Annotated in this window: 37 protein-coding genes and 1 pseudogene (1 of these 38 running past the window's edge); 17 read left to right on the forward strand and 21 right to left on the reverse strand. The window is 71.7% G+C overall.

Annotated features, from left to right (window positions below; all coding sequences use genetic code 11):
• From AQI88_RS02740 to AQI88_RS02775, 8 genes and pseudogenes are all read right to left on the reverse strand, one after another.
• Window positions 1-135, reverse strand: a pseudogene (locus tag AQI88_RS02740) (arginase family protein); it reaches 670 nt to the left of the window's first position.
• Between the two features lie 28 nt (window positions 136-163).
• Window positions 164-715, reverse strand: a complete 552-nt coding sequence (locus AQI88_RS02745; RefSeq protein WP_066991074.1) for a GNAT family N-acetyltransferase — start codon at window positions 713-715, stop codon at window positions 164-166.
• A 146-nt stretch (window positions 716-861) separates the two neighbouring features.
• Complete coding sequence (locus AQI88_RS02750) at window positions 862-2,649, reverse strand: CocE/NonD family hydrolase (RefSeq protein WP_066991077.1); 1,788 nt, start codon at window positions 2,647-2,649, stop codon at window positions 862-864.
• Between the two features lie 119 nt (window positions 2,650-2,768).
• Window positions 2,769-3,692 carry a S66 peptidase family protein gene (locus tag AQI88_RS02755; protein WP_066991079.1) on the reverse strand — a complete coding sequence of 308 codons (924 nt, stop codon included), beginning with the start codon at window positions 3,690-3,692 and terminating at the stop codon, window positions 2,769-2,771.
• Window positions 3,689-5,641, reverse strand: a complete 1,953-nt coding sequence (locus tag AQI88_RS02760; RefSeq protein WP_066991082.1) for a S9 family peptidase — start codon at window positions 5,639-5,641, stop codon at window positions 3,689-3,691. Before AQI88_RS02760 ends, AQI88_RS02755 begins: the two co-directional genes overlap by 4 nt.
• Window positions 5,642-5,656: 15 nt before the next feature.
• Window positions 5,657-6,961, reverse strand: a complete 1,305-nt coding sequence (locus tag AQI88_RS02765; protein ID WP_066991084.1) for a M20/M25/M40 family metallo-hydrolase — start codon at window positions 6,959-6,961, stop codon at window positions 5,657-5,659.
• A complete protein-coding gene (locus tag AQI88_RS02770) occupies window positions 6,954-7,787 on the reverse strand; it encodes a M55 family metallopeptidase (RefSeq protein ID WP_066991087.1) in 834 nt (277 codons plus the stop codon). The genes AQI88_RS02765 and AQI88_RS02770 overlap by 8 nt, the downstream gene beginning before the upstream one ends.
• Before the next feature lie 91 nt (window positions 7,788-7,878).
• The gene (locus tag AQI88_RS02775) at window positions 7,879-10,089 is read right to left on the reverse strand and encodes an MMPL family transporter (RefSeq protein WP_066991090.1); all 2,211 of its coding nucleotides are present in this window, start codon (window positions 10,087-10,089) and stop codon (window positions 7,879-7,881) included.
• Between the two features lie 164 nt (window positions 10,090-10,253).
• On the opposite strand from AQI88_RS02775, the gene AQI88_RS02780 reads away from it, so the two are divergent.
• Window positions 10,254-11,153 (forward strand): acyl-CoA thioesterase, encoded by a 900-nt coding sequence (locus tag AQI88_RS02780; RefSeq protein ID WP_066991093.1) that lies wholly within the window; start codon window positions 10,254-10,256, stop codon window positions 11,151-11,153.
• 49 nt (window positions 11,154-11,202) lie between these two features.
• On the opposite strand, the gene AQI88_RS02785 is transcribed toward AQI88_RS02780, so the two are convergent.
• From AQI88_RS02785 to AQI88_RS02815, 7 genes are all read right to left on the reverse strand, one after another.
• Window positions 11,203-11,964, reverse strand: coding sequence for an SDR family oxidoreductase (locus AQI88_RS02785; RefSeq protein ID WP_066991096.1), 762 nt, complete (start codon window positions 11,962-11,964; stop codon window positions 11,203-11,205).
• A complete protein-coding gene (locus AQI88_RS02790; RefSeq protein ID WP_159050287.1) occupies window positions 11,954-13,402 on the reverse strand; it encodes a coproporphyrinogen-III oxidase family protein in 1,449 nt (482 codons plus the stop codon). The genes AQI88_RS02785 and AQI88_RS02790 overlap by 11 nt, the downstream gene beginning before the upstream one ends.
• A gap of 55 nt (window positions 13,403-13,457) precedes the next feature.
• The gene (locus tag AQI88_RS02795) at window positions 13,458-17,408 is read right to left on the reverse strand and encodes a type I polyketide synthase (RefSeq protein WP_079057361.1); all 3,951 of its coding nucleotides are present in this window, start codon (window positions 17,406-17,408) and stop codon (window positions 13,458-13,460) included.
• Window positions 17,409-17,650: 242 nt separating this feature from the next.
• Complete coding sequence (locus AQI88_RS02800) at window positions 17,651-18,370, reverse strand: class I SAM-dependent methyltransferase (protein ID WP_066991105.1); 720 nt, start codon at window positions 18,368-18,370, stop codon at window positions 17,651-17,653.
• A gap of 77 nt (window positions 18,371-18,447) precedes the next feature.
• On the reverse strand, window positions 18,448-20,901 hold the full coding sequence (locus AQI88_RS02805; RefSeq protein ID WP_066991106.1) for an ATP-binding SpoIIE family protein phosphatase: 2,454 nt from the start codon (window positions 20,899-20,901) through the stop codon (window positions 18,448-18,450).
• A gap of 153 nt (window positions 20,902-21,054) precedes the next feature.
• Entirely contained in the window at window positions 21,055-23,451 is a 2,397-nt protein-coding gene (locus AQI88_RS02810; protein ID WP_066991109.1) for an MFS transporter, read from the reverse strand.
• 153 nt (window positions 23,452-23,604) lie between these two features.
• Window positions 23,605-24,048, reverse strand: a complete 444-nt coding sequence (locus AQI88_RS02815; protein ID WP_066991112.1) for an SRPBCC family protein — start codon at window positions 24,046-24,048, stop codon at window positions 23,605-23,607.
• A gap of 134 nt (window positions 24,049-24,182) precedes the next feature.
• Here AQI88_RS02815 and AQI88_RS02820 point away from each other — a divergent pair, with 134 nt between their 5' ends.
• The 4 genes from AQI88_RS02820 to AQI88_RS02835 all read left to right on the forward strand — a co-directional run bounded on the left by AQI88_RS02820 (window position 24,183) and on the right by AQI88_RS02835 (window position 27,973).
• Entirely contained in the window at window positions 24,183-25,256 is a 1,074-nt protein-coding gene (locus AQI88_RS02820; RefSeq protein WP_066991115.1) for an Rv2578c family radical SAM protein, read from the forward strand.
• 136 nt (window positions 25,257-25,392) lie between these two features.
• The gene (locus AQI88_RS02825) at window positions 25,393-26,961 is read left to right on the forward strand and encodes an alpha/beta hydrolase (RefSeq protein ID WP_066991118.1); all 1,569 of its coding nucleotides are present in this window, start codon (window positions 25,393-25,395) and stop codon (window positions 26,959-26,961) included.
• A 55-nt stretch (window positions 26,962-27,016) separates the two neighbouring features.
• Entirely contained in the window at window positions 27,017-27,415 is a 399-nt protein-coding gene (locus tag AQI88_RS02830; protein ID WP_066991120.1) for a RidA family protein, read from the forward strand.
• A 39-nt stretch (window positions 27,416-27,454) separates the two neighbouring features.
• A complete protein-coding gene (locus AQI88_RS02835; protein ID WP_066991123.1) occupies window positions 27,455-27,973 on the forward strand; it encodes a GNAT family N-acetyltransferase in 519 nt (172 codons plus the stop codon).
• Between the two features lie 6 nt (window positions 27,974-27,979).
• On the opposite strand, the gene AQI88_RS02840 is transcribed toward AQI88_RS02835, so the two are convergent.
• On the reverse strand, window positions 27,980-28,561 hold the full coding sequence (locus AQI88_RS02840; RefSeq protein WP_066991126.1) for an adenylosuccinate lyase: 582 nt from the start codon (window positions 28,559-28,561) through the stop codon (window positions 27,980-27,982).
• Between the two features lie 381 nt (window positions 28,562-28,942).
• On the opposite strand from AQI88_RS02840, the gene AQI88_RS02845 reads away from it, so the two are divergent.
• From AQI88_RS02845 to pssA, 9 genes are all read left to right on the forward strand, one after another.
• Window positions 28,943-30,748, forward strand: coding sequence for a 3-hydroxyacyl-CoA dehydrogenase family protein (locus tag AQI88_RS02845; protein ID WP_066991129.1), 1,806 nt, complete (start codon window positions 28,943-28,945; stop codon window positions 30,746-30,748).
• Between the two features lie 127 nt (window positions 30,749-30,875).
• Window positions 30,876-31,718, forward strand: coding sequence for a TetR family transcriptional regulator (locus AQI88_RS02850; protein WP_208615698.1), 843 nt, complete (start codon window positions 30,876-30,878; stop codon window positions 31,716-31,718).
• Between the two features lie 1,773 nt (window positions 31,719-33,491).
• Window positions 33,492-34,829: a crotonyl-CoA carboxylase/reductase gene (ccrA, locus tag AQI88_RS02860; RefSeq protein ID WP_208615707.1), complete on the forward strand. Its 1,338-nt coding sequence runs from the start codon at window positions 33,492-33,494 to the stop codon at window positions 34,827-34,829.
• Window positions 34,830-34,838: 9 nt separating this feature from the next.
• Window positions 34,839-36,866, forward strand: coding sequence for a protein meaA (locus tag AQI88_RS02865; protein ID WP_066991141.1), 2,028 nt, complete (start codon window positions 34,839-34,841; stop codon window positions 36,864-36,866).
• A complete protein-coding gene (locus AQI88_RS02870) occupies window positions 36,863-37,822 on the forward strand; it encodes an HpcH/HpaI aldolase/citrate lyase family protein (protein ID WP_066991144.1) in 960 nt (319 codons plus the stop codon). Before AQI88_RS02865 ends, AQI88_RS02870 begins: the two co-directional genes overlap by 4 nt.
• Before the next feature lie 5 nt (window positions 37,823-37,827).
• Complete coding sequence (locus tag AQI88_RS02875; RefSeq protein WP_062716551.1) at window positions 37,828-38,340, forward strand: MaoC family dehydratase; 513 nt, start codon at window positions 37,828-37,830, stop codon at window positions 38,338-38,340.
• Window positions 38,341-38,344: 4 nt separating this feature from the next.
• Window positions 38,345-39,550, forward strand: a complete 1,206-nt coding sequence (locus AQI88_RS02880; RefSeq protein WP_066991147.1) for an acyl-CoA dehydrogenase family protein — start codon at window positions 38,345-38,347, stop codon at window positions 39,548-39,550.
• 170 nt (window positions 39,551-39,720) lie between these two features.
• Window positions 39,721-40,377 carry a phosphatidylserine decarboxylase gene (locus AQI88_RS02885; protein ID WP_066991150.1) on the forward strand — a complete coding sequence of 219 codons (657 nt, stop codon included), beginning with the start codon at window positions 39,721-39,723 and terminating at the stop codon, window positions 40,375-40,377.
• A 22-nt stretch (window positions 40,378-40,399) separates the two neighbouring features.
• A complete protein-coding gene (gene pssA, locus AQI88_RS02890; protein WP_066991153.1) occupies window positions 40,400-41,215 on the forward strand; it encodes a CDP-diacylglycerol--serine O-phosphatidyltransferase in 816 nt (271 codons plus the stop codon).
• A 178-nt stretch (window positions 41,216-41,393) separates the two neighbouring features.
• Here pssA and AQI88_RS02895 read toward each other — a convergent pair whose 3' ends face one another.
• Window positions 41,394-42,530, reverse strand: coding sequence for a glycerate kinase (locus tag AQI88_RS02895; protein WP_079057363.1), 1,137 nt, complete (start codon window positions 42,528-42,530; stop codon window positions 41,394-41,396).
• Window positions 42,531-42,695: 165 nt separating this feature from the next.
• Between AQI88_RS02895 and AQI88_RS02900 the strand changes: the two genes are divergently transcribed.
• Together AQI88_RS02900 and AQI88_RS02905 are read left to right on the forward strand one after the other, a co-directional pair.
• A complete protein-coding gene (locus tag AQI88_RS02900) occupies window positions 42,696-43,769 on the forward strand; it encodes an ADP-ribosylglycohydrolase family protein (RefSeq protein WP_066991156.1) in 1,074 nt (357 codons plus the stop codon).
• 28 nt (window positions 43,770-43,797) lie between these two features.
• Window positions 43,798-44,292: an NUDIX domain-containing protein gene (locus AQI88_RS02905; RefSeq protein WP_066991158.1), complete on the forward strand. Its 495-nt coding sequence runs from the start codon at window positions 43,798-43,800 to the stop codon at window positions 44,290-44,292.
• A 37-nt stretch (window positions 44,293-44,329) separates the two neighbouring features.
• On the opposite strand, the gene AQI88_RS02910 is transcribed toward AQI88_RS02905, so the two are convergent.
• Complete coding sequence (locus tag AQI88_RS02910; protein ID WP_066991161.1) at window positions 44,330-44,530, reverse strand: type II toxin-antitoxin system VapB family antitoxin; 201 nt, start codon at window positions 44,528-44,530, stop codon at window positions 44,330-44,332.
• Between the two features lie 178 nt (window positions 44,531-44,708).
• On the opposite strand from AQI88_RS02910, the gene AQI88_RS02915 reads away from it, so the two are divergent.
• On the forward strand, window positions 44,709-45,449 hold the full coding sequence (locus AQI88_RS02915) for an SIR2 family NAD-dependent protein deacylase (protein ID WP_066991164.1): 741 nt from the start codon (window positions 44,709-44,711) through the stop codon (window positions 45,447-45,449).
• Between the two features lie 73 nt (window positions 45,450-45,522).
• On the opposite strand, the gene AQI88_RS02920 is transcribed toward AQI88_RS02915, so the two are convergent.
• The 3 genes from AQI88_RS02920 to AQI88_RS02930 all read right to left on the reverse strand — a co-directional run.
• Window positions 45,523-46,017, reverse strand: a complete 495-nt coding sequence (locus AQI88_RS02920; RefSeq protein WP_066991167.1) for a methylated-DNA--[protein]-cysteine S-methyltransferase — start codon at window positions 46,015-46,017, stop codon at window positions 45,523-45,525.
• Window positions 46,018-46,028: 11 nt separating this feature from the next.
• Window positions 46,029-47,516: an AlkA N-terminal domain-containing protein gene (locus tag AQI88_RS02925; protein WP_066991170.1), complete on the reverse strand. Its 1,488-nt coding sequence runs from the start codon at window positions 47,514-47,516 to the stop codon at window positions 46,029-46,031.
• 177 nt (window positions 47,517-47,693) lie between these two features.
• Window positions 47,694-48,462: hypothetical protein (locus AQI88_RS02930; protein WP_208615699.1), on the reverse strand; the 769-nt coding region annotated here is incomplete at its 5' end.

Raw genomic sequence — 48,462 nt, forward strand, 5'->3', positions numbered from 1 at the left:
TCACCGGCGCGGACGTGGTGTTCTCCGCTGCTCGCGCAGGGCGTCGGCCAGTTCGTGGCAGCCGGGTACGGTGCCGGGGGCGGGCGGGCGCAGGCCGAGGCTGGAGGGGGCGTCGAGCACCACGAGAGTCGGCATGCCGACCCCCCCCTCGCCGAAGAAACGATCAGCCGCCGGAGCGCATCTCCGCGGTCAGCGCCCAGCGTTCGTGATCCCGCCAGGCTCCGTCGATGAAGATCATGTCGGGTGAGAAGCCTTCCAGACGGAAGCCGGCGCCCCGCGCCAGCGCGACGGAGGCGGCGTTGTCGGGCTGTACGTTGATCTCCAGGCGGTGCAGCCCCAGCGGCCCGAACGCGTGCCCGATCACCAGCTCCAGGCCCTCGCGCATCAGCCCCCGGCCGGCCGCGTGCACGAAGGCGCCGTAGCCGAGCGCGCCGCACTGGAAGCCGCCTCGGACGATGTTGTTGATGTTGATGAACCCGGCGATGTCCCCGGTGCCCTTCTCACACACGAGGAATCCGGCCCTGGCCGGATCTTCGATGAGCGGCCCGGCGTAGGCGGCGTAGCCCTCGTCGGTGTCCGGCGGGAACAGCCACGGCCGGTGCAGATCCTTGCTCTCCCTGGCCCGGGCGGTGAACTCGGGACCGTCCTCGAGGGTGAAGGGACGGATTCCCACGCGGGGGCCTATGGCGAGATAGCGGGATGCGGTGTTCGGCATCCGGCCAGCCTACGCGTCACCGGTCACGGCGCTTCATGGCACAAGCGCCGAGCAGGGCCGCCCACAGCGGCACGTCTTCGGGCTCATGCGGCCAGGCTGGGGCCGGGGGCGCCGGCCCGCACGGCGGGTGGCGCCCTCCGGGTGACTCAGCCACCGAGGACCGGCAGTTCCAGCACCCCGGTGTCCCCGGGCGCGCTGACCACGGTGACCGGCTTGATCCCCCGGTTGCCGTAGTACGCGTCGTCGCTCGCCGCGATCACGAACCGCAGCCGGTGCCCCTTGGCGTACCGGTGCACGATGCCCGGCAGCGTCACGGTGAAGCTCTGGGTCACGTCGGGCACGCGGACCGGCGCGACCAGCCGGTGCACCAGCGTCCTGGTGCCGTCGGGCGCGACGTCGTACAGCTTGGCGAACAGCACGAGCTTGTCGGCCGCGTCGCCGGAGTCCTGCGTCCGCTCGGCCTTCGGCGACACGACCCTCAGGGTGGCGCGGGGCGCGCCGACGACATCCGTGGTGCGGGCGAGGGGCTCGCTGGTCCAGCCCAGATAGGTGCCCTCGGTGTCGTAGGGCGCCGGGTCCGGCAGCCCGAGGAGCCCGGTGAGGGAATTCTCCGAATGGCTCGTGGAGATCAGCCGGTTGGTGTACGTACGGCTGCCCCGGGCGACCTTCGCGCGGTTGTCGACGAGCTTGCCGTCGCCGGAGAGGTAGAGCTTCTCGGTGAGGGCGGGAAGGCGGGCGGCGGTGGCGTAGGTGCGGTCGGGGTCGGTGATCCAGTCGCGGTAGTAGGCGAGGGCCGGCCCGGTGTCGGCGCCCTTGTGCCCCCGGAGGTAGCGGTCGAACCAGGCGAGGATCCGCCTGCCCACATAGCTGGACTCCAAGTTGCCGTGAAGCAGGTTGAGTTCACCGGTGTCCGGGTCGCTGGTGCCGCCGCTGTGCCCCCAGGACTGCCAGATCATCTTGGCGGGCGTGCCCTGGTCCTTGAGCGTCTTGTACGTCGCCGTCGCCTCGTTGAGGTCGAAGAGGGTGTCGGCCTGCCCCTGGACCAGCAGGGTCGGCGCCTTGACCCGGCTCAGATACGACACCGGGGAGACGCTGTGGGCGTAGGTGAGCAGCTCGGCGGTGGCGTCGGCCGGGTAGCTGCCGGAGTCGAGGGTGTGGATGATGTCGCAGGCCGGGGTGACGAAGTGCAGGCAGGCAAGGGAGTTGATCCGGGACGGGTCGAGGTTCGGCTCGGTCAGCGGCTGGCTCTCGCCGGCGAGGTAGAAGCCGTTGGTCCACTGCCACTTGAAGGCGCCGGGGACGGTCCCGGCGGTGTTGTTCGGGTCCAGCGAGTAGGCCAGGTCGTTCCAGGTGACCAGGGGCACGAGCGCGTCGACGCGGTGGTCCACGGCGGCCGTGGCCAGCTGGATCGCGCCTCCGTAGGAACCGCCGATCATGCCGACGCGCGGGTCACCGGCGGAGTCGAGGGTGACGAAGTCGGCCCTGGTCCCGTCGTCGGTGGTCCTTCGTCCGCCCAGGAAGTCGATGAGCCGGGAGGCGGCGATGCCGTCGATGCCCGGGTCGTCCATCGAGATGAGGCAGCCGGACTTGCCGAAGCCGAGTCCGGAGTAGATGAGGGAGACGTAGCCACGCTCGGCGAAGGCTTTGCCGATGACATCGGTCGAGCCGTCGGACTTGCTCCCGCCGAAGCCGTTCGTGGCGAGCAGGGCGGGTGCGGGGTGGGAGCGGTCCACGCCCGCGGGGCGGTAGAGGTCGGCGTCCACCGTGCAGGTGCGACCACCGGCCTGGACGGTGAACTTCAGTGCGGTGACGGTGTATCGACCGCTCGCGGCTGTGGGAGCGGTGAGGGTAAGGGGTGCGGTGAGCGCGACACCCAGGGCGAGAGCGAGCGGGGCCCGGGATCTGGGCACGCGTCGGGACACGGAGACCTCCATACTGAGGCAACGCGGATACCGGCCGGTAGGTAGCGGCCGTTCACCATGCTGTGACACGTGTCAGATCACGGTCAATCCAGCTAACGTGTGGTTTCTTGACAGGGATTCAGTAGCGAATCTCAGCGCAGGGCGGGCTCGTCCAGCATCAACGTGCCGGCGTCCGCGTCGAGTTCGGCCGTGACGCCGAAGGGTATGGTCAACGCACCCTCGCAGTGACCGAATCCGAACTCCTCGACGACGGGGACGCCGAGCGAGCCGAGGCGGTCGGCGAGCATGGGCCGCACCCGTTCGTAGGGATCGCACCGCTCCCAGGAGCCGAGCAGCACCCCGCGCACCCCCTCCAGCCAGCCCGCGCGCAGCAGCTGGGTGAGGTAGCGGTCCAGCCGGTACGTCTCCTCGCCCACGTCCTCCAGGCACAGCAGTCCGCCGCGCGCCGAGGGGCGGGCCTGCGGGGCGCCGCGTTCCGCGGCGAGCAGGCTCAGACAGCCGCCGAGGGTGACACCGCGGGCCCGGCCCGGGACGAGGGCGGTGCCGTCGGAGGCGATGGTGCGGACGGTCTCCGGGGCGAAGAGCGTGGCCCGCAGATGCCCCTGCGCCCGATCGTTCTTGGTGAAGTCGATGCCGGCCGCCATCGGCCCGTGCAGGGTGGCGAGCCCCAGGCGGGTGGCGAAGGCCTCGTGCAGGACGGTGATGTCGCTGAAGCCGACGAACACCTTGGGCCCGGCGGCGCGCATCGCCTGCCAGTCGAGCAGGTCGATCATCCGCTGCACGCCGTAGCCGCCGCGGGCGCACAGGACCGCGTCCACCGCCGGGTCGCACCAGGCGTTCTGGAAGTCGGCGGCGCGGTCGGCGTCCGTGCCCGCCAGGTAGGCGAACTCCCCGTGCCGGTCCAGCGCATGGGGCGCCACCACCGGGTCGAGATCCCAGCCGCGCAGCACGTCGAGCCCCGCCTGCAGCCGCTCCTCGGGCACCGGCCCGCTGGCGGCCACCACGGCCACGCGCGCGCCGGGGGCCAGCCGGGCCGGTCGTACCAGTTCTCTCACGTGCGCAACTCCAACTCCGGGACGCCGGACGCATCCAGCTCGAACACCTGAACGTACAGGGAAAGTTCGGCCTCCAGGGCGCGGACCATGGTCTCGGCGCGCCGGAACCCGTGGCCCTCCCCCTCGAAGGCGAGATAGGCGTGCGGCACGCCCCGGCCGTCGAGCCGGGCCAGGAAGCGTTCGCACTGGGAGGGCGGGCAGATCACGTCGTCCAGGCCCTGGAGCAGCAGGAAGGGCGCGCGGAGCCGGTCCGCGTGCGCGGCGGGCGAGCGCTCGGCGTAACGGGCGGGGACCTCGGCGAGCGGGCCGATCAGCGACTCCAGGTAGCGCGACTCGAAGTCGTGGGTCTCCCCCGGGCCCCAGGTGGTGAGGTCGAGGACGGGGTAGCTGATCGTGCCGCAGGCGTAGACGTCGGTGGTGGTCAGGGAGGCGGCGGTGGTCCAGCCGCCCGCGCTGCCGCCGCGGATCGCGAGCCGGCTGCGGTCGGCGGTGCCCTCCTCGGCGAGGGCGAGGGCGACGGCCGCGCAGTCCTCGACGTCGACCACGCCCCACTGTTCGCGCAGCCGCTCGCGGTAGGCGCGCCCGTACCCGGTGGAGCCGCCGTAGTCGACCTCGGCGACCCCGATGCCGCGCGAGGTGAAGTAGGCGATCTCCAGGTCCAGCACGAGCGGCACCCGGCTGGTGGGTCCGCCGTGCGCCCAGATGACGTACGGCGGCAGCTCGCCGTCGAGGGCGGTGCGGTCGGGGCTGTGCGGAGGGTAGATGTGGGCGTGCACCTCGCGGCCGGCCGGGCCGGTGAAGGTGCGGATCTGCGGCTCGGGGTAGTACGCCGGGTCGACGGGATCCCGGTGCCGGGCACCGATCGCCCGGGCGCGCCCGCCGGTGGTGTCCAGCTCGACCACTTCGTATGCGGTACGCGGGCTGGCGCCGACCGCGACGACCCGCTCGCCGTGGGCGGCGAGGCCGGGCGCGAACTCGGTCCACGGTCCGGCGGCGTCGACGACCTCGCCGGATTCCGGATCCAGTATCCCGAGTACGGTCGACCCCCGGCCGTGTACGACCGCGATCAGCCCGTCGGCCAGCGGCGCGAACCAGCGCAGGCCCAGCTTCCACAGCGGCCCGGCGAACTCCTCCTCGCGTGGGCACAGCGGGATGCCGTCCCGGTACAGGTTCCACCAGCCGCTGCGGTCGCTTGCATACAGCAGACGGCCGTCTGCAGACCACTCCGCCTGTGCGACGGCCTCCTCCGGACCGCCCGCGACCGTGTGGACCGCATGCAGTACACCGTCGTCACCGATCTCGCCGACGAGCAGTTCCGTGCCGTCCCACGGCATCCGCGGATGATCCCAGGCGAGCCAGGCGGCCCGGCGGCCGTCGGGCGAGAGGCGGGGGCCGGTGACGAACCGGTGCCGGTCGTCGGTCAGCTCGCGCACGGCGGCCCGGTCCTCGGCGGCCGAGCCGTCCAGCGGTACGGCGGCCAGGACACGCCGGACGTCGCCGGGACCGTCCCCGGTGAACTCCTCCAGGACGCACCACACTTCACCGCGGGCGAGGTCCACCTTCGGTTCCGCCCAGCGCAGCCCGCCGCCCACCGGTGACAGGGGCGTCAGCGGGCGCGGCTCGGCGCCGGGCTCGTACCGGTACAGCCGTTGGTCGGCGAAGTGCGTGAACACCACCAGGGGCCCGCTGTCCCACTCAACCCCGGTCCAGGGCCTGCCCCCGTACTCGATGACCCGGCTGCGCACGTTCCACGGCGCGGGCAGCACCGTCTCCTCGCCGCCGTCCGCCGAGCGCCGCACCAGCGCCCGGCGCCCGCCCTCGGCGGGCCGGGGCTCGGTCCACCAGACCTCGTCCCCGACGAACCCCACCCATTCCGGCAGCCCGTCGTGCGCGGCGGCGAGCGCCGCGTCGATGGGCGAGGGCCAGGAGCCGTACGCCGACCTCAGCATCGTGTCCACCCTCCCCTAGGCCGTCCGCAGGAAGCGGTCGAGGACCCGGACGCCGAAGTGCAGCGCCTCGACGGGGACGCGCTCGTCGACGCCGTGGAACAGCGCCTGGTAGTCGAGGTCCTCGGGCAGCTTCAGCGGCGTGAAGGCGTAGCCGGTGATGCCGAGCCGCGAGAACTGCTTGGCGTCGGTACCGCCCGACATGCAGTACGGCACCACATGCCCCTCCGGTGCGAACTCCTCGACGGCCGCCCGCATCCCGGCGAAGACCGGCGAGTCCACGGGTGCCTGCAGCGCGACCTCCCGGTGGGCGAACTCCCAGTCCACGTCCGGCCCGGTGAGCCGGTCGAGGGTGGCGCGGAACTCCTCCTCGCCGCCCGCCAGACAGCGCCCGTCCACGAAGGCGACCGCCTCGCCCGGGATGACGTTGACCTTGTAACCGGCTTCCAGCATGGTCGGGTTGGCGCTGTTGCGCAGGGTCGCCTCGACCAGCTGGGCGGCCGGGCCGAGCTTCTCCAGCAGCCGGTCGAGCTCCCGGAAGTCGGCCTCGATGCCGTAGAGGGTGGCGAGGCCGGTGAGGGCGGCCCGTACGGTCGGGGTGAGCCTGAGCGGCCACTCGTACTCGCCGATCCGGGTGACGGCGGCGGCGAGCCTGGTCACCGCGTTCTCCTTGTTCACCCTGGAGCCGTGTCCGGCCCGGCCGCGCGCGGTGAGCTTCAGCCAGCCGGTGCCGCGCTCGCCCGCACCGATCGGGTAGATCTGCCGCCCGGCGCCGTCGTGGAAGGTGAAGGCACCGGCCTCGCTGATGCCTTCCGTACAGCCCTCGAACAGTTCCGGATGCCGGTCGGCGAGGAACCCGGAGCCGTCCTCGGCGCTGGCCTCCTCGTCGGCGGTGAACGCGATGACCAGGTCGCGGCGGGGCCGTACGCCCTGCCGGGCCCAGGAGCGGACGACCGCCAGGATCATCGCGTCCATGTCCTTCATGTCGACGGCGCCCCGCCCCCACACCACACCGTCGCGAATCTCGCCCGAGAACGGATGCACGCTCCAGTCGGCGGCGTCGGCCGGCACCACGTCGAGGTGGCCGTGCACGAGCAGCCCGTGGGCGGACGGGTCGGTGCCCTCGATCCGGGCGACGACATTGGTCCGCCCCGGCGTCCGCTCCAGCAGCAGCGGTTCCAGCCCCGCCCCGGCCAGCCGCTCGGCCGCGTACTCGGCGGCGGGCCGCTCCCGGCAGTCCCCGCCGCCCCGGTTGGTGGTGTCGATCCGGATCAGGCCGGAGGCGAACTCGACCACCTCGTCCAGGGCCTGCTCGTCAGCCATACTGCTCCTCCACCGCGGCCGAGACGATCGTGGTGAGCGCCTTGAAGGTACGGATCCCTTCGTACATGGTGTCGCTGGTGTACGCCACCTTCCGCTCGCCGATGCGCGCGACCCCCGGCACGACGGTCGCGGCCATCGCCAGGTGCTCGGCGTCGACCTCGACGGCGACGGTGAACGGGCCGCCGTGCACGGGTTCGTGCCGGACCGCCAGCTGTGCGGCCTCCTTGGCCGCCGCGCGGATGTCGGCGGCGGTGCGGGCCGGGGTCCGGCACACCGCCGCGTACCGCGACACATGGTCCTTGACCGCGACCTTCAGCGCCCCGGGCGCATACCCGAGCGCGTCGTCGCAGGCCACGTCGTCGCCGGTGACGAGCACGACGGGCACGCCGTACTCGGCGACGACGTGCGCATTGAGCAGACCCTCGCTCGCGCGGACGTCGTTCACCCACACCCCGGTGATCTGGTTCGCGAGGTAGGTGTGCGCGAGGACACCCTCCATGCCGGCGCCGGCGTGGTAGCCGACGAACGCGATGCCGTCCACGTCACCGTGCTGGACGCCCTCCACCATGGACAGCGCCTTGTGCCGCCCGGTGAGCATCTCGACCCGTTCGTCGAGCCGCTCCAGCAGCAGGTTGCGCATGGTCCAGTGGGCCTCGTTGACGAGTACCTGGTCGGCGCCGCCGTCGAAGAAGCCCTCCACGGCGGCGCCCACGTCCGAGGTGAACATCGACCGGCAGCGCTCCCACTGCGGCGTCCCCGGCAGCACGTCGGCCGGCCAGGTGACGCCGGTGGCGCCCTCCATGTCCGCGCTGATGAGGATCTTCATGGTTCTCTCTCCTCTCCCCGGGTCGGTTCACCGGACTCCCCAGACTGACATCATCACGTCGTCGTGGCTGTGCCCCGGGGCGGCCCGCGTGTCATGCGTCCTCGCGCAGCCCGATACGGTCGTGGAGGCGGCGCAGCGGACCGGGGGCCCACCAGTTGGCCCGCCCGGCCAGCCGCATGAACGACGGCACGAGCACGGCCCGGACGAGCGTCGCGTCCAGTACCACCGCCAGTGCGAGGCCGACGCCGAGCAGTTTCAGCAGGGTCACCCCGGAGACGGCGAAGACGAACAGCACTGCGGCGACGAGGACCGCCGCGGCCGTGATGATCCGGCCGGTGTGCTGGAGGCCGAAGGCGACGGACTCCGTGTTGTCGCCGGTGCACAGGTAGCGCTCACGGATGCGGGAGAGCAGGAAGACCTCGTAGTCCATGGAGAGCCCGAAGGCCACGCAGAACGTCAGGATCGGGATGGTGGCGTCCAGGGTGCCGGTGTGCGGCGGGCTGCCCACGAGGAACGACAGGTGCCCCTCCTGGAACACGAACACCATCGCCCCGAAGGTGGCACTGAGGCTGAGCGTGTTGAGCACCAGTGCCTTCACCGGCATCAGGACGCTCCCGGTGAACAGGAAGAGCAGCACCAGGGAGGAGCCCACCACGATGCCGATCGCGGCCGGAGTGGCCCGGGCGATAGCCGAGGTGCTGTCCTCGACCTCGGCGGCCCGTCCGCCCACCGACACCGTGGCCCCGGCCGGCGGCGCCACCTCCCGCAGGCGGCCCACGAGCCGGGTGCCGGCGGACGAGTTCTGCTCCACCGACGAGACCACCAAGAGCAGCGTGCTGTCGCCGTCCACCAGCGCGGCGGCGGCCGGGCCCGCCCCCCGGACCCGGAGCCCGGCGGCGTACCTGCCGGGCGCCGCACTCACCTGGCGGACGTCGGGCACCGCGGACAGCGCACGGGCGTAGGGCTCCAGGTTCTGCACCCGGTCGCGCCCCACGCCCTGCACCACCACCGGGACGGTGCCCAGCGCGTCGGCGTCGAAGCGGTCGCGCAGCAGCTGCGTGGCGCGGTGCACCTGGGAGGAGGCAGGCAGTGAGCGGTCGTCGAACAGGCCCGAGGCGACCCGGGTGAACGGGGATGCGAGGACGGCCAGCAGCACCACCACGCCGCCGCCGTAGAGCACCGGACGGCGCATCACCGCGGTGGCGAACCGGTACCAGCGTCCGGCCTCGGGGGCCGCCGCCGGGCCTGCCGTGCGTCGCGCCGGGCCGCGCAGCCGGACGAAAACGTCGTAGCGGTCGACCCGATGGCCCAGGACGGCCAGCAGCGCGGGCAGGACGAGGACCGCCCCCGCCGCCGCGGAGAGCACCACGGCGATGCCGCCGTAGGCGAAGGAGCGCAGGAAGAACTGGGGGAAGACCAGCAGGGCGACGAGGGACAGGGCGACGGTGAGGGCGGAGAACGCGACGGTGCGCCCGGCCCGGCGCACGGTGGGGCCCAGGGCCTCCTGCACCGTGGCGCCGGCGCGCAGCTCCTCCCGGAAACGGGCGAGGATGAACAGGCTGTAGTCGATGGCGAGTCCGAGTCCGAGCGAGGTGGTGGAGTTCATCGAGTACACCGAGATCGGCACGGCGCCCGCCAGGGCGTTGAGCACCGCCCGGCTCACCAGGACCGACAGCAGCGCGATGACCAGCGGCAGGGTGGCGGCCACCGCGCCGCCGAAGACCAGCAGGAGCAGGACCAGGGTGATCGGCGCGGCGATCGCCTCGGCGAGCAGCAGGTCGTGCGCGGTGCGCCTGCCGACCTCCGACTGCACCTGCGCGGGGCCGGCCGCCAGGACCGTCAGGCCCTGCGCATGCCGTCGGATGTCCGGTACCACCCGGTCGGCGGTCTTCGCCCGGTCGTCCTCGTCACCGCTCAGGGAGAGCGTGACCAGCCCGACGGAGCCGTCACGGGAGCGCAGCGAGGGCGCGCGCTGCGCCGTCCAGTACGAGGTGGCGGCCCGCACGCCCGGAGTGTGCGCGGCGCGACGGGTCAGGGCGGTGCCGAGGGAGGTCATCTCCGGTGAGTCGACGTCGGTCGTGCCGCGCAGCAGCAGCACCAGGTCGTCGCCGGCGGAGGGGAAGCGCTCGGCGACCAGGCGGGCGGCGCGGGCGGACTGCGCGCCGGGGTCGGAGAAACCGCCGTGGACCAGCCGGTGTTCCACGCCCAGGCCGCCGGTCCAGGCGAGGACGAGAGTGACTGCGCTCACCCACAGCACGGCGACGCGCCGCCGGTACAGTGCCGCGCTGACGCGGTCCAGCATGACAGTTCCTTCCTGGGTCGAGCAGTCTGTCCGGACAAGGGCAAAGGCAAGGGGCCCGCGGTGTCCGCAACCGCCGGTTCAGCGCCTGCCAGTTCGATTGATGGGCGGGCCCTGAGCTGGCGATACTGGCTCCCGAGCACTGACGCCGAGGCGAAGTGGGGCCCATGCATCAAGAACGCGCACTGCCGGAACTGCTCGGCCTCCTCGACATCGAACCCGCTCCCGGCCGGGAGGACGGGGACCACTTCCTCGGGCGCCCTCCCCAGGAGCAGTCCTCCCCGGTGTACGGAGGGCTGCTGGCCGCCCAGGCGCTGGCCGCCGCCGGGCGTACGGTGTCCGGCGAACTGCCCGTGCACTCCGTGCACTGCTCCTTCCTGCGGCCCGGCCTGCCGACCGCGCCCTTCGACTACCGGGCCGAGCGGGTGAAGGACAGCGCTTCCTTCGCCACCCGGCGGGTCCATGCGGCCCAGCGCGGCCGGGAGGTGTTCGCTCTGACCGCCTCCTTCCACCGCCCCGAACCGGGCCTCGGCCACCAGGACCCGATGCCGCCCGTCCCGGACCCGGAGGGCCTGCCGACCTACGAGGAACGGCTGACCAAGGCGTTCGGCGAGGTGGTCGCCCCCCTCGGGAAGCCGTATGAGACGCGCTTCGTCGGACCGTTGAGCTTCGACGCCGAGAAGGACCCGGCGCTGCTGTCCTCCCGGACGCAGGTGTGGGTGCGCATCAAGGGCGAGGTGCCGGCCGAGGCGACCACCGGCCGCGAACGGCTGCTCCACGCCTGCCTGTTGGTGTACCTCTGCGACGTGACCATGCTGGAGACGGTGCTGGTCCGGCACGGGGTGTCGTGGTTCCACGCCAGTGGCCGGAGCCTCGACTACACCGTGTGGATCCACCACCCGTTCCGCGCGGACGACTGGCTGCTCTGCGCCCACGAGACCCCAGTGGCTTCCGGGGGACGGGGCCTGGTCCTGGGCCGGGTCTTCACCCGCGACGGGGTGCTGGTCGCCACCCTCGCCCAGGAGGGCCTGCTCCGGGTGAGCGGCGACCACGGGGGCGTCGGCTGAGGCCCCGTCGCCGCGGCACGGCGGGCGCCGGCACCCCCGGTGCGGCGGGCTACACGACCAGACCGCCGGAGATCTCGATGGCCTGCCCGGTGATGTAGCGGGCCCGGTCGCAGGCCAGGAAGCACACCAGGTGTGCCACGTCCTCGGGGGAGCCGAAGGCATGGCCGGGAATCAGGGACCTGAGGAACTCGGCCTTGTCCTCGGGGATCGCGGCCGTCATGTCGGTCTCGATGAGACCGGGGGCGACGGCGTTGACGGTGACACCCCGGGCGCCGATCTCCTTGGACAGCGCCTTGGTGAAGCCGATGACCCCGGCTTTGGCGGCGGAGTAGGCCGTCTGGCCGGGAGTGCCGTGCATCCCCGAGGAGGAGGCGATGTTGATGATGGCACCGCTGCGCTGTTTCACCAGGGGCATCAGCAGGGGCTTGGTGACGGTGTACATGCTGTCGAGGTTGGTGCCGATGACCTCGTGCCACTGCTGGGGGCCCATACGGGCGAACAGGGTGTCGCGGGTGACGCCCGCGTTGTTGACGAGGACGTCGAACCGGTCCAGGTGGCCGAGGGCCGAGGCGGCGAACCGTTCGGCCGCCGCGGTGTCCGCGACATCGGCGTACAGCGGGGTGCAGCGCCGCCCCGGGTGGGCGGTACGCAGCTCGTCGGCCAGGGCGCGGGCCTGCTTCTCACCGCTGTGGTAGCCGAAGACGACGTCGGCGCCCTGCGCCAGCGCCAGCCGGACGACGGCGGCGCCGATGCCCCGCGATCCGCCGGTGACCACACAGCCGCGGCCCGCCAGCGGAAGGTCATCCGTCACTGCGCACCCCCGGCGTCACGGTGGCAAGCCGGCGGGACTCCTTCTTGCGCTGCGCGGCCTCCTCGCGCAGTTCGCGGTAGCGCTCCTCGGCGATCAGGGTGGAGATCATGGGGGCGTAGAACGGGCCGTCGCCGACCAGCTTGATCCGCTCCGCGGTGATCTCCGCGTAGCCCCGCTCGGCCAGGGCGTCCCAGACGGTGGCGAACTTCTCGTAGACGTCGAGACCGAAGGCGACGCGGTAGTGGACCCGGTTGATCTCCGTGCTGATGAGGCTGCGGAAGAGCAGCATCAGCAGCCAGTCCTCCAAGGTGTGCCGGAAGCCGCGCTCGACCGGGAACCGTCCGCCGTCGACGGCCGCCTTGTACTGCGGCAGGCTGCGGTGGTTGATGAACGACCACGAACGGCCCGGCGCAAGGGCGGGGGTGCCGAAGAAGGTGATCGCCGCGTAGCCGAGCCCCAGGGTGTCGACGTGCTCGAAGCGGGTGGTGTAGCCCTCGCGGAAGTCCTTGGCCGCCGGGTCCCCGGGGCGGCGGAAGTTGTACGTCGACAGCTGCTCGTAGCCGTGGTCGAGCAGGAAGTCGCGTCCCGCCCGGTACATCTCCAGGTTGGCCAGCGTGCTGGGCAGTTCGTGGTAGCGGTTGAGAGCGAAGTCGGTGGGACCGCCGACGTTCAGCTCGTAATGGGTGATGTCGTGGACGTCCCAGGAGACCAGGGTCTCCAGGTCCTCCAGCATGGTGTCGACGGTCTGCTGGGGCCAGCCGAAGATGAGGTCGACGTTGGCGGCCAGGCCGAGTTCGCGGGCCCATTCCAGGCTCTGGATGACGTGTTTGGTCGTCTGTTTGCGGCCGCTGAAGCTGTTGAGCCGTTCGTTGATCTGCTGGACACCCATGCTGATCCGGTTCATCCCCGCGTCGCGGATGGCCTGCATCTTCTCCCGGGAGAAGAGCTGGGGGATGCCCTCCAGGGTGAGGTCCGCCTGGTCCGGGATCTCGGGGAAGAGGCGGCGCACCATGTCCATCAGCCGGTGGTAGACGGGGGGCCGGTAGAGGTTCGAGGTGCCTCCGCCGAAGTAGGCCCCGGCGAGGACGGCGCCCTCCATCTGCTCCCGGTACATCTCGGCTTCGCGTTCCACGTAGCCGTAGTAGTTCTCCAGCGCCGCGTTGCCCGTGAACTCCTCGACGGGGAACAGGCAGTACCCGCACTTTCCGGGGTCGGTCGGGAGGCAGTACGGGACGCCGACGTAGAGGAACACATGGGACTGGTCACCCGCGGCGCGCAGGCGCATGCGGTCCTCGCCGATCTCGTCCAGGGGCACGGACGGCTCGTCCCAGAACCGCGGGGACGGGAAGCCGTGCTGGATCTTGTTGACCTGGCGTTCGGCGAGACGGCTGTCGAGGTAGCTGTTGACGTGGTCGGGGCTCAACACGGTGGCAGGCACTTCCCCTCTGGGTGGGATCTGCCGGGTGGTCTGCCGGCCCGGCGGGAGGCGGGGCTCAGGAGCCCTGGTGGGCGGGGGTGGTCGAGTCCGCCAGGATCACGCGGTGCAGGAGGTATTCGGCCAGTTCCTCGATGCTCTGGTACTCCAGTGCCTCCATCGCCTTGAAGCGGAAGTCGAGCTTTTCCTGGATGCGACGCTGGAGTTCGGTGATGCTCAGGGAGTCGAGACCGATCTCCAGCAGGGCCAGGGACGGGTCGAGATCGTGGAGGTCGATCTCCAGCTCGGTCGACATCCGCCCGAGGGTGTCGACGATCTCGTCGGTGAGCCAGCCGATGACCGCCTGCCGGCGCTCTCCGGCGGGCCGGGCCTCGACGCGTTCCCGCAGTTCCTGCAGCGAGTCGCCGCTCTCCCGGGGGCGGCCGTCGGCCGGTGCGGGCAAGGCCGCCGAGGGGTCGGTCAGCGAGGCGATGCGCCGGAACTCGATGTCGTGGAGGTGCGCGAGGAGCTTCCCGGTGTCGTCCAGGACGCGCAGCTCGGCCGTGAACGCCGTCCCGGTGGTGTTCGGCCGCAGCCGGACGTGGCCCCAGACCTGGTCGGGCAACGGGCCGTGCAGCACCATCCGGCCCAGGCCGACGGGGACGTGGGCGCCCCTGGCCGCGCCCTCCCGCGCCGCCGCGGCCGTCAGGTGCAGACAGCCGTCGAGCACGGTGGCGAACCGGTGCGCATGGCTCACGCGCGACGCACCGTCGGGAGCGGCCGTGATCCGGCCGAGCGCCTGCCCGCCCGCCTCGTCGAGCCACAGCTCGCGGACGGTGGAGAAGCTCGCGCCGTACTCCATCCCGTCCTCCCGCAGCAGCCCGTAGAGCCGCCCGGGCGCCAGTTCCGTGGGCATCGCCGCGCGCAGCTCCTCGGGAGGTGTCCCGGAGCCGTCCGGACGCGCGGCCGGCCCGACCTTCCCCTGGCAGTAGCGGGATGCGCCGTCCCCGTCGCCTCCGGCCACGGTGAACCGGAGGTGACCGTCGGCCGAGGAGCCGTCCGCCTCCAGGTCCACCCGGACATTGCTGGGCTTCGCGGGGGCCAGGACCAGCGGGCGCAGGAAGTCGACGCCGGTCAGCTCGAGCGGCGCGGAGGCGTGGCCGTCGGCTGAGGTGTAGGCGTCCACGGCCAGCTCCAGATAGCCGGTGGCCGGGAAGACGGTCGACCCGAGGATGCGGTGGTCCGCCCACGGCGTCCCCGGCCGCACCTCCTGCCGGTGGACGGTCCGCCGGGCGGCCTGCTGCGGTACGGGCGCGGGCGCGACGGGCGGTGCCTGCCGCCGCGGTGCCGTGTCCGCCGCCTCGCCGTGGTCGGCGTCCGGCAGGGACTTCAGCCAGTACCGGTCCGTGCGGAACGGGTACTTCGGGGCACAGGAGGTACGGCGGTAGCGCGGGCCCTGGTAGAGCGCGGGGAGGTCGACGGCGGCGCCCGCCGTGAACAGGGCGCCCGCGGCGGCGAGGGTGTTGCGCACGTCCCGCCGGTCGCGCCGCAGGGTCGGGATCACGGTCACGCCGGTGTCGCCGAACGCCTCCGCGACGTACGTCCGCAGGGCGGGGTGCGGGCCGATCTCGACGACCACGGTGCAGCCCAGCGCGGCCACCGCGCGCATGCCGTCGAGGAACCGGACCGGTCGGCGAGCCTGCCGGCTCCAGTACTCCGGCCCCTCCGCGCCCGTCAGCGCTTCGCCCGTCACGTCGGAGAACACCGGGACGGCCGGGGCGGTCGGGCGCAGCCCGGCGGCCGCCTTCTCCAGCTCGGCCAGGACGGGGTCCATCAGCGGAGAGTGGAAGGCGTGCGAGGTACGCAGCCGGGTGGTCCGGCTGCCTTCGGCCTCGGCGAGGCGCGCCACCTCCTCCACGGCCTCGGCCCGACCCGAGACGACCACGGCGCGCGGGCCGTTGACGGCGGCGACGGAGACGTCCGCCTCCCTCCCCGACACCCAGCCGTGCACGGTCTCCGGGTCGGCGGCGACTGCCAGCATCACTCCGTCGCGCGGCAGTTCGCCCATGAGGCGGCCGCGCACCGCGCTGAAGCGGGCGGCGTCCTCCAGGCTGAGCATGCCGGCGACGCACGCGGCAGCGACCTCGCCGATGCTGTGCCCGACCACTGCGTCCGGGACGACTCCCCACGAGCGCAGCAGGGTGGCGAGCGCATACTCGACGGCGAACAGCGCCGGCTGGGCCAGGCGTGTGTCGTCGAGCGCCTCCGGGGACTGCTCTTCGAAGAGGACCTGCCGCAGCGGCGCGGGCAGTTCTGCGTCGAGCAGCTCGGCGCACCGGTCGAGGGCGGCGGCGAAGGCCGGTTCGCTGTCGTACAGTTCACGGGCCATGCCGGGGTACTGCACGCCCTGGCCGGTGAAGACGAAGGCGGTCCTGGCGCGCTTCGCCGGGTGCCCGCCGGTGACCGACGCAGGTGTCCGGCGGGTCCGCCACAGACGCAGGTCGCCCGCGATCTCGATGCCGCTCCGCCCGGTCACCGCGAGACGGTGGCGGTGCGCGGCGCGCCCGGCGGCGGCGGTGAAGACGGCCGCCGGCAGGGTCTCCCCGTCGGTCCGGGACAGGTACTGCGCCCAGCGCTCGGCCAGCGCGTCCAGGCTTGCGGGGGACTTGGCGGACAGCACCAGCAGCTCGGCCGGGCGCGGCTCCGCGGTGCCGGTGCGATGCCGCGGTTGCGGGGCCTCCCGCAGGATCGCGTGGGCATTGGTGCCGCTGTAGCCGAAGGAGTTGACGGCGGCCAGGCGCGGGACATCCGTCCGGGGCCAGGGCACGGACTCGGTGGGGATCTCCACCGAGGCGCCCTTGAGGTCGATCTTGGGGTTCAGCCGGTCCAGATGGAGGCTGGGGTAGATGGTCTGGCGGTGCAGCGAGAGGGCGGCCTTGACGACGCCGAGGAGTCCGGCGGCGGCCTCGGTGTGGCCGAAGTTACTCTTCACCGAGCCGACGTACAGCGGTCGGTCCGCGGTGCGGGTCCGGCCGTAGGCTCCGGCGATGGCGCCCATCTCGATGGGGTCGCCGACCGGGGTTCCGGTGCCGTGCGCCTCGACGTAGTCGACCTGGGCGGGGTCGACGCCGCTGCGGGAGAGCGCGGTGCGCATCACCTGCTCCTGGGTCCGGCCGTTGGGGGCGGTCAGCGCGGGAGTGTGTCCGTCGTGGTTGATCGCGGTGCCGACGATGCTGGCCAGGATGGGGTCGCCCCGTTCTTCGGCGAGCGATTGACGGCGCAGCAGCACGGCCACACAGCCCTCGCTGCGGACGTAGCCGTCCGCCTTGGCGTCGAACGCCCGGCACTGCCCGCTACGGGCGAACAGCCCCAGTTTGCAGAAGGCGATATGGGCATCCGGGTTGAGGATCAGATTGACGCCGGCGACCACGGCCGAGTCGCACTCGCCGGTGAGGATGGACTGCCGGGCCAGGTGCAGGGCCACCAGGGATCCGGAACAAGCGGTGTCGACCGCGAAACACGGCCCTTTCAGGTCGAGGAAGTGGGCGATACGTCCGGCGCTGATGCTGTTCGCATCGCTCATCGCGTCGTAGGCCGAGACGCCTTTCAGTCCCTCGTTGTCACGCTTGAGGAGGGAATAGTTGTTGCTGTTCATCAGCGCCAGGAAAACGCCTGTGCCGGTGCCCCTCAATTCACCGGGGTCCTGCCCGGCATGTTCGAGGGCGTGCCACACGGTCTGCAGGAGCAGGCGGTGCTGCGGGTCCATGCGGGCCGCTTCGGCGTCCGAGATCCCGAAGAACGCCGCGTCGAAGCGGTCTACGTCGTCCACGAATCCGCCATGGCGGATGTAGGTCTTGCCCGGGGCCAGCGGGTCGGGGTCGTAGAACTTGTCCACGTCCCAGCGGCTGGACGGGATCTCCTCGACGCAGTCCCGCCCTTCCCGCAGCACTGTGTATATGTCGTCCAGCCCGTGCACATGACCAGGGAGAGTGCACCCGATCCCTACCAATGCAATGGGCTCAACATCCATGCGGGATTTCTCCTTCGGAGGACGGGAAACCTCGACGAACTGCGATTCCACACACGTACGGGCCGAGTTTCATTTCGGCGCACTCTGTAACGCTAGGTGCGGGCCGATGAGGGAACAAGGAGCGCTGTTGGGGCGGGCGATGCCTCTGGAGGGCGCGCAGAGACTGGGGGCGCAGATGGCAGCCGTGCGCCCGCATCGTGCTCCTGACGGGCCTGAAATGAAGTTGCGAGGTCGGAACCCGCTCACTTCCCGGCCAGCACGAACCAGCGCGCCGGAAGGTCGATGCGGGTGCCGTCCGCGAGGTACTCGGTCTGCGGCAGGGTGGTCTCGCCGTCGGCGAGTACCTCCAGGCCGGCCTCGCCGAGCAGGCGCGGGATCTCCTCGTCTTCGGCGTCGGCGGGCTTGAGGCCGTGGTGGAAGACCCGGCGCAGCTTGGGCGGCGGGCCGTCCGGGTCGGCCGCCGCGCGCCGCAGGACGTCCCGCGAGCCGGAGGTGAGTTCGACCACGAACGCGCGTCCCTCGGTGCCGAGGATCTCGGCGACCGCGGCGGCCACGGCGGCGCGGGCGTCCGGTTCGCTCTGGTGGATGACGGCCCGCATGTACACGTGGCTGTCGCCGAGCCGCTCGTGCAGGGACCGTACGGCGCCGGTGTCGGTGAGGTCGAGCTGCTGGAACTCGACGGGTTCGCCGTGCGCGGCGCGGCGGGCGTGCTCGACGGCGGAGTTGGAGAGGTCGACGCCGACGGCGCGGGCGAACCGGGTGGCGAGGTAGCGGGTCTGGGTGCCGTTGCCGCAGCCGAGGTCGACGATGGTGCGTGCGGTGTCCGCGTACGGCAGGAACAGCTCGCTGTGCGGCTCGGCGGTGAGCGAGGGGTCGGAGTCCCAGATCGCCTCGCCCGCCTCGTCGGAGGTTTCGCGCCAGTAACTCTCCCACGCGTCACGGTAGTTGTCCGAGACGTTCATGACGATCTCCCCACGGTCGGTTCCGTGATCGGGATATCGCGACGGCCGTCAGTTGGGCAAGGGGCGGGCGGTCACCTTCACCCTCCGCTGACGGTCTGTTCGAACCAGACGGTCTTGCGGTGCCCGGTGGCGGTGGCGCCCCACTCGCGGGCCAGGCGGCTGACGACGCGCAGGCCGCGGCCCGACTCGTCGTACGGCCCGGCGCCGAGCATGGCGGGCAGGCCCGGTTCGTCGTCCGTGACCTCGCACAGCAGCGCGTCGGTGCGGACCAGCCGCAGTCCGATCCGGTCGCCGCCGCCGTACTGGACGGCGTTGGTGACGACCTCACTGACCAGCAGCTGTGCCCTCTCCACGGCCTGCGGCAGACCCCATTCCAGCAGCCGGTCGCGGACCAGTCGGCGGGCCCGTGCCACCTCGCGCGGGTCGGCGTCCAGGTGCCACTCGGCGACGTGGTCGTCGGGGATGCCGTTGAGCCGGGCCATGAGCAGGGCGACGTCGTCCTTGCGGTCGCCGTGGGTGTTGAGGGCGCGGATGATGGTGTCGCAGGCGGCGTCCATCGAGGCCGCGGGGTGGGCGGCGGACTCGCAGAGCGCGGCGAGGCCCTCGCCGATGTCGCAGCCGCGCACCTCGACCAGGCCGTCGGTGCACAGCACCAGCCGGTCGCCGGGCGAGACGCGCACGACGACGGACTCGAACGGGACACCGCCGACCCCTATGGGCGCGCCGGTCGGCAGGTCGAGCAGTTCGCTGCGGCCGTCCTCGGCGCGCACCAGGACGGGCGGGATGTGTCCGGCGTTGGCGAGGTGGAGTTCGCCGCGGATCGGGTCGTAGACCACGTACAGACAGGTGGCGAGGTAGTTCTCGCCGAGCCGCCGGGCCAGGTCGTCCAGGTTGCGCAGGAGCTGGGCCGGCGGGGTCTCCATGGCGGCCATGGTCTGTACGGCCGTCCTCAACTGGCCCATCATGGCGGCCGAGTTGAGGCCGTGGCCCATGACGTCGCCGACCACGAGGGCGGTGCGGGAGCCGGGCAGCTTGATGGTGTCGAACCAGTCGCCGCCGATCCTCCCGAGCCGGGTGCCGGGCAGATACCGGGTCGCCACGTCGCAGCCGGCCATCCGCGGGGTCACCTGCGGCAGCATGCTGTCCTGGAGGGTGTCGGCGACGTTCTCCTGGTAGGTGTACATGCGGGCGTTGTCGAGCACGAGACCTGCGCGGGCGGCGAGTTCGGCGCCGGTGGTGCGGTCCATGTCGTCGAAGGCCGGGCGGTCGGGGCGGCGCATCAGCACCATGAAGCCGAGGACGACGTTGCGCGCCTTGAGCGGGACGATCAGCAGGGAGCGGCCGGTGATGAGCGGCCTGAGGTCGCGCTTCTCGAACTCGCCGGAGATCCGCTCGCCCATCTCCTCGCTGACCCTCGGGATGAGGACCGGCTCGCCCGTGACCATGCACTTGTAGAACGGGGTGTGTTCGGGGAAGGCGAAGGCCTCGCCGACCGGCACGGTGTCGTCCCAGCGGCCCGGTTCGTCGTTGTGCTCGACCCACACGCGGAACATCACGGTGCTCGCGTCCGGCGGGCCGTCCGGGAAGCCCTCGCCGGCGAGGACGGCGGCGCGCAGATGGGTGCCGGCGAAGTCCGCGAAGCGGGGCACGGCGGCGCTGGTGACCTCGCGGATGGTCTCGCCGAGGTCGAGCGAGGAGCCGATGCCGGAGCTGACCTCGTTGAGGAACTCCAGGCGCTCGCGCACGGCGGCGTACTCGAGGTCGTGCTCGGCGCCGACGGGGATCACGGCTTCCGTGCGCTGCTGCGGTACGACGGCCTCGGTGCGCCGGCGTCCGGGGCGGCGCGGCACGCCCCAGTACGGGGTGACGGGCACCCGGTCGTACTGGCTGAACTCCAGGACGGGGTAGCCGAGTTCGAGGACCTGGGAGACGATGCGGCCGCTGGGTTCCGGGCCCATGTTGGGCAGGATCTCGGGCAGCCGCCGGGCGAGTTCGCCGGGGTCGGGCAGTTCGGTGTGGCGGGCGAAGCCGGGCGAGATGCGTTCGGCGGTCTCGTCGTCGTAGCCGCGCTCGTCCCGCAGCCGGGTGGCGTCGGCGGCGAGCACCAGCAGCCGCGAGGGTCCGGGGCCGACCAGCGGGTAGGCCCACCACAGCACGTCGATCCGGGTCTCGTCCCGGTCCGGGTGATCCCCGTGCGGGCAGAGACGGGCGCGGCCGGCCGTCGGGTAGCCGGTACGGCCGTCGAGGGAGGCCTCCAGGTCGGGGCCGGGCCCGTCGTGCGTGTCGTAGGCGTCGGGCAGCGCGTCGCCGCCGGGATCGTCGGAGAGCGCACCGGAGACCGGCAGCAGGTCCGCGGCGGGATGCCCGAGCGCGTCTTCCCTGTCCACGCCGAACATACGGCGTGCGCCGCTGCTCCAGTGGGACACCAGACCGTCACGGTCGACGACCACCACGGCAAGCGGAATCCGGCCCGCCGCGGCGTCACCGGCGCCGCGGCCGGGAGGTGTGTCCCGCTCGCTGCCACGGTCCATGGCCCAGGCCCTCTCTCCCCACGGCTGTTCGCAAACGATCTGTGCCGCCTGCCACTACGGTACGGCGGCGGCCGGTAGCGATGTGTGGCAATTCTGGAATTGGTTTCACCGGAACGCACCGGCGCGCAGCTCAGCGCCCCGCGGGCGCCCCCCTCAGTCCTCGTGGCCCAGTTGCAGGTCCCGTTCGGTGCGGCCGCCGCCCGCCACCTGGAGCACGGTGGCGACCGGCGGGTAACCGGCGGCGATGACGGTGTACTCGCCGGAGGAGAGGTCCACGAACCGGAACGTTCCCTCCGGTCCGGTGGTGAGGGTGTCCACGACGTTGCCCGCGGCATCGAGGAGCGTCACGCGCGCGTCCTCGACGGGACGGCCGCCGCCGGACCGGACGGTGCCCTTCAGGACGGCGCCGCCCGCGAGTTCGATGTCCTGCCGGGTCTCGCGGGCCGCCTGGACGGTGACCGGGAGCGCGGCGGGGCGGAAGGCGGGGGCACTGGCGGCGAGGGTGTATTCGCCGGCGACGAGTTCGGTGATGAGGTAGCCGCCCTCGCGGCCGCTGCGGGTGGTGGCGACGACCTCGCCGTGCACGTTGGTGAGGGTGACGGTGGCGTCCCGGACGGCGCTGCCGTCGGCGGTGAACACGCTGCCGGCGAGGCGTCCGGCGCCGCCGAGGACGACGTCCAGTTCGACGGGCCGTTCGCCGACGGTCACGGTGACGGCCTGCGGCTGGTGGCCGCCCGCGGCGGCGATCAGCACGTACGACCCGGAGCCCGGCGTGGAGAGCGCGTACCGTCCGTCCTCGCCGCTCGCGCCCCGCCCGATCTGCTGTCCGGCGACGTCGACGAGGGTGAGCGCCGCGCGGGGCACCACGGTCCCGTCGTGGTGCTGCACCGTGCCGCACACCGGGATTCCGGCGGTGTACGGAGAACGGGCCTGCGGGATGGGGGCGTTCACGGTGGCGGGCTCCGGCTCGGCGGCTTGATGGGACACCAGCGGTTTCTCCTTGAGGAAGAAGGCGATGAGCAGGCCGAGGGCGAGCACCGGGACGAGGTAGAGGAAGATCCGGGGCATCGCGTCGGCGTAGGCGCGGACGTAGGCGTCGCGCAGGGCCGGCGGCAGCGCGTGGACGAGCTGCGGGGTGAGCGACTCGGGGTCGGGCAGCCGGGCGCCCGTGCGCGGCGGCAGCTCCCTGCGCAGGGCGTCGGTGAGCCGGTCGGCGAAGAGGGTGCCGAAGACGGCGGCACCGACGCTGCCGCCGATCTGCCGGAAGTAGTTGTTGGCGCTGGTGGCGGTGCCGAGGTCGGCGGGGCGCACGGAGTTCTGCACGGCGAGCACCAGGACGGGCATCACCAGGCCGATGCCCGCGCCGAGGACCGCCATCCAGATGCTGTAGTGCAGCCGCGGGGTGTCGGCCTCCAGCCGGGACAGCAGCCACATGCCGACGGCGGAGAGGGCGCCGCCGAGGACGGGGAAGACCTTGTAGCGGCCGGTGTGGCTGATGAGCTGCCCGCCGATGACCGAGGCACCGACGATGCCCGCCATCATGGGCAGCATCAGCAGGCCGGACTCGGTGGCGCTGGCCCCGTCGACCATCTGCAGGAAGGTCGGCAGATAGCTGGCGGCGCCGAACAGGGCGACGCCGGTCACCAGGCCGACCAGGCCGGTGACGTTGAAGACGGAGTCCCTGAACAGCCGGAGCGGGATGAGGGGTTCGGCGGCGAAGTGCTCGGCGACCAGGAAGAGGACGGTGGCGGCGAGGGCGCCCGCGCCGAGGCCGAGGATCTCCCGGGAGTCCCAGGCGTACGTCGTGCCGCCCCAGCTGGTCAGCAGCACCAGGCAGGTGGAGGCCGCGGCGAGCAGCAGCGCGCCGGGCACGTCGAGGCGGGCGCGGACCTGCGGCCGGGGCAGTTTGAGGACGACGGTGACGACGGCGAGGGTGAGCAGGCCGAAGGGGACGTTGATGTAGAAGCACCAGCGCCAGGAGAGGTGGTCGGTGAAGTAGCCGCCGAGCAGCGGACCCGCTACCGAGGCGAGGCCGAAGGCGGCGCCGATCAGGCCCATGTAGCGGCCGCGCTGCCGGGGCGGCACGATGTCGCCGATGATCGCCTGCACACCGATCATCAGCCCGCCCGCCCCGACGCCCTGGACAGCACGGAAGGCGATCAGCTGGTCCATGCTCTGGGCCCGCCCGGCGAGCGCGGAGCCGATGACGAAGACCAGGATCGCGAACTGGAAGACGCCCTTGCGGCCGAAGAGGTCGCCGAGCTTGCCGTACAGCGGCAGGCCGATGGTGGAGGTGAGCAGGTAGGCGGTGATCGCCCAGGACATCCGGTCCAGGCCGTGCAGCTCGCCGACGATCTTCGGCAGCGCGGTGGCGACGATCATCTGCTCCAGCGCGGCGAGCAGCAGCGCGAGCATCAGCCCGGTGAAGACCAGCCGCGCCCGGCGCGCGCCGAGCGCGGCGGCCGGGGCGGGTGGTGGCGCTTCGGCGGCGGTCTGAGGCGGATCCGGTGCCACGACCGGCCCGTGCCGCACCACAGTCGACCCGCCCACGTACCGCTCCCCTCGTCGCGCCTGTCACACATTTCCCGCGTTAAGCGACAACTGCGAACAAGTGCGGCGAGTTACGGCACATTCCCGGACGGGATGGAGTTCCACTCGAACCGGTGAGGGGCACAACGCCCCTTCACCGGCCGGTGTTTGAGGCTACTTCTCCACCTGGGCGGCGAGGTTCTCGAGGATCGCGTCGTAGATCCGGCCGAGGCCCTTGGGCGCGAAGGTCTTCTCGAAGAAGCCGCCGATGCCGCCCGCACCCTTCCAGGTGGTGGTGACGACGACCCGGGAGCTGCCCTCCCCGGCGGGGGTGACGCGCCAGGTGGTGACCATCGAGGAGTTGCGGTCCTTCTCCACCAGCTCGCCGTCGGTGGGCTCGCTGACCTCCAGGAGGCAGTCGCGCACGCGCTTGCTGGTGGCCTGGAGCTTCCAGTGGACGAGGGTGCCCTCGCCGTCGCCGCCCTCGCGCACCTCGTACTCGCTGAAGTGCTCGGGCAGCAGCTGCCGCCGCGTGCCGCTGTAGTCGGCGAGGGCGTCGAACACGTTCTCCGCGTCCGCCGCGACGACCCGCTCCGTAGTGGCCTCGACCTGCGCCATTGCGTTCCTCCAGGACCTGCGTTTCTCGGGGTTGGGGCAAGCCAACCACCCCGGCACCCGGCCGCCCAAATCGGGGTCGCACGATCATGGGAACAGATGTTCTATTCTGTGCCGAGCGCTACCGAGGAGGCGTCATGCGCTGGGAGAACCTCACCGTGGAATCCGGCGGGTCCGAGGGGTCCGACGGTCACAGCCGGGCCGCCGATGCCGCGCTGTTCGGCGCGGACGCCGTCACCACCCGCACCTTCGACACGCCCGAGTTCCGCGGGATCACCTTCCACGAGGTGCGGGCCCGCTCGGTCCTGAACCGGGTGCCGGGCGCTTCGCGCATGCCGTTCGAATGGACGGTGAACCCGTACCGGGGCTGCACGCACGCGTGCGTGTACTGCTTCGCCCGCAAGACGCACGGCTACCTGGACCTCGACACGGGGATCGGCTTCGACACCCAGATCGTGGTGAAGGTGAACGCACCCGAGGTGCTGCGCCGTCAGCTGACCTCGCGGCGCTGGCAGGGGGACCACGTGGCGATGGGCACCAACGTCGACTGCTACCAGCGCGCCGAGGGCCGCTACCGGCTGATGCCGGGCATCATCTCGGCCCTCACCGAGCACGCGAACCCGTTCTCGATCCTGACCAAGGGCACGCTGATCCTGCGCGACCTGGACCTGCTGGCCCAGGCGGCCCGGGTGACGGACGTCGGCATCTCGGTCTCCGTGGGCTTCACCGACACCGAGCTGTGGCGCACGGTGGAGCCGGGCACGCCCGCGCCCGAGCGCCGCCTGGACGTCGTCCGCACGCTCGGCGAGCGCGGGATCGGCTGCGGCGTGCTGATGGCACCGGTCGTCCCGTTCCTGAGCGACCATCCGGACCGACTGCGCGAGACCGTACGGGCGATAGCGGCGGCCGGGGCCACCTCGGTCACTCCCCTCGTGCTGCATCTGCGGCCGGGCGCCCGGGAGTGGTTCATGACCTGGCTCGGGCAGCACCACCCGCACCTGGTGGCCCGCTACGAGCGGCTGTACGCGGAGGGCGCCTACGCACCCAGGTGGTACCAGCGCCGGATCACCCGTCAGGTGCACGAACTGGCCCAGGAGTACGGCGTCGGCCCCACCCGCGCGGGCCTGGCCCGGCGCATCCAGGCGGCCCGGGCCCCGGAGGCAGCGGAACCCCCGGCCGTGTCCGAACCGACCCAGCTCACCCTCATGTGAGCGCGTTGGAGGGCATCCTTCGACCCAATTGGGTCAACTATTTACAGACTATGTTCTTTCGGGCCTTGTCCCCGGGACGATCCGGCGAGAGCCGCGACCCTCGCGGTTCGCGTCACCCTCCGTCCCGGGAGGACTCATGAGAACACGCGCAGCCGTGCTGTGCGCAGCCGCCGCCATGCTGACGGGCTCGGTCACGGCCGTGCCCGCCCAGGCGGCCCCCACCGCTCCTGCGGCGACGCCCGCCTGGAAGTCGTGCGCCACCCACGACTATCCGACGCTCCAGTGCGCGTCCGTGAGGGTGCCGCTGGACCACACGCACCCGGCCGGCGCGCAGATCACCCTCGCCCTGTCCCGCGTCCCGCACACCGCACCGACCTTCCAGGGGCCGCTGCTGGTCAACCCCGGCGGCCCCGGCGGCAGCGGTCTGATCCTCGCCGGATTCGTGGCCTCCGCGCTGCCCAGGAGCGTGGCGGCCCAGTACGACATCATCGGCTTCGACCCGCGCGGCGTCGGCAGCAGCACCCCGGTGGTGAACTGCTCCGCCGGCCGCTTCAAGCCGGTGCGCGCGGACACCGTGCCCGCCACGACCGCGATGGAACAGGACAGTGTGAAGGGCGCCCAGTCCTTCGCCGCCGCCTGCGGTGCCAAGTACGCGAGCGTGCTGCCCTACATCGACACCGTCAACGCCGCCCAGGACATGGACTCCATCCGCCAGGCCCTGGGCGCACCGCAGATCAACTACTTCGGCTACTCCTACGGCACCTACCTGGGCGCGGTGTACGCGAAGCTCTTCCCCGAGCGGGTGCGCCGCCTGGTGCTGGACTCGATCGTGAACCCGACGGGCGTCTGGTACGAGGACAACCTCGGCCAGGACTACGCCTTCAACGACCGCCACCGCGCCCTGATGGCCTGGATCGCCCGGTACGACTCGACGTACCGGCTCGGCACCGACCCCAAGCGGATCGAGGCCGAGTGGTACGCGATGCGGGCGGCCCTGGCGAAGAAGCCTGCGGGCGGCCAGGTCGGCGCCGCCGAGCTGGAGGACACCTTCATCCGCGGCGGCTACTACAACGGCTACTGGCCCCAGCTCGCCGAGGCGTTCGCGGCCTACGTCCACGACAAGGACACCGGGCCACTGCTGACGGCGTACCAGAGCCACGCCGCCGTGGACTCCTCGGGCGACAACGGGTACAGCGTCTACGCGGCGGTGGGCTGCCGTGACGCCGCCTGGCCGCGCGACTGGAAGCGCTGGGAGCAGGACACCTGGGCCGTGTACGCGAAGGCACCCTTCATGGCCTGGAACAACGCCTGGTACAATGCCCCCTGCGCGTTCTGGCCGGGCGACTCCCTGACGCCGAGGAACGTCGCCAACACCGAACTGCCGCCGACGCTGCTGTTCCAGGCGACCGACGACGCGGCGACCCCCTACCCCGGCGGCGTCGCGGCGCACCGCCTGCTGGACCGCTCCAGCCTGGTGGTCGAGCAGGGCGGCGGCAACCACGGCATCACGCTGAGCGGCAACGCCTGCCTGGACAGGTACCTGGCCGCCTATCTGACCGACGGCACGGTCCCGCACGGCACCGGCGACGCCGACGCGGTCTGCCCGAAGTCCCCGGATCCGAAGCCGCTGACGGAAACGGAGAAGGCCGCCTCGGCGTCGTCCCGCGGCTCGACCCTGCACGGCCTGCTGGGGTTCCGCCGGTAGACAACCCTCCCGGTCCGCCGGGGGCGTTGTCACACCCGTGGTCCACCATGGACGCATGTGTGAACCGACCCGGATCCCCGCCCCCGACGGCGTCGCCCCCGCCGCCCAGTACAGCCACGTGGTGACGGCCACCGGCCGTTTCGTCGCCGTCTCCGGCCAGCTCGCCCTGGACGAGGACGGCAAGCCGGTCGGCGAGGGCGACCCGGCGGCCCAGGCCCGGCAGGTCTTCGAGAACCTCGGACGCTGTCTGGCCGCCGCCGGGGCCGGATTCCAGCACGTCGTCAAACTGACCTACTTCGTCACGGACATGGCGTACATGCCGGCGATCCGCGCGGCCCGGGCCGCACACATACCCGACGACCGCTTGCCGGCGGCCTCCGCCGTGCAGGTGGCCGCACTGGTCGCTCCGGAGTTCCTGATGGAGGTCGAGGCGATCGCGGTGGTGGGCGAATAATCGCGGGCTCGTGCGGGAGCGGTTCTCTAGGGTGCCGCCATGGACGACCGGCTCCCGCACATCCGCATGATGAACCTCGCCGACTGCGACCGCGTCTCGGAGATCCGCATCCGCGGCTGGCAGCACGCCTACCGGGGCCTCGTGCCGCAGCCCTACCTCGACGCGCTGAGCGTCACGGCGGACGCCGAGCGGCGGCGGGCCCGGTTCGGGCTGGGGGACGGCTCCGTGGTGAACCTGGTCGCCGAGCGTGGCGGCGAGGTCGTCGGCTGGGCGGCGCACGGGCCGTACCGGGACGGTGAAGTGCGCACCGGGGACGCCGAGTTGTACGCGATCTACGTCGACCCGGCCCACCTCGGCAGCGGGATCGGGCGGGCGCTGCTGGCCGAGGCGGCCGGGCAGTGCGCCCGCTCCCCGCGCATGTTCCTGTGGGTCCTGAAGGAGAACACGCGCGCCCGCCGCTTCTACGAGCGGGCCGGTTTCCGGCCGGACGGCGCCGAGGAGCCCTTCGACGTGGATGGTGTGCCCGTGCCCGAGGTGCGGTACGTCAGGGACCGCTGACCGGCGTCACCTCTGCTTCTGCCGCGGGATGCGGGCCAGCGCGTGCACCGCCGCCTCGGCGAGTGCGGGGTGGGCCAGGGCCTCGCTCAGCACCCGCTTGGCGCGCGCGTCGCCGAGCGCGCCGAGGCCCTCCACACAGGCGAGGGCCACCCGCCGGTACGGGTCGTGCGGGCGCAGCCGCCGCTCCAGGGTGGTGATCAGTGCGGGCACGGACTCGGGGGCGCGCAGTTCGACCAGGAGCCGTACCGGGTGCAGGGCGTAGGCGACGCGCAGTTCGTTGGTGGCGAGGGCGGCGGCCGCGCGGGCGGTGCGCGGGTCACCGAGGCGGGCGAGGGCGTAGGCGGCGGAGGCGCAGCGCGGCGGGTCGCGGTGGTTGAGCAGCAGCACCAGGGATTCGAAGGCCCTCCGGTCGCCTCCCAGGCCCAGCCGGAACGCGGCCAGCTCCCGGGCCCACAGCGGCTGTCCGGGCGCGGTGAGCACCTCCGCCAGTTCGTCGTGGTCCTCCGTCGCCAGCAACCCCTCGTACGCCGCCGAGCCGCGCGACTCCTGCCGAATGCGTTCCGTGAGCGATCGCAACTCTTCGTCCACGAAGACCAGCGTAGGCGCGTTGCACCCGCCGAGGGAGCTACATCACAAACTCGGGTCCGACTCAGGTCTGGCGCGCTCGTTACTCGCCGGTTAAGCTCATTCGAGCGAGGTAACCCTCTCGCACTTCCGCTGACGACGGTTTGGTGACGCAGCCGTCGTGAGCACTGGTCGGTTCGGTACATCGGTACCGCAGTACGACCCGGCTCCGGGACAGGGCCGGTCGGATTCCGCCGCTCCCCGGGCGTGTGCACGCCCGCGGCGTCGGCACCGGGCGTGTGCGCTCGCAGCCCGGCAACACCCGCACTCCTTTCCGCCCCGGCGTGCGCCTTCCGGCGCACCCGGCGCGTTCCCAGTCGTCACCCTCATTCCTGGAGTCCCGCGATGGCCACTCCCCTGTCCCACACCTCTGTGTCCCCGTTCAAGACGATCGCCGTCATCGGCCTCGGCACCATGGGCACCGGTATCACCGAAGTCCTGGCGAAGGCCGGCCGCGAGGTGATCGGCATCGACATCAGCGAGGCCCAGGCCGCGAAGTCCGTCGCCGCCCTGGAGGCCGCCACCGCCCGCGCCGTCGAGCGCGGCCGGCTGACCGAGCAGGAGCGTGCCGACGTCCTCGCCCGGGTCCGCACCGCCACGGACCTCGGCGCGGCGGCCGACGCCGACCTGGTCATCGAGGTGGCCCCAGAGTCGTACGAGATCAAGCACCAGATCTTCCGTGCACTGGACGGCATCGTCCGCCCGGAGACGATCCTCGCGACCGGCACCAACGCCCTGTCGGTCACCCGTCTCGCCGCCGACTCGGCCCGTCCCGAGCGCGTGCTCGGCCTGCACTTCTTCAACCCGGCCCCGGCGATGAAGCTGGTCGAGGTCGTCTCGTCGGTGCTGACCGCGCCGCAGGCCGTCGCCGCGGTCACGGACCTCGCGATCGAGCTGGGCAAGGAGCCGGTCGCGGTCGGCGACCGCCCCGGATTCGTCGCGGACGGGCTGCTGTTCGGCTACCTCAACCAGGCCGCCGCCATGTACGAGGCCAAGTACGCCTCCCGCGAGGACATCGACGCCGCGATGCGGCTCGGCTGCGGCCTGCCCATGGGCCCGCTCGCCCTGCTGGACCTCATCGGCATCGACACCGCGCGCACGGTCCTGGAGGCCATGTACACCGAGACCCGCGACCGGCTGCACGCCCCCGCCCCGATCCTGAAGCAGCTCAGCGAGGCGGGCCTGACCGGCCGCAAGTCGGGGCGCGGCTTCTACACGTACGAGGCTCCCGGCAGCGCCACGGTCGTCGCGGACGCCCTGACCCCGGCCGCCGACGACACCGCGGCCCAGGGCCGCAGCGTCCGCTCCGTCGGGGTGGCCGGTTCCGGCACCATGGCCTCCGGCATCGCCGAGGTGTTCGCAAAGGCCGGGTACGAGGTCGTCCTCGCCGCCCGCAGCGAGGAGAAGGCCCAGGCCGCCAAGACCCGGATCGGCAAGTCGCTGGCCCGCTCCGTGGACAAGGGCCGGCTGACCGCCGAGGCCGCCGCCCGGACCCTGGACCTGATCACCCCGGCAGGCTCCTACGACGCCTTCGCCGACGTCGACCTGGCCGTCGAGGCGGTCGCCGAGGACCTGGCGGTCAAGCAGCAGCTGTTCGCCACGTTCGACAAGGTCTGCAAGCCCGGCGCGGTCCTCGCCACCACCACCTCCTCGCTGCCCGTCGTCGCCTGCGCCCGCGCCACCTCGCGCCCGCAGGACGTGATCGGCATGCACTTCTTCAACCCGGCCCCGGCGATGAAGCTGGTCGAGGTCGTCCGGACCGTTCTGACGGCCGACGACGTCCACGCGACCGTCCGCGAGGTCTGCCTGAAGATCAGGAAGCACGCCGTGGACTGCGGCGACCGGGCCGGGTTCATCGTGAACGCGCTGCTGTTCCCGTACCTGAACAACGCGGTCAAGATGGTCCAGGAGCACTACGCGTCCCTGGACGACATCGACGCGGCGATGAAGCTCGGCGGCGGCTACCCGATGGGCCCCTTCGAGCTGCTGGACGTCGTCGGCCTGGACGTCTCGCTCGCGATCGAGAAGGTGCTGCACCGCGAGTTCCGCGACCCGGGGCTGGCCCCGGCCCCGCTCCTCGAGCACCTGGTGGCCGCGGGCTGCCTCGGCCGCAAGACCGGCCGTGGCTTCCGCGAGTATGCCCGCCGCTGACGGCGTCGGCGACTGGTTCGACGGCGCCCCCGAGGGCGCGGACTGGGGCGGACTGCTCGATCCCGTGGGAGGACCCCCGCCCTTTACGGGCGGGGGATACCCCGGACCTGCGCATCGAGCTGCGGACATGCAGTACGTTCAGGTCATGTCCCAGCCCGCCAAGTCCTCACGTACACCAGCCACGCCCGACGCGCCGGAAAGTGCCGCAGGCAGTCGCGCCGCCGCCCAGCGGCTGAAAATGCGCCGAGAACTGGCGGCCGCAGCGATGGAACTGTTCGCGACCAAGGGGTACGAGGCGACCACCGTCGACGAGATCGCGGCCGCGGCCGGGGTCGCCCGCCGCACCTTCTTCCGCCACTTCCGTTCCAAGGAAGAGGCGATCTTCCCGGACCACGACGACACACTGATCCGCGCCGAGGCGGTCCTCAACGCCGCCCCGGCGCACGAGCACCCCCTCGACACGGTGTGCCGCGGCATCAAGGAAGTCATGAGGATGTACGCGGCCCGCCCGGAGATCTCGGTCGCCCGCTACAAGCTGACGCGCGAGGTGCCCACCCTGCGCGAGGCCGAGATCGCCTCGGTGGCCCGCTACGAGCGCCTGTTCACCCGCTATCTGCTCGGCCACTTCGACGAACACGCGCACGCCGACGACGCCAACGACGACCCGCTACTCGCCGAGGTGGCCGCCTCCGCCGTCGTCACCGCCCACAACCACGTCCTCAGGCGCTGGCTGCGGGCCGGCGGCCAGGGCGATGTGGAGGCCCAGCTCGACCACGCCTTCGCGATCGTACGCAAGACCTTCGGCACGGGGATCGGGGCCGGCCGGCAGGCTTCCCCCCGGCCGTCCTCCCCGGCCCCCGCGGCTTCCGTGGTCCCGCACGGCGAGGTGCTGGTGACCGTCGCCCGCACCGACGCACCGCTCGACGAGGTGATGAGGACGATCGAGCAGGCGCTCAAGGAACGCGCGTAGGGGCTGCCCACGGACGGGCCCGGTTCCCTCGCCCCGGCGCAAAGAACGCGGCGAGGCGAGGGCCCGCCTCCCCCATCACCAGTCCAGCCACCAGCCGTCCGGCCACCGGGGCCGACACCAGACCGAGCATGTCGTGACCGGTCACGAGCAGGCCCCTGGGGCCGGCCCCGGAGCGGGCCGACCGGCAGCCCGTCCGAGGTCATCGGGCGCGGCCGAACTCCGTGGTCCCGCGCCCCGTCCCCCTTGCCGGGCGCGAGGCCGAGCCGGAGCGGGACCCGGCAGCCGGCCGACCGGCAGCCCGCCCGGGAAACACCAGGCACGACCCCATCCACTCCCGCTCGCACCACCCCCAACCCGCCCTCGGCAGATACGGCCCGAAGCGATCCGGATCGCGGCCGAACCCCATGACCCCGCGCCCCCCTTTGCCAGGCGCAAGGTCAAGCCGGAACACGACCCGGGACCGACCCGGCAGCCAGCCGACCGGCAGCCCGCCCGGGAAACACCAGGCACGACCCCATCCACTCCCGCTCGCACCACCCCCAACCCACCCCCAGCAGATACGGCCCGAAGCGATCCGGATCGCGGCCGAACTCCCTGGCCCCAGCGACCCGCACCCCCCTTGCCAGGCGCAAGGCCGAGCCAGAACACGCCCCAGGGCCGACCCCGCAGCCAGCCGACCGGCAACCCGTCCAGGCGGCACCGAGCGCGACCCCATCCACCCCTGCTCGCACCACCCCCAGCAGATACGGCCCGAAGCGATCCGGATCGCGGCCGAACTCCCTGATCCCGCGACCCGCACCCCCCTTTCCGGGCGCAAGGTCGAGCCGTACGCCCAGCGAGCGGCAGACCTCGCGGGACCACGCCCCGGCCGCGAGCGCCGCTGTGGCGGTGTACATCCCGGCGGTGGTGCGGACCTCCATCCTCCCCGGTCCGTCGTGGACGGCGATGCCCCTGGCGTCCTCCACCAACTCGGCCCCGTCCCGGCGCAGCCGGTCGGCGAGCGGGTCCATGTTCCGCCCCGGGTCCAGTGACCACCCGCCTCCGGCTCCACGGCGAGCCGGCTGCCGGGCGCCGTAGCGCAGCAGCGGCAGGGACGGGTGCCGGGTTGGTCCACAGCGGGCTGGCGGGGCGGAACATGCCGGTCAGGGCCATGACGGCGACGCTCGGGGCGCCGAGCCGGTCGCGTTCCAGGACGGTGACCTTCGGCCCGGCCCGGCCCAGGTGGTGGGCGCAGGCCAGGCCGGCCGAGCTGGGGCTGGATCCGCGGCTGCCGCGCCCGGCCGTGGTGCGGACGTCCGGCGAGCGGGGTGTCGCGGCTCTCGCTGCTGCGCACCGTGCCGGGCATCGGCCTCGCCGCCGAGTGTCATGGGCTCGACGCAACGGGCCGGGCGGATCTTCTCCGACACCCACAAGACCGCCCATTGTCACCTACTCGACAGTAGCTTTGATCGATCATCGCTCATTTGTTACGTAAAGATTTCATCTGAGGCGAACTTCTGGCACTCAGTGCCTTGTCACCTGACACGCGGTGTCATACGTTGAAGAGGTCCGGGCGGCCGGCGAGCAGAGACCGATCGTTCGCCGGCTGTCCCCGCAAGCCGACGGCCTGCGCGCCCGGACGCCTGCGTCACAGGCAACCCTCCCGCGCCACAAAGCGCTGCCGAAGCACCACCCCGCCGAACCGACGGCACCACCAAAAAACCCTCAGCAGCACCGACGAACCCTCAGCGCCCCTCCCTCAGGGCGCTCACCGCCGGAGGCAACACCGTGACCGTGAAGGACATCCTGGACGCGATCCAGTCGAAGGACGCCACATCCGCCGACTTCGCCGCCCTGCCGATCCCCGAGTCGTACCGCGCGATCACCGTGCACAAGGACGAGACGGAGATGTTCGCGGGCCTGGAGACCCGCGACAAGGACCCGCGCAAGTCGATCCACCTGGACGACGTGCCGGTGCCCGAACTGGGCCCCGGCGAGGCCCTGGTGGCCGTCATGGCCTCCTCGGTCAACTACAACTCGGTGTGGACCTCGATCTTCGAGCCGCTCGCGACCTTCGGTTTCCTGGAGCGCTACGGCAAGGTCAGCGAGCTCACCAAGCGCCACGACCTGCCGTACCACATCATCGGCTCCGACCTCGCGGGCGTCGTCCTGCGCACCGGCCCGGGCGTCAACGCCTGGAAGCCCGGTGACGAGGTCGTCGCGCACTGCCTGTCCGTCGAGCTGGAGTCCTCCGACGGCCACAACGACACGATGCTCGACCCCGAGCAGCGCATCTGGGGCTTCGAGACCAACTTCGGCGGCCTCGCCGAGATCGCGCTCGTCAAGTCCAACCAGCTGATGCCGAAGCCCAAGCACCTCAGCTGGGAGGAGGCCGCGGCCCCCGGCCTGGTCAACTCCACCGCCTACCGGCAGCTGGTCTCCCGCAACGGCGCCCAGATGAAGCAGGGCGACAACGTCCTGATCTGGGGCGCGAGCGGCGGCCTCGGCTCGTACGCCACCCAGTTCGCGCTGGCCGGCGGCGCCAACCCGATCTGTGTCGTCTCCAGCGACCAGAAGGCGGACATCTGCCGCTCCATGGGCGCCGAGGCGATCATCGACCGCAACGCCGAGGGCTACAAGTTCTGGAAGGACGAGAACACCCAGGACCCGAGGGAGTGGAAGCGCTTCGGCAAGCGCATCCGTGAGCTGACCGGCGGCGAGGACGTCGACATCGTCTTCGAGCACCCCGGCCGCGAGACCTTCGGCGCCTCGGTCTACGTCACCCGCAAGGGCGGCACCATCGTCACCTGCGCCTCGACGTCCGGCTACAACCACGAGTACGACAACCGCTACCTGTGGATGTCGCTGAAGCGGATCATCGGCTCGCACTTCGCCAACTACCGCGAGGCCTGGGAGGCCAACCGCCTCATCGCCAAGGGCAAGATCCACCCGACCCTGTCGAAGGTCTACTCCCTCCAGGAGACCGGTCAGGCCGCCTACGACGTCCACCGCAACCTGCACCAGGGCAAGGTCGGCGTGCTGTGCCTCGCGCCCGAGGAGGGCCTGGGTGTGCGCGACGAGGAGATGCGCGCCCAGCACATCGACGCCATCAACCGCTTCCGGAACATCTGAGGGCCATAGATGACAGAGCGTCAGAAGGACCGTCCCTGGCTCATGCGGACGTACGCGGGCCACTCGACGGCCGAGGCGTCCAACGAGCTGTACCGGCGCAACCTCGCCAAGGGCCAGACCGGCCTGTCGGTGGCGTTCGACCTGCCGACGCAGACCGGCTACGACCCCGACCACATCCTCGCCCGCGGCGAGGTCGGCCGGGTCGGCGTGCCGGTCTCGCACCTCGGTGACATGCGCCGGCTGTTCCAGGACATCCCCCTGGAGCAGATGAACACCTCGATGACGATCAATGCCACCGCCATGTGGCTGCTGGCGCTCTACCAGGTCGTCGCCGAGGAGCAGGGCGCGGACATCACCAAGCTCCAGGGCACGACCCAGAACGACATCGTCAAGGAGTACCTGTCCCGCGGGACGCATGTCTTCCCGCCGGGGCCGAGCCTCCGTCTGACGACGGACATGATCGCGTACACGGTCTCCCACATCCCGAAGTGGAACCCGATCAACATCTGCAGCTACCACCTGCAGGAGGCCGGGGCCACGCCGGTGCAGGAGATCGCGTACGCGATGTCCACCGCGATCGCCGTCCTCGACGCCGTGCGCGACAGCGGTCAGGTGCCGCAGGAGCGCATGGGTGACGTCGTGGCCCGCATCTCCTTCTTCGTGAACGCGGGCGTCCGCTTCGTCGAGGAGATGTGCAAGATGCGGGCGTTCGGCCGCATCTGGGACAAGGTCACGCGCGAGCGCTACGGCATCGAGAACCCCAAGCAGCGCCGCTTCCGCTACGGCGTCCAGGTCAACTCGCTCGGCCTGACCGAGGCGCAGCCGGAGAACAACGTCCAGCGGATCGTGCTGGAGATGCTCGCGGTCACCCTCTCCAAGGACGCACGCGCGCGTGCCGTGCAGCTGCCCGCCTGGAACGAGGCCCTGGGCCTGCCCCGCCCCTGGGACCAGCAGTGGTCGCTGCGCATCCAGCAGGTCCTGGCCCACGAGAGCGACCTGCTGGAGTACGAGGACATCTTCGAGGGCTCGCACGTCATCGAGGCGAAGGTCTCCCAGCTGGTCGAGGACTCGCTCGCGGAGATCGACCGGATCCAGGAGATGGGCGGCGCGATGGCCGCCGTCGAGTCCGGCTACCTCAAGTCCCAGCTGGTCTCCTCGCACGCCGAGCGCCGGGGCCGGATCGAGTCCGGCCAGGAGAAGATCGTCGGCGTCAACATCTTCGAGACGACCGAGCCGAACCCGCTCACGGCCGACCTGGACACCGCGATCCAGACGGTCGACCCGGCGGTCGAGGCCCAGGTCGTCGAGGCGATCGGGCGCTGGCGCGACACGCGCTACCAGCCGCCCTTCAACCACCCGCGCCCGTGCAAGGCGCTGGAGCGGCTGAAGGAGGCCGCCAAGGGCACCGGCAACCTCATGCAGGCCACCCTGGAGTGTGCCCGCGCCGGGGTCACGACCGGGGAATGGACGAGCGCGCTCCGGGAGGTGTTCGGCGAGTTCCGGGCGCCCACGGGCGTCTCCTCCGCCCCCATCGCCGTCCCCGTGGAGGCGGGCTCGGCGCTCGCCGAGGTGCGGACCAAGGTGGACGCCACCGCCCGCGACCTGGGCACCGGCAAGCTGCGCTTCCTGGTCGGCAAGCCGGGCCTGGACGGCCACTCCAACGGCGCCGAGCAGATCGCCGTGCGCGCCCGTGACGCCGGGTTCGAGGTGGTCTACCAGGGCATCCGGCTCACCCCGGAGCAGATCGTGGACGCGGCCCTCGCCGAGGACGTGCACGCGGTCGGCCTGTCCATCCTCTCCGGCTCGCACGCCCAGCTGGTGCCGGACGTACTGGAGCGGCTGCGTGTGGCCGGTGCCACAGATATACCGGTGATCGCCGGTGGCATCATCCCGAATGGTGACGCCGAAGAACTCCGGGCCGCCGGAGTGGCCGCGGTCTTCACCCCGAAGGACTTCGACATCACCGGAATCATCGGCCGCATCGTCGACGAGATCCGGAAAGCGAACAAGCTCGACCCCCTGGAGGTCCCCGCATGACCGTCAACCGTCTCCGCCCGCGGCGCTCGTGCCTGGCAGTACCCGGTTCGAACCCCCGCTTCCTGGAGAAGGCGCAGGGCCTCCCCGCCGACCAGGTCTTCCTGGACCTGGAGGACGCGTGCGCGCCGCTCGCCAAGCCCGAGGCGCGGCACACCATCGTCAAGTTCCTCAACGAGGGTGACTGGACCGGCAAGACGCGCGTCGTGCGCGTCAACGACTGGACGACCGAGTGGACGTACCGCGACGTCGTAACGGTGGTCGAGGGCGCGGGCCAGAACCTCGACTGCATCATGCTGCCGAAGGTGCAGACCGCCGAGCAGGTCGTCGCCCTGGACCTGCTGCTGACGCAGATCGAGAAGACCATGGGCTTCGAGGTCGGCAAGATCGGCATCGAGGCGCAGATCGAGAACGCGCAGGGCCTGAACAACGTCAACGCGATCGCGCAGGCCTCCCCGCGCGTGGAGACGATCATCTTCGGCCCGGCCGACTTCATGGCCTCCATCAACATGAAGTCGCTGGTCGTGGGCGAGCAGCCGCCCGGCTACCCGGCGGATGCCTACCACTACATCCTGATGAAGATCCTGATGGCCGCCCGCGCCAACAACCTCCAGGCGATCGACGGCCCCTACCTCCAGATCCGCAACGTCGAGGGCTACCGCGAGGTCGCCCAGCGCGCCGCGGCCCTCGGCTTCGACGGCAAGTGGGTGCTGCACCCGGGCCAGGTCGAGGCGGCCAACGAGATCTTCTCGCCCTCCCAGGAGGACTACGACCACGCCGAGCTGATCCTGGACGCGTACGACTACTACACGTCCGAGGCGGGCGGCAAGAAGGGCTCCGCGATGCTCGGCGACGAGATGATCGACGAGGCCAGCCGCAAGATGGCGCTGGTCATCTCCGGCAAGGGCCGGGCCGCCGGCATGCAGCGCACGTCGAAGTTCGAGATCCCGGAGGCCTGAGCGCGATGCAGTTCGGACGCACCTACGAGGAGTTCGAGGTCGGGGCGACGTACAAGCACTGGCCGGGCAAGACGGTCACGGAGTACGACGACCACCTGTTCTGTCTCCTCACCATGAACCACCACCCGCTCCACATGGACACCAACTATGCGGAGAAGACGACGGACTTCGGCAAGAACGTCGTCGTCGGCAACTACATCTACTCGCTGCTGCTCGGCATGTCCGTCCCGGACATCTCGGGCAAGGCGATCGCCAACCTGGAGATCGAGTCGCTCAAGCACGTGGCGCCGACCTTCCACGGCGACACGATCTACGGCCAGACGACCGTGCTCGACAAGTGGCCGTCCAAGTCGAAGAACGACCGCGGCATCGTCTACGTCGAGACCAAGGGCTACAAGCAGGACGGCACTCTGGTGTGTGTCTTCCGCCGCAAGGTCATGGTGCCCACCGAGACGTACATCAAGGAACGCGGCGGCGAGCAGCCCGGCCGCCCGGAGCTGAAGCAGCAGGAGAAGTAGAGCCATGGCCCGTCTCGCCCAGACCGCCGGTCTGACCGACGTCCAGCAGGAGATCCTCTCCACCGTCCGGGATTTTGTCGACAAGGAGATCATTCCTGTCGCGACCGAGCTGGAGCACCGCGACGAGTACCCGCAGCAGATCGTGGACGGCCTGAAGGAACTCGGCCTGTTCGGTCTGATGATCCCCGAGGAGTACGGGGGCCTGGGCGAGTCGCTCCTCACCTACGCGCTGTGCGTGGAGGAGATCGCCCGCGGCTGGATGTCGGTGTCCGGCATCATCAACACCCACTTCATCGTCGCGTACATGCTCAAGCAGCACGGCACGCAGGAGCAGAAGGACCACTTCCTGCCCCGCATGGCCGCCGGCGACATCCGGGGCGCCTTCTCGATGTCGGAGCCCGGACTGGGCTCCGATGTGTCGGCCATCACCTCGAAGGCGGTCAAGGACGGCGACGAGTACGTCCTGAACGGCCAGAAGATGTGGCTGACGAACGGTGGCACGTCGTCGCTCGTCGCCGTTCTCGTCCGGAGTGACGAAGGACACCCCGAGGGCACGGCCCCCCACAAGTCGATGACCACCTTCCTGGTCGAGAAGGAGCCCGGCTTCGGCGAGGTCCGCCCCGGCCTCACCATCCCGGGCAAGATCGACAAGATGGGCTACAAGGGCGTCGACACCACCGAGCTGATCATGGACGGCCTGCGGGTACCGGCCGCTCGGGTGCTCGGCGGCGTCACCGGCCGGGGTTTTTACCAAATGATGGACGGCGTGGAGGTCGGCCGCGTCAACGTGGCGGCGCGCGGCTGCGGCGTCGCCCAGCGCGCCTTCGAGCTCGGCGTCCAGTACGCCCAGCAGCGGCACACCTTCGGCAAGCCGATCGCCCAGCACCAGGCCATCCAGTTCAAGCTGGCCGAAATGGCTACCAAGGTCGAGGCCGCGCATGCCATGATGGTCAACGCGGCACGCAAAAAGGACTCCGGGGAGCGAAACGACCTCGAGGCCGGGATGGCGAAGTACCTCGCCTCCGAGTACTGCAAGGAGGTCGTGGAGGATGCCTTCCGGATCCACGGCGGCTACGGCTTCTCCAAGGAGTACGAGATCGAGCGCCTCTACCGCGAGGCTCCGATGCTGCTCATCGGTGAAGGTACCGCCGAGATCCAGAAAATGATCATCGGGCGCAGGTTGCTCGAAGAGTATCGATTCCAGGGCTGATTGTCCGGTTACGGGGTGTTTTCTTCGAGAAGAAGATCACACCCCGTCAACGGTCTTCGACCGCCGACTCGGCTTCCTGGCTTGCCCAGTTGCGGCCCGCGACCGGTACGATCCCCGGAAAGCCGCCGTCCCCCGTCAGAGCGCGGCATCATCCGCTACGAAGGTCATCCATGCCCCACAGCCAAACCTCTGCACATCGAGACAGCCTGGCCGGCGTACGCCTCGCGCGCGGAGCATCGCCGTGGCTTCTCCCGACCGTCGCCACCGCAGCCGTCAGCCTCCTGCGCGCGCGCCGCTCCGGCGCTGCCAAGGCCGTCGCCGTACCCGCCACCGCGCTCGCGGCGGGCATGCTGTGGTTCTTCCGCGACCCCGAGCGTGAGATCGCCCCGGGCCGGGTCATCTCGCCCGCCGACGGTGTGGTGCAGAGCATCATGCCGTGGAAGGACGGGCGCACCCGCGTCGCGATCTTCATGAGCCCGCTCAACGTCCACGTCAACCGCGCGCCCCTCGCGGGCACGGTGACGTCGGTCGAACACATCCCCGGTGGCTTCGTTCCCGCCTTCAACAAGGAGAGCGAGAACAACGAGCGCGTAGTCTGGCATTTCGACACCGAACTCGGCGACATCGAGATGATCCAGATCGCCGGCGCGGTGGCCCGCCGCATCGTGCCCTACCTCCCTGAGGGCACGAAGGTCGAGCAGGGCGACCGAATCGGTCTGATCCGCTTCGGCTCGCGTGTCGACCTCTACCTGCCCGAGGGCGTGGAGGTCGCGGTCGAGGTCGGACAGAAGACCGTGGCTGGGGTGACTCGCATTGACCGTGATTGATCCGGAGACCCAGGCGGGCTGGGTGCCCGAGGCCGAAGAGGTGGACGAAGAGGAGGAGATGCCCCTTTCTCTCCGCCTCTCGATAGCGGACACCCTGACGCTGGGCAACGCCACGTGTGGCTTCATGGCGGTGTACTTCACCACCACCGGCATCCTGATCCCGCACCTCACCGGCAGCCAGGAGTCCGGCATGGCCCGCCACAGCGCGGCCACGGCGGTCATCCTGATGCTCTGCGCGGCCGTCTTCGACCTGTTCGACGGACTGGTGGCCCGCAAGCTGCGCTCGTCGCCGATGGGCGCGGAGCTGGACAACCTCTCCGACCTGATCAGCTTCGGTCTGGCGCCCGCGTACTTCGTGCTCGTCTACGGCATGGTCGCGGACGACGCGCACCAGAGGATGGCGGCGCTCGGGGCAATCGTGGTGCTCCTGGCCGTCGTGCTTCGTCTGGCGCGTTTCTCGTGCGTGACGCCGAGGAACGGCATGTTCCAGGGCATGCCCTCGCCGTTCGGCGCACTGACGGTGGTCTCGATCGTGCTGCTGGAGCTGCCCTTCGTGGCGACCCTGCTGGCGATCCTGGGCACCGCGTGGCTGATGGTGAGCCGGGTGGAGTACCCGAAGCCGCGGGGCCGTCTGGCGGGGGCGATGCTCTCCTGGATCGTCCTGTCCATGGGCCTCCTGGCCGCCTGGGCCTTCGACGCCCCGAGCGGGCAGCTGCTGCTCCAGACGGGCTGCGCCCTGCAGCTGGTCATGGGCGCGGTGATTCCGCTGTTCGCCACGGCGCGCCGGGTGAACAACTTCCGCGACAACCGGCGTGAGGCGCGGGCTGCCCAGCCGTAACGCTCCGCTTGGAGGGCCCCGGACCCGGATGGGTTCGGGGCCCTTCGCTGTGCGCGTCCGGCGTCGGTGCAGCCGTCTGGGGGCTCCGCCCCCAGGCCCCCGGCCTATGCCCACCCACCGACCGAGACAGGTGGGTGGGTGGGAAACGGGGGTCTGGGGGGCGGAGCCCCCAGGGGCCTCAGACCAAGTGGTCCTCGGCGATCTGTACGGCGACCCGCTCCAGGATCGGCCCGGCATCCGCGATGCACTTGGCGACGTCGGGCTCGACGGACGTCAACGGGTAAGCACGACCGATCCCGGCCCGCAGCAACGCCTCCTCCGGCAGAGCGAGCCGACCGCACACCGCGACGACGTCCTTCCCGGCGGCCCGAGCCGCCGCAGCGACCCCCGCCGGAGCCTTGCCGTGCAGGGTCTGCTCGTCCAGCGACCCCTCGCCGGTGATCACCAGATCGGCCCGTTCCAGCGCCGGTGCGAAGCCGAGGACGTCCAGCATGACCTCGATGCCGGGCCGGAACCGGGCGCCCAGGAGCAGCGCGCCGTAACCGATGCCGCCCGCCGCCCCGGCACCCGGCGCCGCCGCGTACTCGGCGGCACGCGGCCCGACGGCCGCCTCCAGCGCCTTGGCGAAGTGGGCGAGGGCCGCGTCCAGCGTCTCCACGTCGTCCGGCGACGCCCCCTTCTGCGGGCCGTACACCGCGGGCGCGCCCTTCGGCCCGGTCAGCGGATTGTCGACATCGCTGGCGAGCACCAGCTCCACCGAGGACAGGCGCGGGTCCAAACCGGACAGGTCCGCCCGGGCCAGCTCGGCGAGACCGCCGCCGCCCGGCGGGACCGGCTCCCCGTCCTCGTCCAGGAACCGGGCGCCCAGCGCCGACAGCATCCCGGCGCCGCCGTCCGTCGTGGCGCTGCCGCCCACGCCGAACACGATCGTCCGCGCGCCCGCGTCCAGCGCGGCCCGCAGCACTTCCCCGGAGCCGTACGTGGAGGCGATCAGCGGCGCGAAGACACCGGCCGGCAGCCGTTGCAGCCCGCTCGCCTCGGCCATCTCCACGACCGCGGTGTCGCCGCGCAGCGCGAACGCGGCCGTGACCTCCTGCCCGAGCGGCCCGGCGACCCGGACCTCCCGGCGTTCGAAACCGGCCGCGACCGCCGCGTCCACGGTTCCGTCGCCGCCGTCGGCCACGGGCAGCGCCTCGACCTCGAGGCCGGGCACGACCCGGCGCAGCCCGGCCGTCACCCGCTCGGCGACCTGTACGGCCGTCAGCGAGCCCTTGAACTTGTCCGCGGCGATGAGCACCCGACGGGTCTCGTTCACTGCAGCGTCCGCCACCTTGCTTTCCCCTTGCTCTCCGGGCCCCGCGCACGTCAGGGCCAGTCGCGCCGCTGCGACCATAACCGGAGGACACCCCCGCCGTCATGCCCCGACCGAACCCTGGGAAGCGGCTGGGAGGCTGCTCGGGAAAACGGGTAGACCCCAGCCATGGGCAACCAGGGCACCGGGCCGGACCTCGCCGACCGCATCCACGGCGGCTGGCTCGGGCGGATCGCGGGCAACATGCTCGGCAAACCGGTCGAGCAGGGCGAGGTGTGGACGCGCGAGCGCATCGACCGCTATCTGCGGCAGGCCGCCGCCCTGCCGCTCACCGACTACCTGCCCGAGCCCGCCGACGCGGCCGACGGCGCCGTACTGCGCCCGGAGTGGCGCCAGTGCGTGCGCGGCCGTATCCACGGCAGCTGCCGCGACGACGACGTCGACTACGCCATCCTCGGCCTGCACCTGCTGGAGACCCACGGCTTCGGCTTCAGCACCGAGCAGGTCGGCGACCTGTGGCTGCTCAGGCTGCCGTACCTGCAGACGTTCACCGCGGAGCGGGCGGCGTACCGCAACCTGGCGAACGGTCTGAAGCCGCCGCTGACGGCGACGTACGACAACCCGTACCAGGAGTGGATCGGCGCGCTGATCCGTGCCGACGTCTACGGCTGGACCTGCCCGGGCGACCCGCGCCGCGCCGCCGCGCTGGCCCGCCGGGACGCGGTGCTGTCCCACACCGGCAACGGCGTCTACGGCGCGATGTTCGCGGCCGCACTGATCGCGGCGGCGTTCACGGCTCCGGGCGTGCGGGACGCGCTGGAGACCGCGCTCGCCGTGATCCCGGCGAGCAGCCGGCTGGCCCGTACCGTGCGCCGGGTGATGTCCCTGCACGAGACCCGCCTCCCCTGGGAGGAGACGCTGACCACGGTGTCCGGGGAGAGCGCCGGTCTCGGCTGGATCCACACCGTCCCGAACGCGGCCGTCCTCACGGCGGGGCTGCTGTACGGCGACGGCGACTTCACCCGCACCCTCGCCCTCACCGTCCGCGGCGGCCTGGACACCGACTCCAACGGCGCGACGGCCGGTTCGGTGGCCGGGGTGCTCACCGGCGCGGCGGCCATCCCGGCCCGGTGGAAGGACCCGCTCGAGGACACGGTCCGGAGCGCGGTGTTCGGCTTCGACGGCGTACAGATCAGTGCGCTGGCCGAGCGCACCCTGCGCCTGGCGACGGCCGGGCCGTAGCCGTCCCGGACCTGGTTACCCTCCTTGAATGACCACGACTGACGCCTTCGCCGCGTACATCGCGAGCCTGCCCCGTGTCCTCGCCGGTGCCGCCGCCCTCTTCCGGGACGCCGAGGGACGCGTGCTGCTGGTGGAGCCCAACTACCGCGAGGGCTGGGCCCTTCCGGGCGGCACGATCGAGTCGGAAGACGGCGAGACACCGCGCCAGGGCGCCCGCCGGGAGACCCTGGAGGAGATCGGCCTCGACCGCGAGGTGGGCCGGCTGCTGGCGGTGGACTGGGTGCACGGCACGGGACGGCCGCCGCTGGTGGCGTACCTGTACGACGGCGGTGTCCTCACCGAGGCCGAGCTCAAGGCCATCCGCCTGCAGGAGGAGGAGCTGCTGTCCTGGCGTCTGGTAGCCCACGAGGAGATCCCCGAGCACCTGCCCGACGCCCTCGGCCGCCGCGTCCTGGCCGCACTGGACGTCCTGGCGGAGAACACGGGCACGGCGGAGCTGGAGAACGGACACCGGGTGCTCTGACCGCCCGCCCGGCCCGGCGGCCGATACCGAACCGCGCTCAGCCCTCCGGATCCCGGGGCTTCGCGTCCACCTCGCGCAACGCCTCCTCGCGCGCGGCGACCCGCGCCTCGGTCCGGTGCCCGCGTGCGATGTAGTCCCGGACGACGAGCTCCACGGCGTCCTGCGGGTTACCCACCCCCGCGAGCACCATGACCTCCACGACGAGTTCGGCGTCAAGCGAGACGGTCACCTTGGCCATGGCGTGACGCTAGCATCCAGCGGCTCGCGCCAAGGCCGTTCCGCTCTCCTGCCCATCGGGGAGGAGCCGGGTGGCGCCGTCCCTGGCTTCGGGGGCGGTCGCGGCGGTGCGGTGGGCGTCGGCCGGCTGAGCGAAATCGGTTCGCGGCCTCCGCTCCACCCGGCCTACCCTCGACGGCATGACCAAGCCCCTCGTCGCCGTGCTCAGCGGGGCCGGCATCTCCACCGACTCCGGCATCCCCGACTACCGCGGTCCGAACGGGCTGTGGCGGCGGGATCCGGAGGCCGAGAAGCTCGTCACGTACGAGTACTACATGGGCGATCCGGAGATCCGGCGGCAGTCGTGGCAGATGCGGCGGAAGAACCGGACGCTGAAGGCCGAGCCGAACGCCGCGCACCGGGCCGTCGCCGAGCTGGAGAAGTCCGGCATACCGGTGCGGGTGATCACGCAGAACGTGGACGGGCTGCACCAGCTGGCCGGGCTGCCCGGACGCAAGGTGCTCGAACTGCACGGCAGCGCACGGAGTGTCGTGTGCACCAAGTGCCATACGCGCGGACCGATGGAGGACGCCCTGGCGCGCGTCGAGGCCGGTGAGGACGATCCGCCGTGTCTGGAGTGCGGCGGGATCCTGAAGTCGGCGACGGTGATGTTCGGCGAGCGGCTGGATCCGGTGGTGCTCGGCGAGGCGCTGGCGATCAGCAAGGCGTGCACCGTGTTCGTCGCCGTCGGCAGCAGCCTCCAGGTGCAGCCCGCCGCCGGTCTGGTCGGCGTCGCCGCCGACCACGGCGCCCACCTGATCATCGTCAACGCGGAGCCGACGCCGTACGACGACCTCGCCCAGGAGGTCGTACGGGAACCGATCGGCACGGCGCTGCCCGCGCTGCTGCACCGCCTGCGCGCTCATGCCTGTGACGCATAGAGGCAGCCTGACCGGCACCGCCGGCGGCCGGAACTGGACTCCTGCTCAGGTCGCCCGGCGCTCCCAGTCGTCTTCATCCGGAGACCTGGAACAGAGCCGTCCCCCGCTCGAAGTCCAGCAGCCGCTGCTTGCGGTCCAGGCCGCCGCCGTAACCGGTGAGGTCACCGCCCGCGCCGATGACACGGTGGCAGGGCACGATGATGCCGATCGGGTTCTTGCCGTTGGCGAGGCCGACGGCGCGGGACGCCTTGGGGTTGCCCAGGGCGTCGGCGAGTTCGCCGTAGGAGCGGGTCTCGCCGTACGGGATGCGGGTCAGCTGGTCCCAGACGCCGCGCTGGAACGGGGTTCCGTTCAGGCGCAGTTCGAGGGTGAACTCGGTCAACTCGCCCGCGAAGTAGGCCGAGAGCTGCTCCTCAGCCTCGGCGAAGAGGGTGTCGTCGCGCGTGCCGAAGGTCTCCTCGGGCGGGCGGTGGCGCTGGCCGGTCATGTAGAGGCCGCACAGGACGCCGTCGTCGGCGACGAGGGTGAGGGGGCCGTAGGGGCTGTCGGTCACGGTGTGCTGCTTCATCTCGGAGATCCTTACACGGGCAGGAAGTTGATCGGGTGGCTGTCCGTCGCCCACAGGTACTGGACCGCGTACGCCCGCCAGGGCCGCCAGGCCTCGGCGCGGGCGGTGAGCGCGGCCGGGGTGGCGGGCAGGCCCAACTCCCCTGCGGCGCGCCGGATTCCGAGGTCGGTGGCCAGGAAGGCGTCGGGGTCGCCGAGGGCGCGCATGGCGATGACGTCGACCGTCCAGGGCCCGAAGCCGGGCAGCTCGAGCAGGCGCGCGCGGGCCTCGGCCCAGTCGGACTCCACCCCCAAGTGGAGTGTGCCGTCGGCGAGTTGACGCACGAGGGTGGTGAAGGTGGTGCGCCGGGTGCGGGGCATGGCCAGGGTCTCGGGGTCGATGGCGGCCAGCGCCTCGGGGGACGGGAAGAGGTGGGTGAGGCCGCCCTCGGGGTCGTCCAGGGGTTTGCCGTGCGCGGTGACCAGGCGGGCCGCGTGGGTGCGGGCGGCGGCCGTGGAGACCTGCTGTCCGAGCACGGCACGGACGGCGAACTCGGCCTCGTCGACCGTGCGTGGCACCCGGCGGCCCGGTGCCTTGTCGACCAGGGGCGCGAGGAACGGGTCCGTGCGCAGCTGGTCGTCGACGGCGACCGGGTCGGCGTCCAGGTCGAGCATCCGCCGGCAGCGGCTGATCGCCACGGTCAGATCGCGCAGGTCGCTCAGGGTGAGCCGGCAGGCGATGTGGTCGGGCCGGGGCGTGAGCGCGACGATCCCGTGTCCGTACGGCAGCCGCAGCGTGCGCCGGTACGCGCCGTCCCGCCATTCCTCCACACCGGGTACGGCCGTGGCGGCCAGGTGGCCGAAGAGGTTGTCGGGGTTGAGCGGGGCGCGGAACGGCAGCCGCAGTACGAGGGTCCCGGGGGCGCCCGCGGCGTCGGCGGCGTGCTGGGGCACCCGGGCGCGCAGCTCGCTCGGGGACAGCGCGAAGACCTCGCGGACGGTGTCGTTGAAGGTGCGGATGGAGGAGAAGCCGGCGGCGAAGGCGATCTCCGCCATGGGCAGCGGGGTCGTCTCCACGAGCAGCCTTGCGGTCTGGGCGCGCTGGGCGCGGGCCAGCGCGAGGGGTCCGGCGCCCAGCTCGGCGAGCAGTTGCCGCTCCACCTGCCGGGTGCTGTAGCCGAGCCGGGCGGCCAGACCCGGCACGCCCTCGCGGTCCACGACCCCGTCGGCGATCAGCCGCATCGCCCGGGCCACCAGGTCGGCGCGCTGGTTCCACTCCGGGGAGCCGGGGCTGGTGTCGGGGCGGCAGCGCTTGCAGGCCCGGAACCCGGCCTGCTGGCAGGCGGCCGCGCTCGGGTAGAAGGTCATGTTCTCCGCCTTGGGCGGGACGACCGGGCAGCTGGGCCGGCAGTAGATGCGGGTGGTCAGGACGGCCGTGAAGAACCACCCGTCGAACCGCGCGTCCTTGGACTGCACGGCGCGCACGCAGTGCTCCCGGTCGAAGTGCGTCCCTGTCTCCATGCGTCCAGGATCGTCCACCCCCGGGGCCGGCCGCTGGCGGGAATCCGACACGTACGTGCGCCGGTCTCGGCGTCGGCCGCCCCCTGGATCGAAGGAGGCGGGCCCTGGCTTCCGGCCCGCGGTCGTGGGATTCGGCGGGCCGAGGTGCTGGTGGAGGGGTGAGGGGGCCGGCGCCCCTCAGGAACAGGCGTAGCTGAACGTCGCCTTCGCCTCCATCGGGGTGTCCCGGTGCGGGATCCGCAGCCGGGCGGTGCCCTGGAAGCGGCCGGGGCCGCGTACCGTCCACCGCAGGTGCACCCGGAGCCTGCGTTCGCCGCTGCGGGCGGTACTGACCAGCTCGCCCGAGTCGTGGCCGTCGCTGCGCAGCCAGTGGTAGGTGACGGGGCCGCCCCGGCCGTCCGTGGTGACGACACCGACCAGGTCGGCCGTCTGCCCGCAGTGCAACTGCCGTGCCGGCGCCTGGACCTGGACGGCGAGAACCCCTGGCGCCGGGGTCGGGCGCAGGAGCAGCCAGAGCAGGACGGCCGCGAAGGCCAGGACGGCGGTGGCGGCGATCCAGGCGCGCCGTCTTCGGCGGGGGCGGTGGGCGGCGGGTGCCGGCGGTGCGGTACGCCACCGCGCGCGCAGGGCATCCTGCTCGTCGACGGGGACACCGGGGCCGAACCGTAGGACGATCTCGCCGGCCTCCTCCCCGGCAGGGACCGGCGCCGACGCGACACGGTTGCGCTTGCCGAGGACCGTGGCCTGGGTGTCCGAGAGGGCCGGGGGGCGAAGTGTGTCGGCTCGGGGCGGCACTGTGGGCTGCTCGTCGGCCGGAGGGGTGCGGTCGGCCGCGGCCTCCCGTGACGCTGTGAACTCCGGGCTCTGCAACGTCCCTGTGAACTGCGGACTCGGCGACGCCCCTGTGAACTCCGGACCCTGCAACGCCCCTGTGAACTGCGGACTC

Origin of the sequence: Streptomyces cellostaticus, assembly GCF_001513965.1 — a bacterium.
In the GTDB taxonomy this organism is placed as follows: Bacteria; Actinomycetota; Actinomycetes; order Streptomycetales; family Streptomycetaceae; genus Streptomyces; species Streptomyces cellostaticus.

Bases quoted from the DNA above. Each gene is read 5' to 3' on its own strand.
- AQI88_RS02745 (WP_066991074.1), bottom strand. From the start codon at position 715: ATGCCGAACACCGCATCCCGCTATCTCGCCATAGGCCCCCGCGTGGGA.
- AQI88_RS02750 (WP_066991077.1), bottom strand. From the start codon at position 2,649: ATGGAGGTCTCCGTGTCCCGACGCGTGCCCAGATCCCGGGCCCCGCTC.
- AQI88_RS02760 (WP_066991082.1), bottom strand. From the start codon at position 5,641: ATGCTGAGGTCGGCGTACGGCTCCTGGCCCTCGCCCATCGACGCGGCG.
- AQI88_RS02765 (WP_066991084.1), bottom strand. From the start codon at position 6,961: ATGGCTGACGAGCAGGCCCTGGACGAGGTGGTCGAGTTCGCCTCCGGC.
- AQI88_RS02770 (WP_066991087.1), bottom strand. From the start codon at position 7,787: ATGAAGATCCTCATCAGCGCGGACATGGAGGGCGCCACCGGCGTCACC.
- AQI88_RS02775 (WP_066991090.1), bottom strand. From the start codon at position 10,089: ATGCTGGACCGCGTCAGCGCGGCACTGTACCGGCGGCGCGTCGCCGTG.
- AQI88_RS02780 (WP_066991093.1), top strand. From the start codon at position 10,254: ATGCATCAAGAACGCGCACTGCCGGAACTGCTCGGCCTCCTCGACATC.
- AQI88_RS02795 (WP_079057361.1), bottom strand. From the start codon at position 17,408: ATGGATGTTGAGCCCATTGCATTGGTAGGGATCGGGTGCACTCTCCCT.
- AQI88_RS02800 (WP_066991105.1), bottom strand. From the start codon at position 18,370: ATGAACGTCTCGGACAACTACCGTGACGCGTGGGAGAGTTACTGGCGC.
- AQI88_RS02805 (WP_066991106.1), bottom strand. From the start codon at position 20,901: ATGGACCGTGGCAGCGAGCGGGACACACCTCCCGGCCGCGGCGCCGGT.
- AQI88_RS02815 (WP_066991112.1), bottom strand. From the start codon at position 24,048: ATGGCGCAGGTCGAGGCCACTACGGAGCGGGTCGTCGCGGCGGACGCG.
- AQI88_RS02820 (WP_066991115.1), top strand. From the start codon at position 24,183: ATGCGCTGGGAGAACCTCACCGTGGAATCCGGCGGGTCCGAGGGGTCC.
- AQI88_RS02825 (WP_066991118.1), top strand. From the start codon at position 25,393: ATGAGAACACGCGCAGCCGTGCTGTGCGCAGCCGCCGCCATGCTGACG.
- AQI88_RS02830 (WP_066991120.1), top strand. From the start codon at position 27,017: ATGTGTGAACCGACCCGGATCCCCGCCCCCGACGGCGTCGCCCCCGCC.
- AQI88_RS02835 (WP_066991123.1), top strand. From the start codon at position 27,455: ATGGACGACCGGCTCCCGCACATCCGCATGATGAACCTCGCCGACTGC.
- AQI88_RS02845 (WP_066991129.1), top strand. From the start codon at position 28,943: ATGGCCACTCCCCTGTCCCACACCTCTGTGTCCCCGTTCAAGACGATC.
- AQI88_RS02850 (WP_208615698.1), top strand. From the start codon at position 30,876: ATGCAGTACGTTCAGGTCATGTCCCAGCCCGCCAAGTCCTCACGTACA.
- AQI88_RS02865 (WP_066991141.1), top strand. From the start codon at position 34,839: ATGACAGAGCGTCAGAAGGACCGTCCCTGGCTCATGCGGACGTACGCG.
- AQI88_RS02870 (WP_066991144.1), top strand. From the start codon at position 36,863: ATGACCGTCAACCGTCTCCGCCCGCGGCGCTCGTGCCTGGCAGTACCC.
- AQI88_RS02875 (WP_062716551.1), top strand. From the start codon at position 37,828: ATGCAGTTCGGACGCACCTACGAGGAGTTCGAGGTCGGGGCGACGTAC.
- AQI88_RS02880 (WP_066991147.1), top strand. From the start codon at position 38,345: ATGGCCCGTCTCGCCCAGACCGCCGGTCTGACCGACGTCCAGCAGGAG.
- AQI88_RS02885 (WP_066991150.1), top strand. From the start codon at position 39,721: ATGCCCCACAGCCAAACCTCTGCACATCGAGACAGCCTGGCCGGCGTA.
- AQI88_RS02900 (WP_066991156.1), top strand. From the start codon at position 42,696: ATGGGCAACCAGGGCACCGGGCCGGACCTCGCCGACCGCATCCACGGC.
- AQI88_RS02905 (WP_066991158.1), top strand. From the start codon at position 43,798: ATGACCACGACTGACGCCTTCGCCGCGTACATCGCGAGCCTGCCCCGT.
- AQI88_RS02910 (WP_066991161.1), bottom strand. From the start codon at position 44,530: ATGGCCAAGGTGACCGTCTCGCTTGACGCCGAACTCGTCGTGGAGGTC.
- AQI88_RS02915 (WP_066991164.1), top strand. From the start codon at position 44,709: ATGACCAAGCCCCTCGTCGCCGTGCTCAGCGGGGCCGGCATCTCCACC.
- AQI88_RS02920 (WP_066991167.1), bottom strand. From the start codon at position 46,017: ATGAAGCAGCACACCGTGACCGACAGCCCCTACGGCCCCCTCACCCTC.
- AQI88_RS02925 (WP_066991170.1), bottom strand. From the start codon at position 47,516: ATGGAGACAGGGACGCACTTCGACCGGGAGCACTGCGTGCGCGCCGTG.